The sequence below is a fragment of the Rhizobacter sp. Root404 genome (assembly GCF_001425865.1).
GTDB lineage: Bacteria > Pseudomonadota > Gammaproteobacteria > Burkholderiales > Burkholderiaceae_C > LMDS01.
On record NZ_LMDS01000005.1, the window covers coordinates 670,604 to 727,326 of the forward strand.

A 56,723-nucleotide genomic window follows, 5' to 3' on the forward strand; every position below is an offset into this window, starting at 1 on the left:
CGTGCCGACGACGACGGCGGCGACGGCGGGTGGCATCCGCGTCCAGCGATTGCCCGCTTCCCAGCGCAGCACTTCCGCGCGAGGTGCGCCGGCGTGGTCGAGATCCCAGTCGCTCAGCACGTGGCGCACGGTGCCCGGTCCCCATGTCTCGGTCGCTGGGCGGTGGGTGTGCCCGTGGACCAGCGTGGTGGCCCCGCTCTCGGTCATGGCATGCAACGCGGTGGGCGGATCGACGTCGAACCATTCGCCTTCATGTTCCATCGCCTGGCGCTCACTCTCCGAACGGAGCCCGCGCGCCATCAGGCGCCGCTCCGCCAGCGGGCGTGCCAGCACCTGAGCCTGCCAGCCCGGATCGCGCACCTGGCGGCGGAACTGCTGGTAAGGCAGGTCGCCGATGCACCAGGCATCGCCATGGGTCAACAGCGTGCGTTCGCCGAACGCGGCGAGCACCGTCGGATCGGCCAGCGGCACGACGCCGCACGCGGCGAGCATCTCGTCGCCCAGCAGGAAGTCGCGGTTGCCGACCATGAAGTGAACCGGCCGGCGTGACGCCGCCGCGGTGAGCACGGCCGCGCCACGGGCCTCGAAGCCTTCGTGGCGCGCGTCGTCGCCGATCCAGGCCTCGAACAGGTCGCCGAGGATGAACACCGTATCGGCCGCGGTGTTCAGCAAGTAGGCCTGCCACGCGTCGAAGGTGCGAGGCGTCTCCGCGGCGAGGTGCAGATCGCTGATGAAATCGATCCGCTGCCAGGCTGCCGGTGCGGCGATCTCGCGCGCCACGAGCGCGTCGGTCACGGCGCGGGCGGGTTCAGGCGACGCGCGACGCCTTGACGATCACGACGTCCTCGAGCGGGACGTCCCCGTGGCCGCCCTTGCTGCCGGTGCGGACCTTCTCGATCGCGTCGACGACCTCGCTGCCCGACACGACCTTCGCGAACACCGCGTAGCCCCAGCCCGAGGCGGTCTCGGCCGTGAAGTTCAGGAAGTTGTTGTCGGTCGCGTTGATGAAGAACTGCGAGCTCGCCGAATGCGGCGCCGAGGTGCGGGCCATCGCCAGCGTGTAGCGGTCGTTCTTCAGGCCGTTGCTGGCCTCGTTCTGGATCGTCGCGCGGGTGGACTTCTGGCGCATGCCGGGTTCGAAGCCGCCGCCCTGGATCATGAACCCGGGGATCACGCGGTGGAAGATCGTGCCGTCGTAGTGGCCGGCGTCCACGTACTCGAGGAAGTTCTTCGACGAGATCGGTGCCTTGGCCTCGTCGAGTTCGACGCGGATCGTGCCCTTGCTGGTTTCGAGGTCGACTTGGGTGCTCATGGTCATTTCTCCAGGGTGGCTTTCTTGATGGTGATCGGCGTGGTCGGGACGTCGTCGTGCGGCGGCCGGCTGCCGGTGGGCGTCTCGCGGATCTTGTCGACCACGTCCATGCCCGAGACGACCTTGCCGAACACGGCGTAGCCGTTGCCGTCGCGCGCGTTCGCGGCGTCGAGACGCGGGTTGTCCTGCACGTTGATGAAAAACTGCGCGGTGGCCGAGTTGGGGTCGCCGGTGCGCGCCATCGCGACGCTGCCGCGCACGTTGCTCAGGCCGTTGCGGCTCTCGAGCGGGATCGGCTCGCGCGTCGTCTTCTCCTTCATGTCCGCGGTCATGCCGCCGCCCTGGATCATGAAGCTCGGGATCACGCGGTGGAAGATCGTGCCGTCGTAGTGGCCGGCCTTGACGTACTTGACGAAGTTGTCGACGGTCTTGGGCGCCTTGGCCGCGTCGAGCTCGATCACGATGTCGCCCGAGGTCGTCACGAGCTTGACCTTCTGCGCCTGCGCGGCCAGGCCGCTGCACAACGCGAACACCACTGCAGCGCGGCCGACAAAACGGAGGGGATTCAGGTTCATGGGGTTCCTTTCGAGGTCGAGGCGGCGGACGCGGCCGAGGCGACGGGCGCCGCACGCTTGTAGAGGTCGCGCACCAGCGCCAGCTTCGGCGCGACGGTCGCGTTCGCCGGGTCGAGTTTCTGCGCGCGCGCGTACGACTGCGCGGCCAGCGCGGCGTACACGTCGCCCAGGTTCTCGTGCGCGGTCGCGTAGTTCGGGTTCATGCGCAACGCCTGCTCGAGCGCTGCGCGTGCCTTCGCGTAGTCGCCTTGCGCCGCGTACAGCGCGGCGAGGTTGTTGTACGGTTCCGGCAGGTCGGGAAACTCGTCGCTGAGCTTCTGGAACACCGCGATCGCTTCCATGTTGCGCTTCGCGTCGGTCAGCATCACGCCCTTCAGGAAACGCATCTGCGGATCGCGCGGGTTGGTCGCCAAAGCCTGGTCGACCCGCTGCATGGCCGTGGCGGCCTGGCCGGCATAGTAGAGGCGCTGCACATCGGCCAGTTCGTCGGCGCGCGCAGGGAACGCCGCCGCGACGAGCACTGCCAGCAGGAGGCGGGCGAGCAGGCGGCGCGAAGTGAACGGCGTGTGATGCATGGGTACGAAAGGGGGCGGGCAGGGCGTCGCGTGGCGTCGCCGGCCGCGCCGGCGTGCAGCGATTGTCAGGCTGCCCGCTATACTGAAACGATTGTAGTGCAGGCCTTCTGGCCGAGACGCGCGCGGTGCGAGCCGCACGTGGCCTGTGGCCCGGAGTTGCACGACACCCCAACGAGAATCTGGTTACCCGACCGGGCATTGCCACGATGCGCCGGTCCGAAAGTGCCATCGGTCCATGACGCTACGCATTTACAACACGCTCTCGCGGCAACTCGAGACCTTCACGCCGATCGAGCCGAACCACGTCCGCATGTACGTCTGCGGCATCACGGTGTACGACCTCTGCCACGTCGGCCACGCGCGGATGATGATCGCGTTCGACCTGATCTACCGCTGGCTGCGCACGCTCGGTTTTCAGGTCACCTACGTGCGCAACATCACCGACATCGACGACAAGATCATCCGCCGCGCGGTCGAGCGTGGCATGCCGTTGCGCGCGTTGACCGACGAGATGGTCGGCGAGATGCACGCCGACCTCGACGCGCTCGGCGTGCTGCGTCCGACCCACGAGCCGCGCGCGACCGAATTCGTGCCGCAGATGCTGTCGATGATCGGCCGGCTCCAAAGTCGTGGCCTGGCCTACCAGTCACCGAACGGGGACGTCAACTACGCGGTTCGCAAGTTCCCCGGCTACGGCAAGCTCTCGGGGAAGTCGATCGACGAGCTTCGTTCGGGCGAACGCGTGGCGGTGCTCGACGGCAAGGACGACCCGCTCGACTTCGTGCTGTGGAAGGCGGCCAAGCCCGAGGAGCCGGCCGACGCGAAATACGAGTCCGGCTACGGCCCCGGCCGTCCCGGCTGGCACATCGAATGCTCCGCGATGGCATGCGCGCTGCTCGGCGAGCAATTCGACCTCCATGGCGGCGGCGCGGACCTGCAGTTCCCGCACCACGAGAACGAGATCGCCCAAAGCGAAGGCGCGACCGGGCGACCGCCGGCGACCGTCTGGGCGCACAACGGCCTGCTCAATGTCGACCAGGTGAAGATGTCGAAGTCGCTCGGCAACTTCTTCACCATCCGCGACGTGATGAAGCGGTACGACGGCGAGACGATCCGCTTCTTCATGCTGCGCACCCATTACCGCAGCCCGTTCAACTTCAGCGACGCGAGCCTGGATGACGCACGCGCGTCGCTGCGCCGCCTGTACACCGCGCTCGAGGGGCTGGACGTCGCGGACGCCGCCATCGATTGGCAGCAGCCGCAGGCCGCGACCCTTCGTGCGGCGATGAACGACGACTTCAACACCCCGATCGCGGTCGCCGTGCTGTTCGAACTGGCCAATGAACTCAACCGCACGCGGGCGCTCGACACCGCCGCGCTGCTGAAGGCGCTGGCCGCGACGCTGGGTGTGTTGCAGCAGTCGCCGCGCACCTACCTGCAATCGGGCAGCGGCGTCGACGAGGTCGACATCGCCGCGCGCATCGCCGCGCGCGACGCCGCCAAGAAGGCGCGCGACTTCGCGCTGGCCGATCAGATCCGCCAGGAGTTGCTCGCGCAGGGCATCGCGCTGAAGGACTCGGCCAGCGGCACCACCTGGGTCAAGGCCTGATGTCGACGCGCGCGGTCAGGGCCGAACCTGCGGCCGAGGTCACGCCCGACTACTGGGACGAAGCCTGCCGCCACCTCGGCAAGCGCGACCGCGTGATGCGCAAGTTGATCCCGCAGCTCGGCGAAGGCCGGCTGCAGAGCCGCGGCGACGCGTTCACGACGCTGGCACGGTCGATTGTCGGCCAGCAGATCTCCGTGGCCGCGGCGCAATCGGTGTGGAACCGCTTCGCTGCGCTGATGCAGGGTCCGTCGACCCGGCTGGCGCCCGCGTCGGTGCTGGCGCTGGAGACCACGACGATCCGCGGCGCCGGCCTGTCGGCGCGCAAGGTCGAGTACCTGTGCGATCTGGCGGCTCACTTCGAATCGGGCGCGGTTCATGTGGGCCAATGGCAGCAGATGGACGACGAAGCCATCATCGACGAGCTGGTCGCGATCCGCGGCATCGGCCGCTGGACCGCGGAGATGTTCCTGATCTTCCACCTGATGCGACCGAACGTCCTGCCGCTCGACGACGTGGGGCTGATCAAGGGCATCAGCGTCAACTACTTCAGTGGCGAGCCGGTCTCGCGGGCCGAGGCGCGCGAGGTCGGCGATGCCTGGGCGCCGTTCCGCTCGGTCGCGACCTGGTACCTCTGGCGCAGTCTCGATCCGCTGCCGGTAGACTACTGACATTGCGATAGTCGCCTTCGCCACGAAGGAATACACGAATGAGCAAACGCCATTTCCTCGAATTCGAGCAGCCGGTTGCAGAGCTCGAATCGAAGATCGAAGAGTTGCGCTATGTGCAGAGCGAATCCGCGGTCGACATCTCCGAAGAGATCGACCGGCTCGGCAAGAAGAGCCTGCAGCTGACCAAGGACATCTATTCGAGCCTGTCGCCCTGGCAGGTGACGCAGATCGCGCGGCATCCGCAGCGCCCCTACACGCTCGACTACGTCGGCGAGATCTTCACCGATTTCCAGGAACTGCACGGGGACCGCGCGTTCGCGGACGACCAGTCGATCGTCGGCGGCCTCGCGCGCTTCAACGGGCAGGCCTGCATGGTGATCGGCCACCAGAAGGGCCGCGACACGAAGGAGCGCGGGCTGCGCAACTTCGGCATGTCGCGCCCGGAGGGTTACCGCAAGGCGCTGCGGCTGATGAAGCTGGCCGAGAAGTTCGGCCTGCCGGTCTTCACCTTCGTCGACACGCCGGGCGCGTACCCGGGGATCGGCGCCGAGGAGCGCGGCCAGTCGGAGGCGATCGGCCGCAACATCTTCGAGATGGCGCAACTCGAGGTGCCGATCATCGTCACGATCATCGGCGAGGGCGGCTCCGGCGGCGCGCTGGCGATCAGCGTCGGCGATCAGCTGCTGATGCTGCAGTACTCGATCTATTCGGTGATCTCGCCGGAAGGCTGTGCGTCGATCCTGTGGAAGACGTCGGAGCGTGCTTCGGATGCGGCCGATGCACTGGGCATCACCGCGCACCGGTTGAAGGCGCTCGGCCTGGTCGACAAGATCATCAACGAGCCGGTCGGCGGCGCCCACCGCGACACCAAGCAGATGGCCGCGTTCCTGAAGCGGGCGCTGAACGATGCGCTGCGCCAGGTCAGCGACCTGAAGCCGAAGGAACTGCTGCAGCGCCGCTACGAACGCCTGCAATCCTACGGCCGCTTCACCGACACCAAGGAACGCTGAGCCTGTTCGCTCGCGGCCCCCGATGACAGAGCGCCGCATCGCCGTCGCCTGCAGCGGCGGCCGCGATTCGATGGCGCTGCTGCACGCCACGGTCCGGCAGGCCGCGATCGACGACGTGCAGGTGATTGCGCTGCACGTTCACCACGGGCTGAGCCCGCACGCCGACGTCTGGCTCGAGCATGTCGAAGCGCAATGCGCGCGCTGGGCGCGGCGCGGTCTGCCGATCGCCTTCGCGGCGGCCCGCATCGTCGAACGACCCGCCCGCGGCGACAGCGTCGAGGCCTGGGCTCGGCAAGCGCGCTACCGTGCGCTGCGCGAGCTGGCGATCGCGCATGGCGCCGAGATCGTGCTGCTCGCACATCACCGGCGCGACCAGGCTGAGACCTTCCTGCTGCAGGCACTGCGCGGCGCCGGCGTGACGGGACTGGCGGGCATGCCTGGCCGGATCATGCGCGACGGCATCATCTGGCAGCGGCCGTGGCTGGAGCGGCCGCGGGCCGACATCGAGGCTTATGCGCGGCGCCATCGGCTGAAGTACATCGACGACGACAGCAACACCGATCCACGCTTTGCGCGCAACCGGCTTCGCCAGACTGTGTGGCCGGCACTCGCCGGCGCATTCGAGCAGGCAGAGGCGACGCTCGCCGACTCGGCCGCCTGGGCGCAGCAGGCGTGCGCGGTGCTCGACGAGGTGGCCGCGCACGATCTGGCGCAGGCCGCTCCGGAGCGCGAGCTGATCATCAGCCGATGGGTCGCACTGTCTCCGGCACGCCGGGGCAATGCGCTGCGCGTCTGGCTGCGTCGGGGCCTGAGCACCGCTGCGCCCGCCAGCTTGATCGAACGTTTGCTCGCGGAACTGCCCAAGGCGCGCCCGGCCCGCTGGCCGGTGCCCGGCGGCGCCCTGCGCGCCTATCGCGATCGTCTGAGCTTCTTGCCCGCCGCGGCGAGCCCGATCGCTCGCCCGCGCGAGACGAGCCTCTCCGTGCAGCGCGTCGGACGGTTCTCGCTGCCCGGGTGGGGCGGGACCCTGGCGGTGGCGCGGGTGAAGGAGGGTGGCGTGCCGCTGGCCTGGCTCGGGCGGCTCGAGCTGCAGCCGCGCGTCGGCGGCGAGACATTCCAGGCCGGCGCCGGCCGGCCGCCGCGCAGCCTGAAGAAGCAATATCAGGCCGCCGCGATCCCGGACGACGAGCGGGCCGGCCCGTTGCTCTACAGTGGCACCCAACTGGTGTTCGTACCGGGCCTCGGCATCGACGCGCGCGTGGTCGGGTTTCCGGGGCAGTCGCTGGTGTCGCTCGCGTGGCTGCCGGATTCCAGTGCGCGCTGAGGTCAGAGGGCGTCGAGCGAAACGGTAGAATCGAAGGCTCGCCTGTGCGCGAGACCTTGTCATCGCTCTCGATCAGATTCAACTCATGGCCCTCACAGTCCACAAGTACGGCGGCACCTCGATGGGCTCGCCGGAGCGCATCCGCAACGTCGCCAAGCGCGTTGCCAAATGGGCCCGCGCCGGGCACCAGATGGTGGTCGTGCCGTCGGCGATGAGCGGCGAGACCAACCGCCTGCTCGGCCTCGCGAAGGAGCTGTCTCCCGAACGCACCACCGCCCAGCTGCTGCGCGAGCTGGACATGATCGCCGCGACCGGCGAGCAGGTCTCGTCCGGACTGCTGGCGATCGCGTTGCAGGCCGAGGGCATCGATGCCGTCAGCTACGCGGGCTGGCAGGTGAAGATCGCCACCGACTCGTCGTACACCAAGGCGCGGATCGAGAGCATCGACGACGCCCGCGTACGCGCCGATCTTGCCGCCGGCAGGGTCGTCGTGATCACCGGCTTCCAGGGTGTCGATGCGGACGGCCACATCACCACGCTCGGCCGCGGCGGCTCGGACACCTCGGCCGTCGCCGTCGCGGCGGCGCTGAAGGCCGACGAGTGCCTGATCTACACCGACGTGGACGGCGTCTACACCACCGACCCCCGCATCGTCGCCGAGGCACGCCGCCTGAAGACCATCAGCTTCGAGGAAATGCTCGAGATGGCGAGCCTGGGTTCCAAAGTCCTGCAGATCCGCTCGGTCGAGTTCGCCGGCAAGTACCGCGTGCCGCTGCGCGTGCTGTCGAGCTTCACGCCCTGGGACATCGACATCGACGAGGAAGCCCGTTCGGGCACCCTGATCACCTTTGAGGAAGACGTAAAAATGGAACAAGCCGTTGTGTCCGGCATCGCCTTCAACCGCGACGAAGCCAAGATCAGCCTGCTCGGCGTGAACGACAAGCCGGGCATCGCCTTCATGATCCTCGGCCCGGTGGCCGAAGCGAATATCGATGTCGACGTGATCATCCAGAACGTCTCGCACGACGGCCGCACCGACTTCTCGTTCACCGTGCACCGCAACGACTACGCGCGCACGATGGACCTGCTCAAGACGAAGGTCGTGCCGGTCACCGGCGCGCGAGAGATCGTCGGCGACGCGAAGATCTGCAAGGTCAGCATCGTCGGCATCGGCATGCGGTCGCATGTCGGCGTCGCCAGCCGGATGTTCAGCGTCCTCAGCGAGGAGGGCATCAACATCCAGATGATCACGACGAGCGAGATCAAGACCAGCGTCGTGATCGACGAGAAGTACATGGAGCTCGCGGTGCGCGCCCTGCACAAGGCCTTCGATCTGGAACTGTCGGCCGCCTGATCGACGCCGGTTTCGCAGTTAGAATGCGGGCTGCTCAGAAACTGAGCGTGGAGTCGTGACCGAGTGGCCGAAGGTGCTCCCCTGCTAAGGGAGTATGTGGGCAAAACCTGCATCGAGGGTTCGAATCCCTCCGACTCCGCCAGACAGCATGCAAACGGGCCCTCGCGGGCCCGTTTCGCATTTCCGGTGGTCGATCAGATCGCCGCGATGGGCGTGGCGCCGGCCGTGCCTTCCACCTTCACCAGTGCGCTGACGCCGCTGGCCGTGCTCGCATCGGGCACCGTCAGGATCAGCAGGTCCTGGTTGTTCGCGAAGCTGAGTTGCCCCTTGAACAACACCGTCTTCGTGCCGGCCGAGGTGACGGTCACCTGATAGGTGCCGCCCGGGATGTCGGCCGAGTCGTTGCCGGTGGCCGGGCCGGCGGCGTTGAACGCAGTGCCGGAGATCTTGGGCGTCACGGTCGCGATGTCGGTTCCTGGCGTGTTCATGTAGACGTCGACGCTGGCGGCGTTGTACGACGCGTTCATCACGCGCAGGTGCGTGCTGTCGCTGGTGAGCGCCTTGTTGTACGGGTCGGTGATCAGGTAGGTGCCAGCGCTCGTCGCCGACGTTTGCAGCGCGACGATCGTGTACTTGGTGCCGCGCTGAGGGTCGATGCTGACCGTGCCGACCTCGACGCCGCCTACGGCTGTCTTCACCGACCAGTCCGACACACCGAGATCGACGTCGAAGTAGTTCGACGCGTATTGGTACATAACGTTGGTCGCATCCGGTTGCGCGATGGCTGCGCGGTACAGCGTCACGTTCGGCGCAGCAGGCGCGGCGTGGACGAAGCGCACGACCGGGTCGGCGACGTCGAGGCGGTCCTCGGTGTCACCGCCGCCGCACGCGGCCAATGCGGCCAAAGGGATGCATGCGAGCAGGAGCTTGTGGACGAGTTTCATGGGGTGTGGCATGGAGTTGGGAGTGACCACACTCTAGGATTCGCATCAAGCCCGCCGTGTGGGCGTGCGGCGTCGTCGCGCGTGAGCGACCGGCCAGCCGCCCTGTCGGACAAGGCGCGGCGGCGTTACGCGCCGTGACGCTTCGGGCGGGTTGATTCCAGCAGCCCGTGCAGGGCCGAGCCCTCGAGCAAGCGGACATTGCAACTGGCCGCGAGCGCGGTCGCTTCGCGCGAGAACCGACCTTCGGTGAGCATGAAGCCGCCATTGGCGCCGCACGCGGTCATTTCGCGGTGCAGTGCCTGCACGGCGTCGACTCCCACCTTCGCGACGTGCCGATGCCGGCACTGCACCAGATACGTCTCGCGATCCCGCCGCAGCGTCAGCGCCCGGATGCCCTTGCCGCCATCGATCAGCTGATAGCCCTGGCGCTGGAACGCCTGCACGACCACCGCTTCGAATTCGCGATCGGCCAGGTCCGGCGCACTCGTGCGCAGCGAAGGCGCGAGCCCGGCGTTGGCGCGGCGCTGGCGCCAGATCCACCAACCGGCGCTGGCCAGGCCGCCCAGCAGCAGCGGAACGCCAATGAGGACGGAGTTGTTCGGCATCGAGATGCAAGCATATCGAGCGTTCGCCGGGCATCGCCCGGGCGCTTGCAACAGTTGGTGCAAACCGACAGCCGCAAATACTGTATATATTTACAGCATGGATGAGAGTCGGCGAATCAGCGGCAGTGAGCGCGAGGACGCAGTGGGGCGGTCACAGGGCCCGACGAAGGGGCGGGGCACGGTGTGGGCGATCGAGCACCGCTATGCGAAGCAGTTGACCGAAGCGTACGACGACGGATGGGGCACGCTCGACCAACAGGCGAGCGAAGAGCGGGTGCCGCCTGCCACCTCGGTGATCGAGGAGCGGGTCAAGTCGATCCTGTCACGCAACGACTCGCCGGACATCGCGTTCGACCTGTCGATCAACCCGTACCGCGGCTGCGAACACGGCTGCGTCTATTGTTTCGCGCGGCCGACGCACAGCTACCTGAACCTGTCGCCGGGGCTGGATTTCGAGACCCGGATCATCGCCAAGGTCAACGCCGCCGACAAACTGCGCGAGGCGTTTTCGAGCCGCGCCTACGTGCCCAAATGGCTGAACATCGGCTCGGCGACCGACGCGTACCAGCCGGTCGAGCGCAAGCTCGGCATCACCCGGCAGGTGATCGAGGTGCTGTCGGAGTGCGCGCATCCGTTCTCGCTCGTCACCAAGTCGTCGGGCATTGAGCGCGATCTGGATCTGGTCGCGCCGATGGCGCAGAGAGGGCTGGTCGCGGTCTACGTGTCGGTGACCTCGCTCGACCCGGCGCTGGCGCGCATCCTCGAGCCGCGCGCGGCGTCGCCACAGCGCCGCCTGCGGACGATCGAGACCCTGTCGAAGGCAGGCGTACCGGTGGGTGTCAGCGTTTCGCCGCTGATCCCGTTCATCAACGAGCCCGAGCTCGAGCGCGTGCTCGAGGCCGCGGCATCGGCCGGCGCGCGCTCGGCGTTCGGGATCGTGCTGCGCCTGCCCTGGGAGGTGAACCCGATCTTTCAGCAGTGGCTCGATCAGCACTTTCCGGACCGCGCGGCGCGGGTCATGGCACGCGTGCGCGAGATGCGCGGCGGCCGTGATTACGACGCCAGCTTCGGCTCGCGCATGCAGGGCGAGGGCGTCTGGGCACAACTGCTGCAGCAGCGCCTGCGCAAGGCGATCGCGCGTTTCGGTCTCGATGGCGAGCGCATCGCGCTCGACCTGACGCAGTTCCGTCGCCCGATCAAGTCGCGCGCGGACGGTCAGCAGGACCTGTTCGGCTGAGGTCGCGCCTCAATCGCGCAAGTCGGGCTCGAAGAAGATCCACCGCGTGCTCGGGAATGCGCCGCGCAGGCTGCGCTCGACGCCGTTGATGGCCTCGATCAGCGCCACGTCCGAGGCGAGCGGGTGCATCCTCGCCTTCACCGCCACCATGATCTCGCCGCCCAGCTGCTGCGTGATCAGGCTGTACACCTGTGCCACCTGGGGCTGCGCTTCGAGGTGCGCGCGCATGGCCGCCAGCACGGCCGGCTCCGCGCTCTGGCCGACCAGCAGCGCCTTGACCTCCACGCCGACCAGCACCGCCACCAGCACCAGCAGCACGCCGATGCAGATCGAGCCGACCGCGTCCCACATCGGGTTGCCGGTGACCATCGCCAGGCCGATGAAGCCGAGCGCCAGCACGAGGCCGCCCAGGGCGGCCATGTCCTCGCCGAATATCACCAGCAGCTCGCTCTGGCGCGAGGTGCGGAACCAGCGCCACAGGCCCAGATCACCGCGCTCCTTGTTGATCTCGCGCAGCGCGCCCCACAGCGAGACCGATTCGGCCACGATGCCGAAGCTCAGGATTCCGACCGCCACCCATGCGTACTTCACCGGGCCGCTGTCGTGCAGCTTGTGCACGCCTTCGTAGATCGAGAACAGGCCGCCCATGCTGAACAGCATCAGCGCGACGATGAAGCTCCAGAAGTAGATCGCCCGGCCGTAGCCGAGCGGATGGTCCGGCGAGGCGCTGCGCTTGGCCTCCTTCAGGCCCCAGATCAGCAAGGCCTGGTTGCCGCAGTCGGCAAACGAGTGGATCGCCTCGGCCAGCATCGAGGCCGAGCCGGTGTACACCGCGCCGGCGGTCTTCGCGATCGCGATCGCGAAGTTGGCGCCGAGGGCATAGAAGATCGACCTGAGTGAATCGGCCTGCGCGGACATGGTGCTCCCGGGTTGAAGCCGGGGCGCACGCCCGTCGTCAGGGGGCGCGGCAACCGGCGAGTACGTCGAAGGGCTGTTTGTACTCGACCGCCGCAATGCCGAGGAGTCCGAGGGTCGTGTGAAAGAGGTTGTCGTGCGTCAGCGGCACGTCGCGTCTGCCCCGGACGCAGGCCGCCTGGGCGCTGGCGTGCGGCCCTTGCCACAGGATCATCGGCACGTGCTTCTGCTCGACCGGCGCGACGGCGTACGGCAGCCCGTGCAGGTAGAGGTTGTTCTCGCCGAGCGATTCGCCATGGTCGGACAGGTAGAGCATCGTCGTGTCGTAGGCCGACTGCTGGCGCAGCCAGCCGATCGTCTGGGCCAGCACGTGGTCGGTGTAGGCGATCGAGTTGTCGTAGGCATTCACGAGTGGGTCGCGCCCGCACTGCTGCAACACGTTCGTCGTGCACTCGGGCATGAACGGCTTGCGATCGGGCGGGCTGCGCTTGTAGTACGCCGGGCCGTGGCTGCCCATCTGGTGCAGCACGAGCAGTACCCCGCGCGCACGGCGGTCGGCCGGCAGGGCGGCCAGGCGCGCATCGAGGCCGTGCAGCAGCGCGGCGTCCAGGCAATCTTCGCCATCGCAGAGGTTCGCGGGCAGCGCCGGCGCGCCGGCGACGGGGTCATGCGCGAAGGCGTTCGGCACGCGCTCGCACAGGCCCTTGCAGCCGGCCTGGTTGTCGAGCCAGAGCACCGCCATGCCGGCGCGCTGCACCAGGTCGAGCAGGTTCTCGTGGTCGCGATCGCGATACTCGAAGCCCTGCTTGCCGAGCGACGAGAACATGCACGGCAACGACGCCGCCGTGTTGGTGCCGCAGGACATGACCTGGCGGAAGCTGGTGACGTCGAGCTTGGCGAGTTCGGGGTTGGTCGGCCGCGCGTAACCGTTGAGCGCGAAGTGATCGGCCCGCGCAGTCTCGCCGACGACGACCACCACCAGCGGCGGCTTGCCGCCCGGCGCACGTGCCAGCACGCGTGCGTCGGTACCGATCGCGAGCGGCGGGCCGGCAGGACGCGCCTGCGACTTCAGGCCCAGGTCGACCAGCGCGTAGAGCGAATTCACCGGATTGATCAGGTAGCGCATCGACTTGTGGTTGCGCATCGTCGCCGACAGGTCGGCGAACAGCGCGAACAGCAACGCGGCCAGCACGATCACCAGCGCGAGCAGGCCGGCGAGGTTGCGACCGGCTTGCCGCAGCAGGCCCAGTCCCCGCACCGGCGCGCGCCAGAGCAGCAGGAGCGGCAACCCGGCCATCAGCACCACGCTGCCGAGCATGCGCAGGTTCAGCAGGTCGCGCACCTCGCGCGGGTCGGTCTGCACGACGTTGGTCATCATCGTGGTGTCGATGACCACGCCATAGCTGCCCATGAAGTGCGCACCGAACGCGGCGGCGAGCAGCATGAAGGCGATCGCGGGCTTGATCGTGGCACGCCAGGCGAACAGCGTCAGCAGCAGCGCGGTGACCGCGGCGACCATCGCGGCGAAGCCGATCAAGAACAGCGCACCCCGGGCCGACTGGGTCTCGGGCAACGCCAGCAGCGCCTGCCACAGCGGCCAGTTCGGCAGCGCAGCAATCCACAGGCCCGCCAGCACCGCCAGCGTCCACGGATTCCAGCCGCCGCCCGCAGCGGCGCTGCTGGACAAGCCGGAGAAGGTCGTGCGCTGCGTCATGCCCGTGATTGTCCGTCGGCCGGCCGTCCAGGCCGACCGGACAGCCGGCGATTTACTTGAACAGGTCCTTGACGCGGTCGGTCCAGGTCTTGGCGTTCGGCGAATGCCGGTCGCCCGACTTGCGGAACGACTCGTCCAGTTCCTTCAGCAGCTTGCGCTGGTGTTCGGTCAGCTTGATCGGCGTCTCGACGCTCACGTGGCAGTACAGGTCACCCGGGTAGCTCGAACGCACGCCCTTGATGCCCTTGCCGCGCAGGCGGAAAGTCTTGCCGTGCTGCGTGCCCTCGGGCAGCTCGATCTCGGCCTTGCCGCCGAGCGTGGGCACCTCGATCTCGCCGCCCAGCGCAGCGGTCGTCAGGCCGACCGGCACGGTGCAGTGCAGGTCGTCGCCGTCGCGCTCGAAGATCTCGTGCTGCTTGATCCGGATCTCGATGTAGAGGTCACCCGCCGGCCCGCCGTTCGTGCCCGGCTCGCCGTTGCCGCTGGAGCGGATGCGCATGCCCTCGTTGATGCCGGCGGGGATCTTCACCTCCAGCGTCTTGTTCTTCTTGATCCGGCCCTGGCCGCTGCAGGTGGTGCAGGGCTCGGGGATGATCTTCCCGGTGCCGTGGCAGTGCGGGCAGGTCTGCTGGATGCTGAAGAAGCCCTGGCGCATGTGCACCGTGCCCTGGCCGTGGCAGGTGCTGCAGGTCTTGGGCGAGGTGCCGGGCTTGGCGCCGCTGCCTTTGCAGGTCTCGCAGGTCTCGTACGACGGGATGCGGATCTGGGTTTCCTTGCCGTGCGCCGCTTCCTCGAGCGTGATCTCCATCGCATAGCTCAGGTCGCTGCCGCGGAACACCTGCTGACCGCCACCGCGGCGCTGCCCGCCCGCAGCTGCGCCGCCGAAGATGTCGCCGAAGATGTCGCCGAAGGCCTCGGCGAAGCCACCGAACCCTTCCGCGCCCGGGCCGCCGGCACCACGGCCCATGTTCGGGTCCACGCCGGCGTGACCGTACTGGTCGTAGGCGGCCCGCTTTTGCGGGTCGGTGAGCATCTCGTAGGCCTCCTTGGCCTCCTTGAACTTCTCTTCCGACTTCTTCGCGTCGTCACCCTGATTGCGGTCGGGGTGGTGCTTCATCGCGAGCTTGCGATAGGCCTTCTTGATGTCGTCTTCGCTGGCGTTCTTCGCCACCCCCAGCGTTTCGTAGTAGTCGCGTTTGGCCATGAAATCCGGGCTCCGTCGATTCGGTATTCGCTTCAAACACCAACGCCGGTTCCGGTCGGAGCCGCGTGCTCCGCCCGAAACCGGCGAGGGTCAGTGATGGGCCAATCAGCCCTTCTTGACTTCCTTGAACTCGGCGTCGACGACGTTGTCGTCGGCCGCCGGCTTCGCGGAGGCGGCCTCGGCCTGCGGCTGTGCCTGGTCCCCGGCACCCGCCGCAGCGGCTGCGGCCTGCGACTCGGCGTAGATCTTCTCGCCCAGCTTCTGGCTCGAGGTCATCAGCGCCTCGGTCTTGGCCTCGATCTCGGCCTTGTCCTCGCTCTTCAGCGATTCCTCGGCGTCCTTCAGGGCAGCCTCGACCTTCTCCTTCTCGCCGGCCTCGAGCTTGTCGCCATGCTCGGCCAGGCTCTTCTTGACGCTGTGGATCATCGCGTCGGCCGAGTTGCGGGCCTGGATCAGCTCGAGCTTCTTCTTGTCGTCGGCCGCGTTCATCTCGGCGTCCTTGACCATCTGCTCGATCTCGGCCTCGCTCAGGCCCGAGTTGGCCTTGATCGTGATCTTGTTTTCCTTGCCGGTGCCCTTGTCCTTCGCGCCGACGTGCAGGATGCCGTTCGCGTCGATGTCGAAGCTGACCTCGATCTGCGGCATGCCGCGCGGCGACGGCGGGATGCCTTCGAGGTTGAACTCGCCCAGGCTCTTGTTGCCCGAGGCCATCTCGCGCTCGCCCTGGTAGACCTTGATCGTCACGGCCGGCTGGTTGTCGTCGGCGGTGCTGAACACCTGCGCGAACTTGGTCGGGATCGTGGTGTTCTTCTTGATCATCTTGGTCATCACGCCGCCGAGCGTCTCGATGCCCAGCGACAACGGCGTCACGTCGAGCAGCAGCACGTCCTTGCGGTCGCCGGCCAGCACCTGACCCTGGATTGCGGCGCCGACGGCGACCGCCTCGTCAGGGTTCACGTCCTTGCGCGGCTCCTTGCCGAACAGCTCCTTGACCTTCTCCTGCACCTTGGGCATGCGGGTCATGCCGCCGACCAGGATCACGTCGTTGATCGCGCCGACAGCCACACCGGCATCCTTGATCGCGGTGCGGCACGGGGCGATCGTGCGCTCGATCAGGTCCTCGACCAGGGCCTCGAGCTTGGCGCGCGTCAGCTTGATGTTCAGGTGCTTCGGGCCCGAGGCATCGGCCGTCACGTACGGCAGGTTGATGTCGGTCTGGGTGCTGCTCGACAGTTCGATCTTGGCCTTCTCGGCGGCTTCCTTCAGACGCTGCAGCGCGAGCACGTCCTTGGTCAGGTCGACGCCTTGCTCTTTCTTGAACTCGGTGACGATGTAATCGATGATGCGCTGGTCGAAGTCTTCGCCGCCCAGGAAGGTGTCGCCGTTGGTCGACAGCACCTCGAACTGCTTCTCGCCGTCCACATCGGCGATCTCGATGATCGAGATGTCGAACGTGCCGCCGCCCAGGTCGTACACGGCGATCTTGCGGTCGCCCTTCTCGTTCTTGTCGAGGCCGAACGCGAGCGCGGCCGCGGTCGGCTCGTTGATGATGCGCTTGACGTCCAGGCCGGCAATGCGCCCGGCGTCCTTGGTGGCCTGGCGCTGCGCGTCATTGAAGTACGCGGGCACGGTAATCACGGCCTCGGTGACAGTCTCGCCGAGGTAGTCCTCAGCCGTCTTCTTCATCTTGCGCAGCGTCTCGGCGCTGACCTGCTGCGGTGCGAGCTTGGTGCCGCGCACCTCGACCCACGCGTCGCCGTTGTCGGCCGCGACGATCTTGTAGGGCATCAGGTCGATGTCCTTCTGCACTTCCTTCTCGGTGAACTTGCGGCCGATCAGGCGCTTCACCGCGTACAGCGTGTTCTTCGGGTTGGTGACGGCCTGGCGCTTGGCCGAGGCGCCGACGAGGATCTCGCCGTCTTCCTGGTACGCGACGATCGACGGCGTGGTGCGCGCACCCTCGCTGTTCTCGATCACCTTGGTGGTGTTGCCTTCCATGATCGACACGCACGAGTTGGTGGTGCCGAGGTCGATGCCGATGATTTTGGCCATGATGGTGTGCTCCTGGAGACTGGATTAAGTTGTTCTTAACGTGTGGATAAGGTGTGGGCTTTCAAGCCTGAACCTGTGGACTTCTCGCGGCTTTCGTCAGGCAGAGGCCGCGACGGTGACGAGCGCCGGGCGCAGCACGCGGTCGGCGATCAGGTAGCCCTTCTGCAGCACCGTCACCACCGTGTTGGGCTCCTGTGCGGCGGGCACGACGCTGATGGCCTGGTGTTGGTGCGGATCGAACCTGGTACCGGCCGCCGGATTGATCTCGACGACCTTGTTGCGCTCGAGCGCCGAGACCAGCTGGCGCAGCGTGGCATGAACGCCTTCGAGCATCTGCTCGGGCGTGGCGTCGGGCAGCGCGATCGCGGCCTCCAGGCTGTCCTTCACGGGCAGCAGGCTGTCGGCAAAGCCCTCGACGGCGTACTTGCGCGCCTTGGCGATCTCGTCCTCGGCGCGTCGGCGGGTGTTTTCGGCCTCGGCCTTGGCGCGCAGGTAGGCATCGGCCACTTCGGCGTGCTTGGCCTCGAGCTCCTGCAGCCGGGTGTCCGCGTTGGCGGCCGCGCTGTCCTGGGCCGCGGTCGGGTCGGCGGACTCGGGGGCGGGCGGGGAAGAAAAGGTCGGGTCGATGTTCGTCATGGCGTGCAAGGGTTTCCGTAGTCGCCCACATGGGGCGATTGCCCTCAGGTTCAAGAGGGGATTGCAGGATTTTTTGAGGCCGATCGCTCGGCCGGTGCCTTCATTCCGGCTCGACCGACGCACTCCAGCGATTCCAGTCGGCCAACTGGCGCCGGTCGCGCTTGGTCGGGCGACCCTGCTCGATGGCCAGCGACGGTTCGGTATTCAGGCGGCGCTCCAGCGCCTGACGGGTGCGCTGCTCGAGGCTCTCCGGCGTCTCCTCGAACATCTCGGCGGCGAGCGTCGCGGAGCCACGCTGTTCGGTGGCGGCGCGCACCCACACCACGCGGGCGACGGCGCCTTGCTTCAACGCGATCAGGTCACCGACCCGCACCTCGCGCGAGGCCTTGGCCGCCTGGCCGTTGACTTGCACCCGGCCGCGGCCGATCTCGTCGGCGCTCAGGCTGCGGGTCTTGAAGAAGCGGGCGGCCCAGAGCCATTTGTCGAGCCGGACCTTGTCGGCGCCCTTGTCGGTTCGTGGCGATTCTTTCATCGGGGCGGATTGTCGGCGAGCGGGAGCCGCACGGTAGCGTCGAGCCCCTGAACTTGGGCGCGCACCATGCGGTTGTCAAGGGCGAGGGCGCCGCCGAGCGACACGACGATCTCCTGGCAGATCGCCAGCCCCAGACCGGACCCGTGCCGCAGGTCGTGGCCCGGCGCCCCGGGCGCGAACGGCTGGAACAGGCGCTCGCGCTGCTCGCGGGAGATGCCGGGGCCGCTGTCGGCGATCGTCAGCGCCGCGTGGTGCGCGTCGCGCACGATCGAGACCGCCAGGCGCGAGCCGTCGGGCGTGTTCTTGACGGCGTTGTGCAGCAGGTTGCGGGCCAGCTCGCGCAGCGCCCACTCGTGCGCCCGCACCGGCGCCGGCACCGTCTCGAGCGAGAAATCGAGGTGCCGCTCGGCGATCAGCGGCGCCAGGTCGAGCGCGACCGCGCGCACCACCTCGGCCCAGTCGGTCACGGGCGCGTCACCCTGCTGGCGCAGCTGCTCGACCTTGGCGAGCGCGAGCATCTGGTTGGCGAGCTCGGTCGCGCGGTTCACGGTGTGGTCGATTTCCGTGAGCGCCTGCGCCGGCTCGACATCGCCGCGCAGCGCGGACTGCACCTGCGTCTTCAGCACCGCCAGCGGCGTGCGCAGCTGGTGCGAGGTGTCGCGCACGAAGCGCTTCTGGTGTTCGAGCAGGTGGCCCAGCCGCGCCATCACCTGGTTGGTCGCGTCCACCAGCGGCAGCAACTCGCGCGGCGCGTTGCCGAGCGCAATCGGCGTCAGGTCGTTCGCGTGACGGGCGTTGATGCGCTCGCTGAGCACCCGTACCGGCCGGGTCGCGCGGTGCACGACGAGCACGACGACGCCGGCGATCAGCGCGATCAGCGCGGCCTGGCGCCACAGGGTGTCGATCAGGATCTGGCGCGCGAGCGTCTGGCGCAGCTCCAGCGTCTCGGCGACCTGGATCGTCGCCATCCCGCGGCCTTCGGCGCCGGCCACCGGCTGCAGCAGCACCGCGACGCGCACCGGTTGCTGCTGGTAGACGTCGTCGTAGAAGTCGACCAGTGCGGCGTAGGGTCCCTTGGCCGGCACCTGGCCTTTCCAGCCGGGCAGATCCGCGAAGCCGGACACCATCTCGCCGCGGAACCCGCTGACCTTGTAGAACATGCGGCTGCGGTTGTCGGCCTCGAACGGCTCGAGCGCCGAGTACGGCACCGTCGCACCGAGGTGGGCGTCGGCGCCCGCGCCGATCACCTCCAGGTCTTCGCCGATCGTCTTGGCCGACGCGAGCAGCGTGCGGTCGTAGGCGGTGTCGGCCGAGCGCAGGGCCTGCCGGTACAGGCTGACGGTGTTGATCGCCACCACGCCAAGCACCGGCACCAGGATGCCGACCAGCAGCCGGCCGCGCAGCGACAGGCGACCCGCTGCGGTCACGCCGCCGCTTTCAGCAGGTAGCCCAGGCCGCGCAGGGTCACGAGTTGCGCGCCGGTGTGGGCGAGCTTCTTGCGCAGGCGGTAGGCGACGACCTCGATCGCGTCGGACTGCACCTGCGATTCGCCCGGGAACACCAGTTCGGACAGGCGCTCCTTGCTCACCGCCTGGCCGGCCTTCGCCAGCACCGCGCGCAGCAGCGCGGCTTCGCGCGGTGCCAGTTCGAGCGGCTCGCCGCGGTAGTAGATCGCGCCGCTGTCGGCATCGCAGCGCAGGCCGCTGTATTCGGGGCTCGCGTCGGCTTCGGCGTCGGCGGCGCTCGCGTGGCGGCGGGCAAGGGCGCGCACCCGCGCTTCCAGCTCGTCGAGGTCGAACGGCTTGGGCAGGTAGTCGTCGGCGCCGGTGTTCAGGCCGAGGATGCGGTCGCCGACCGTGCCGCGCGCGGTGAGGATCAGCACCGGCGTCTTCAGCCCGGCGGCGCGCGCCTGCTCGAGCACCTGCAGGCCATCGAGCCCCGGCAGGCTCAGGTCCAGCAGCACCACGTCGGGCACGCTGGCCTGCCAGCGGTCGATCGCACGCGCACCGTCGGCACAGCAGACCACCTGCATGCCGCGGCGCTGGAAGGTCCGCTGCAGCGTGGTCTGCATCGCCAGGTTGTCTTCGATCAGCAGCAGCTTCATGCGGCAACGGTAGCAGGCGCGGGCTTCGTGTTTCCCCTAGGCCGGTCGACAGCCGATTGACAGGCTGGCTCGCGAGCATCGACCATCGGTGCCATTCACGCCTACTGGAGACTCATGATGCGTCGCGATACTTTCCTCAAATCCCTCGCCGCGCTCGCCGCAGCGAGCGCGTTGCCCCTGCCCGCGTGGGCGGCAGCGAACCTGAAGATGCTGATCCCCGCCAACCCGGGCGGCGGCTGGGACACCACCGGCCGCGCGCTCGGCAAGGCGCTGATGGACTCCGGCGCCGCGAGCACCGTCAGCTTCGACAACAAGGGCGGCGCGGCCGGCACCATCGGCCTGGCGCAGTTCGTCAACAGCGCCAAGGGCGACGGCAACACGCTGATGGTGATGGGCGCCGTCATGCTCGGCGGCATCATCACCGGCAAGCCGCCGGTGCAGCTCTCGCAGGCCACGCCGATCGCGCGCCTGATCAGCGAGTACAACGTCTTCGTGCTGCCGGCGAATTCGCCGCTCAAGTCGATGAAGGACGTGGTCGAGCAGCTCAAGAAGGACCCGGGCAGCGTCAAGTGGGGCGGTGGTTCGCGCGGATCGACCGAGCACATCGCCGCGGCAATGCTGGCGCGCGAGGTCGGTGTCGACCCGGCCAAGATCAACTACGTGGCGTTCCGTGGAGGCGGTGAGGCGACCGCCGCGATCCTGGGCGGCAACGTCACGGTCGGTGGCAGCGGCCTGTCGGAGTTCTCCGAGTACATCACCACCGGCAAGATGCGCGCGATCGCGATGACTTCCGAGACGCGCCTGAAGGGCGTCGACGTGCCGACGATGAAGGAGCAGGGCTACAACGTCGTGATCGGCAACTGGCGCGGCGTGTACGGCGCCGCCGGCATCACGCCGGAGCAGCGCAAGGCGTTGACCGACATGATCCTGACCGCGACCAAGCACAAGTCCTGGGCCGAGGCGATGGAGCGCAACGGCTGGACCCCGGCGCTGTTGACCGGCCCGGCGTTCGACAAGTTCGTCGACGACGAGTTCGCGTCGCTGCGCGCGATCATGCACAAGTCGGGCATGGTGTAAGCATGACCGTCCGGTTGCCGCAGACGCTGATCGGCGTCGGGACGCTGGTGCTCGCGGCGGTGATGGCCGTGGGTGCCACGCAGATCAGCTCCGAGGCCGGCTACGGCGGCGTCGGGCCGAACTTCGTGCCCTGGGTCGTCGCGGTCGCGCTCGCGCTGTGCGGCGGCCTGCTGATCTGGGAATCCGTCAGCGGCGGCTTTCGCGAGATGGAGGAGCCTTCGGGCGACGAGCGCGGCTACTGGCCCGGCTTCGGCTGGGTCACGGCCGGCATGCTGCTCAATGCGCTGCTAATCACGCGCATCGGCTTCATCCTGAGCTGCACGCTGTGCTTCGTGCTCGCGGTGCGCGGTTACAAGGCGTCGCAGGGCGCGCCGGATTGGTCGCCGCTGGCGTTCGCGAAGGACGCGCTGATCGGCGCCTGCATCGCGGCGCCGGTGTACTGGATGTTCACCAAGCTGCTGGCGATCAACCTGCCTGGCCTGACCGGCAGCGGCTGGATCTGATGGAACCCTGATGGACATCTGGCACCAACTCCTCCAAGGCTTCATCACCGCCGGCACGCCGGTCAACCTGCTGTGGGCGCTGGCCGGCTGCACGATCGGCACCGCGATCGGCGTGTTGCCCGGCATCGGCCCGGCCACCGCGGTCGCGATGCTGCTGCCGATCACGCTGCAGGTCGAGCCCACCGGCTCGATGATCTTCTTCGCCGGCATCTACTACGGCGCGATGTACGGCGGCTCGACGACCTCGATCCTGCTCAACACGCCCGGCGAGGCCGGCTCCATGGTCACCGCCATGGAAGGCAACAAGATGGCCAAGAACGGCCGCGCCGGGGCCGCGCTCGCGACCGCGGCGATCGGCTCGTTCGTCGCCGGCACGATCGGCACGATCGTTGTCACGGTCGCCGCGCCGGTGGTGGCCAAGTACGCGGTGCTGCTCGGGCCGCCCGAGTACTTCATGCTGATGATGCTGGCGTTCGTGACGGTCAGCGCGGTGCTCGGCAAGAGCACGCTGCGCGGCATGACCTCGCTGTTCATCGGCCTGGCGATCGGGCTGATCGGCCTCGACCAGATCAGCGGCCAGGCGCGCTACACGCTGAACGTGCCGGAGATGATGGACGGCATCGAGGTCGTGCTGATCGCGGTCGGCCTGTTCGCGGTCGCCGAGGCGCTGTACGTGATGCTGTACGAGGGCAAGGTCGTCGACACGCAGAACAAGCTGTCGAAGGTCCACATGACCCGCGAGGAATGGAAGCGCTCGTGGCCCGCCTGGCTGCGCGCGACCGCGATCGGCATCCCGTTCGGCACGATCCCGGCCGGCGGCAGCGAGATCCCCACCTTCCTCAGCTACGCGGCCGAACGCAAGCTGTCCAAGCACCCGGAGGAGTTCGGCACCGTCGGTGCCATCGAAGGCGTGGCCGGCCCCGAGGCGGCCAACAACGCCGCGATCACCGCGACGCTGATCCCGCTGCTGACGCTCGGCATCCCGACCTCGAACACCGCCGCGATCCTGCTCGGCGCATTCCAGAACTACGGCATCCAGCCGGGCCCGCAGCTGCTGGACAAGAACTCCGCGCTGGTGTGGGCGCTGATCGCCTCGCTCTACATCGGCAACGTGATGCTGCTGGTGCTGAACCTGCCGCTGGTGGGCATGTGGGTCAAGCTGCTGAAGGTGCCGAAGGCGCAGCTGTACGCCGGCATCCTGATCTTCGCGACGGTCGGCGTGTACGGCATGCGCCAGTCGGCGTTCGATCTGGTGCTGCTTTACGCGATCGGCCTGCTCGGGCTGGTGATGCGGCGCTTCGACTTCCCGGCCGCGCCGGTCGTGATCGGCATGATCCTCGGGCCGCTCGCCGAAGCGCAGATGCGCAACGCGATGTCGATCGGCGAGGGCAAGTGGAGCGTGTTCGTCGAGCGCCCCGGTTCGCTGAGCCTGCTGATCGTCGTGCTGGCGGTGCTGGTGCTGCCGCGCGCGATGAAGCTGCTGCGCAAGCGCCGGCCGGTGGTGGCGGGCGAGGGCTGATCAGGCCGCCGCGCCCGCAGCCAGCGCCCGCTGGCGCTGCTTCTCGCGCGCTTCCGGGTCGTCGGCCACGGTCGTCGGCCAGCCCTGCATGTGCTGGATCGCGATGGCGGACAGCGCCGCGATCCACTCGTGCTGGTCGTTCAGGCAGGGCAGGTAGTTGAATTCCGCGCCGCCTGCCTTCAGAAAGGCCGCGCGGCCTTCCTGGTCGATCTCCTCGAGCGTCTCCAGACAGTCGGAGGTGAAGCCGGGGCACAGCACGTCGACCCGCTTGACGCCCTGCTGGGCGAGCGCGATCAGCGTGGGCTCCGTGTACGGCTGCAGCCACTCGGCGCGGCCCAGGCGGCTCTGGAAGGTCACGACCATGTCGTCCTTGCGCAGTGCGAGCCGTTCGCCGAGAAGCCGCGCGGTCTTCAGGCACTCGCAGTGGTACGGGTCCCCGAGCGCGAGGGTGCGCCGCGGCACGCCGTGGAAGCTGAGCAGCAGCTTGTCGGGTCGGCCGTGCGACATCCAGTGGTCCTCGACCCGCTTGGCGAGCGCGGCGATGTAGCCGGCATCGTCGTGGTAGCGGTTGACGAAGCGCAGTTCCGGCACGTGGCGCGCCTGCTGCGCCCAGGCGTAGACGGCGTCGCCGACGCTGGCGGTCGTCGTCGCCGAATACTGGGGATAGAGCGGCAGCACGAGCACGCGCGTCGCCCCCTGGGCCTTCAGCTCGTCCATCACCGAGGCGATCGACGGGTTGCCGTAACGCATCGCGTAATGCACCGTGACGGTGTGGCCGCGCTGCCCGAGGTAGCCGCGCAGCAGCTTGGCCTGCTTCTCGGTCCAGACCTTCAGCGGCGAGCCCTCCGGCGTCCAGATGCTGGCGTACTTGCGGGCCGACTTGGCGGGGCGCGTGCGCAGAATCACGCCGTGCAAGATCATCAGCCAGAGCAGGCGCGGGATCTCGACGACGCGCCGGTCGCTCAGGAATTCGGCGAGGTAGCGGCGCACCGCCGCCGGGGTCGGCGCGTCGGGCGTGCCCAGGTTGCAGAGCAGGACGGCCGTGCGCGAGGGGTCGCCGTGGCGGTAGGCCGGTTCGGGCGCGAAGCTCATCGGGCGCCGAACTCGGACGGCGGGCCGCGGTGCGTGTCGGCGAACTTCAGGATCTCGAAGCGCACGCACGGGCTGGCCGGGTCGGACGGCGGGGCGCCCAGACCGATCGTGCCGCTGCCGTGGAGCGTGCAACTGCCGCGGCGCAGGCCGATGATTTCCGGGTCGTGATCGAAGCGCACGTAGGTTCCGTTGTAGGAGAGGTCGGTGAGCTGGAAGGTGCCGCCGTGCCAGACGATCCGGGCATGCGAGCGGGACACCCGGGTGTCGTCGATGATGTAGGTCGCCTGCGGGCTGCGGCCCAGGATCACCGGCAGGCTGGGCCCGGCGTAGATCCGGTTCTGATCGAGCCAGACGAGGCGGATGCCCTCCGGCTCCGGCGAGAACACCAGCATCTCGCCGTAGGCCGTGGTCGCGGTGTCGCCGAAGCGGCGCGAGCCTTCGAGCAGGTACACGTGCACCGGCTCGACCCGGCCGCGCAGCTGCATGCGGTCCAGGCTGCGGAAGCGCGCCTGCTCCAGGTCGGGCAACGCGCCGAGCACGACCGCGGTCACCAGCGTCTCGTTGTCGCCGGCGTGATCGAGCAGGCGGGCCGCCACGTTGACGGCGTCGCCGAAGACGTCGCCGGACATCTCGATCACCTCGCCATGCGCCAGGCCGACCTGCAGCTTCAGCGGCACCGATCGACCCGAGCCTGCGGGCGAGCCGATGCGCTCCAGCGATTCGTGCAGCTCGACGGCCGCCGCCACCGCCTGCGCCGGCCCGTCGAACATCGCCATCAGGCCGTCGCCGAGGGTCTTGACGACGCGCCCGCCGTGGTGGCCGACGATCTGCGCGAGCAGCGCCACGCTCTGCGTGACGACCGCGGTGGCGTCGGCATTGCCGAGCGTCTCGTACATCGAGGTGCTGCCGCGCAGGTCGGCAAACAGGACGGACCGTTCGACGATCTGGGTCATGCGGAATGCGCGGGGCGGGCCATCCGCGGAGTTTAAGGGCGGCGGCCGCGGCGCCAACGAAAAAGGCCCCGTGCTGCCACGGGGCCCCTGCGGTCGAACGTCTGACTTACAGCGTGTCGAGATAGGTGCGCAGCTTGTCCGAACGGCTCGGGTGCTTGAGCTTGCGGATCGCCTTGGCCTCGATCTGGCGGATGCGCTCGCGCGTCACGTCGAACTGCTTGCCGACTTCTTCCAGCGTGTGATCGGTCGACATCTCGATGCCGAAGCGCATGCGCAGCACCTTGGCCTCGCGCGGGGTCAGCGAGTCGAGGATGTCCTTGACCACATCGCGCAGGCCGGCCTGCATCGCGGCCTCGATCGGCGCGGTGTTGTTGGTGTCCTCGATGAAGTCGCCCAGGTGCGAATCGTCGTCGTCGCCGATGGGGGTCTCCATCGAGATCGGCTCCTTCGCGATCTTCATGATCTTGCGGATCTTGTCTTCCGGGATTTCCATCTTCTCGGCCAGTGTCGGCGCGTCCGGCTCGAAGCCGAATTCCTGCAGGTGCTGGCGCGACAGGCGGTTCATCTTGTTGATCGTCTCGATCATGTGGACCGGGATGCGGATCGTGCGCGCCTGGTCGGCGATCGAGCGGGTGATCGCCTGGCGGATCCACCATGTCGCGTAGGTCGAGAACTTGTAGCCCCGGCGGTATTCGAACTTGTCGACCGCCTTCATCAGGCCGATGTTGCCTTCCTGGATCAGGTCCAGGAACTGCAGGCCGCGGTTGGTGTACTTCTTCGCGATCGAGATCACCAGGCGCAGGTTGGCCTCGATCATTTCCTTCTTCGCGTCGCGGCTGGCCTTCTCGCCCTCGTTCATGCGCTTGTTGATGCGCTTGAGGTCGTCCAGCGGCACCACGGCGCGGGCCTGCTGGTCGGTCAGCTTCTTCTGCAGCTCCTGCACCGGCGGCAGGTTGCGCGCGAGGATCGCGCTGTACGGCTTGCCCGACGCGACTTCCTTCTCCGCCCACTTCAGGTTCAGGATATTCGGCGGGAAGTGCTTGATGAAGTATTCCTGCGGCATGCCGCACTTGTCGACCAGGATCTTGCGCAGCTCGCGCTCGTAGCGGCGCACGTCGTCGACCTGCGAACGCAGGATGCCGCACAGCTTCTCGATCGTCTTGACCGTGAAGCGGATCGTCATCAGCTCGCTGCTGATCGCCTGCTGGGCCTTGTTGTAGGCCGGCGACTGGTAGCCGTCCTTCTCGAACGCCTTGCGCATCTTGTCGAAGTTGACGCCGAGCGTCTCGAACTTGACCAGCGCCGCGGTCTTCAGCTCCTCGAGTTTCTTGGTCAGCGCCTTGCTGCCGCCCTGACCGTCGTCGTCGTCTTCCTCGTCGAAGAAGTCGACGTCTTCCTCGGCCACGTAGTCGTCCGCCTCGTCTTCGGAGACGAATCCGTCGACGGCTTCGGAGATCTTCATGTCGCCGGCGCGGATGCGATCGGCGTAGCTGAGGATCTCGGCGATCGTGGTCGGCGACGCGCTGATCGCGTACATCATCGCCTGCAGCCCGCCCTCGATGCGCTTGGCGATCTCGATCTCGCCCTCACGCGTCAGCAGCTCGACCGTGCCCATCTCGCGCATGTACATGCGCACCGGGTCGGTGGTGCGGCCGAACTCGCTGTCGACGGTCGACAGCGCCGCCTCGGCGGCTTCTTCGGCTTCTTCCTCGGTGGCGGTGGTCGTGCCGCCGCCGGCGATCAGCAGCGTGGCGGCATCGGGCGCCTGCTCGTAGACCGCGATGCCCATGTCGTTGAGCATCGACACGATCGCCTCGAGGATCTCGTTGTCGACCAGCTTCTCGGGCAGGTGGTCGTTGATTTCCTGGTGGGTCAGGAAGCCGCGCGTCTTGCCCATCTTGATGAGCGTCTTCAGCTCCTGGCGGCGCTTGGTGGCTTCTTCTTCGGTCAGCGCCGTTTCTTCCAGGCCGAACTCGCGCATCAGCGCGCGCTCCTTGGCGCGCGACACCTTCATGCGCAGCGGCTTGGCCTTGACCTTGGTCTCGTCGGTGGCGGCCTCGACTTCGGGCTCGCCTTCCAGGTCGGACTCGAGGTCGGACAGGTCGACGTCGCTGTCCTCGCCCTTCTTGGCCTTCTCGTCCACCTTGGGTTTGCGCCCTGGCTTGCCCTTGGCGACCGGCTCGGCCTTGGCGACCGGCTTGGTGGCCTTCGCGACGCTCTTGGTGGCCGCGACAGCGGGCTTCGCGGCGGCAGCCTTCTTGGTTTCGGGCGCAGGGGCGGCGGGGGCGGTCTTCTTCGCGGTCATGCAAATCCTTGGATGGTGTGAGGCCGACGTTGCGACAGCCCATTCATCGACTTGCGCACGATCGCGCGCAAATCAAGTCCGGCGGGCCGACAACGGCGTGGTACGCCGCGGCGACGTCGGTCGCATCGGCGGGTCCCTGCGGGCAAGCTCGGGTGATCATTTGGCGTGCAGTCCTTGCAGGAAAATTTGGCCTGAAACCCGCTGGGGGACCCTGGTTCAAAGGGTGGCCGGGGCCTGGAGGTGCTGCTGTCACGCTTAGCCGCGCTAACGTCAACCGAGGATTATACCGCCACGCCCCGCAATTTGCCAATGGCAATCACGCTTTCAGGCGCCGGCGCTCATCCATCAGCTCGCGGCTGCGGCGCAGCGAATCGGGCGATTGCGTCCCCGAATCGAACAGCGACTTCAGCTCCTCGTCGACCGCGTTCAGGCGCAGCTTGGTGACGACGAGCGAGAGCTCGTGGCCGATGTCGGCCTCTGGCTCCGGATCGTGGAACGCGGCGATCCGCGCCAGCACCGCGGCCGCGCCGGGGTCGTCCGGCGGCGCCTGGGCCCGCAACTCGTCCAGCATGGCTGCCGGCGCGAGCGGCCCGTGCTCGTGGACGCAACGTTCGATCGCGCCGAACAGCGCGTCGTAGGGCGCCGGCTGGCCCGCCAGCAGGTCATGGGCGCCACCGTCGAGCCGAGCCCAGACCTCGCTGCGTTGCAGCAGCAGCCAGATCGCCCGGTCGAGCAGGTTCGCCGCACCCTTGCTGACGCGGCCGGGACGGCGCGCCGGCGGTCGCGACGGCGCCACCGCGTGGGCGGCAGGGCGCACCGGCGCGTGGCCCCATTGGCGCGCCAGCTGGTCGACGTCGTCGCGCGCGGCGGCGGCGATGTCCGCGAGCAGCTGGCGCTTCAGCGTGCCATCGGGCAGGGCGCTCCACCAGGGCTTGGCGTTCGCGAGCATGTGGGCGCGGCCCTCGGCGGTGGCCAGATCGCAGCCTTCGCCGGCCGCCTCGATCAGCTGGCGCGACAGCGGCACCGATTGCGCGATGCACGCCTCGAACGCCTCGGCGCCGAACTCGCGCACGTACGAATCGGGGTCGTGCTCCGGTGGCAGGAACAGGAAGCGGATCGTGCGCGTGTCGCTCGCGTGCGGCAGGCTGGCCTCGAGCGCGCGCCCGGCGGCGCGGCGCCCGGCCTTGTCGCCGTCGAAGCTGAACACCACCGACTCAGTGAAGCGGAACAGCTTGTGCAGGTGGTCCGGTGTGCACGCGGTGCCGAGCGTGGCCACCGCGTTGCCGAAGCCCGACTGGGCCAGCGCGACCACGTCCATGTAGCCCTCGACGACCAGGGCGTAGCCGCGCTGGCGGATCGCCACGCGGCCCTCGAACAGCCCGTACAGCTCGCGGCCCTTGCTGAACACTGGCGTTTCCGGGGAGTTCAGGTACTTGGGCTCGCCGCGATCGAGCACGCGCCCGCCGAAGCCGATCACGTCGCCCTGGACCGAGCGGATCGGGAACATGATGCGGTCGCGGAAGCGGTCGTATCGCTTCGTGGATGGAGCCCCTCGGCCGGCGGGTACGTCGTCCGATCCCCCGGGGGAATCGGGACCTTGGGGCGGCCCGGCGCTCGGCCCAGTTGCCTCGTCATCCGACAGCTTGGCGATCACGAGACCGCTCTCCTCGAGCAGCGGATCGTCATAGCTCGGGAACACGCTGGCCAGGCTGCGCCAGCCGTCGGGTGCGTAGCCGAGGCCGAATTGCGCGGCGATCTCGCCGCTCAGGCCGCGGCCCTTCAGGTAGTCGATCGCGCGCGGGCTCTGGCGAAGGTGCCTTCGGTACGCGTCGGCGGCCTTGGCGAGCACGTCGCTGAGGGTGCTGCGCCGCTGCTTCTGGGCCGCCGCCTGATCGCGCTCGGCCGCCGAGACGTTCTCCTCGGGCACCTGCAGGCCGGCCTGCTGGGCCAGGTCGCGCACCGCGTCGAGAAAGCTCATGCCACTGTACTCGGTCAGGAACTTGATCGCGTCGCCGCTCGCGCCGCAGCCGAAGCAGTGATAGAACTGCTTGCTCGGGCTGACCGAGAAGCTCGGCGACTTCTCGCCATGGAAGGGGCACAGCCCCATCAGGTTCGCGCCGCCCTTCCTCAGCTGCACGTGGCGGCCGACGATCTCGACGATGTCGACGCGCGAGAGCAGGTCCTGGATGAAGGCGGGCGGGATCACGCGACAGTCTACCGTCGCGTCAATGGCCGAGCCGGTTCACGCCGGTGCGAAGAGTTCGACCGCTTCCGGCATCCCGTCGTAGTCGCGCACCCAGTCGGCCACCTGGTCGGCCGGCATCGCTGCGGCGATGCCGTTGCCCTGGCCGGTCGGGCAGCCGATCGCGATCAGCCGGTCGGCCTGCGCGCGCGTCTCCACGCCTTCGGCGACCACCGAGCAGCCGAAGGTGTGCGACAGGCCGATCACGCCCTCCACGATCGCCAGGTCCTGCCGGTCGTCCAGCATGTTGAGCACGAACGAGCGGTCGATCTTGAGCATGTCGATCGGCAGCCGCTTCAGGTAGGTGAAGGTCGAGTAGCCGGTGCCGAAGTCGTCGAGCGCGAACCGCACCCCGAGCGCGCGGCACTCCTCCATCAGCGCGCAGGTGTAGTCGACGTCGGCCACCGCGGCGGTCTCGAGCACCTCGAGGATCAGGCGGTGCGCGACCGGTGCCTGATGCCGCGACAGCAGTCCCGCCAGATGCTGCGCGAACAGCGGCTCCTGCAGGTGCCGGGCCGAGACGTTGATGCTGACGGTGATGTCCAGCCCCATCCGCAGCCAGCGTGCGAGCTGGTCGATGCCCTGCTGCAGCACCCAGTTGCCGACGCTGATCGACAACCCGGTGTTCTCGATCAGCGGCAGGAACTGCGCCGGCGACACCACGCCTTGCTCCGGATGCTTCCAGCGCAGCAGCGCCTCGACGCCGAGCACCTTGGCGCTGCGCATGTCGACCTTGGGCTGGAAGAACAGCCGGAACTCGTTGGCGTCGAGCGCCTCCTGCACCCGGCCGAGCGCGACGAAGCGCGCCTCGGCGCGGCGGTCATGCTCGGCGTCGAAGAACAGGTAGCCGTTGCGGCCGGCCTGCTTGGCGCCGTACATCGCGTGGTCGGCGTGGCGCAGAAGCGTCTCGGCGTCGGCCCCGTCGAGCGGGAACACCGTGGCGCCGATCGTCGCGGTCACCAGCACCGGCCCGGCGCCCACGCCCAGCCCGTAGGGCTGGCAGACCTGGTTCAGGACGCGCTCGACGGCGTGGCGGCTCTCTTCGAGCGTGGCGGTGCGCAGCAGCAGCACGAACTCGTCGCCGCCGATGCGCGCGACCACGTCGTCGCCGCCGGCCCACGAGCGCAGCGAGCGGCGCATGCGGTTGGCCAGTTCGACCAGCAGCCGATCGCCGGCGTCGTGGCCGAAGCGGTCGTTGACCGGCTTGAAGTGGTCCAGGTCGAGATAGCACACCGTCAGCAGCGAGCCTTCGCGCCGGCTGGTCTGCATCGCCCCGTGCAGCATCTGCGCGAGGCGCACGCGGTTCGGCAGCCGGGTGAGCTCGTCGAAGTGGGCCTGGCGCTGCAGCTGTTCGAGCTGTCGGCGCGTGTGGGTGATGTCGACCACCGTGACGACATGATTGCGTACCGGTTCGCCGGCCGCCGGCCGCACCGTGCTGATCGCCAACTGCAGCAGGCACGGTTCGCCGTTGCGGCGGTGGTGCGGCAATTCGCCGCGCCACGCGCCTTCGGCCGTGAGCGCCACAAAGATCGCGGCCAGGCGCGCGCGGTGCTCGGCATTCGCCGACGCGTGGTTGATCAGTTCGGGCACGGTGCCGAGGAGTTCCTCGCGGCTGTAGCCGGTGATCTCGACGTAGGTGGGGTTGGCATCGACGACGCGGTGCTGCGCGTCGGTGATCAGCAGCCCTTCATGGAGATGCCGGAACACACTGTCCGAGACGGCTTGCGACTCGCGCGCGGACTGCATGTCGCTGATGTCTCTCGCCGTCGTGATCACGCGCAGCGGTTCGCCGCCGGGACCATGCTCGCAGACCAGCGCGTGCAGTTCGAACGGCTTCCAGCGGCCGTTGCGGCACTGCATGCGGCATTCGACGCGGCAGCTGAGTTCCCGGCGTTGCCGCAGGGACTCCACCGCCTCGCGGACCGCGCGTGCATCGTCCGGGTGCACCAGCGTCCAGAACGCTTCCAGGCTGTGACCGAACGGCTGCATGCGATGGCCCAGCATGGCCAGCCAGCGCGACGAGAGCTCCATGCGGCCACCCACCACGTCCCATTCGCCGATGCCGATCCCCGAGACATCGAGCGCCATCTGCCAACGGCGCTCGTTCGCGGCGATCTCGCCGGCCAGCGCCGTCGCGACCATCGGGATGGCCAGCAGGCTGCAGGCATACCCCACCAGCAGCCACATTTCGTCGGTGCCATCGTGCCGGTAGAACGCACCCACGCCGGAGGCGGCGGCGATCACGGTGCCTGCCGTCAGTACCAGTGCCGCCGTCGATGCCGCGAACAGACCGCTGCGCGCCACCAGCGCGCACAGCACGAGGTGCGGCAGGAAGAACAGCGGCGACTGCATGCCCTGGCCGGGCTCGGTGAAGAAGGTCAGCAGCAACGCGCTTGCGGCGGCAGCGGCCATGAGCAGGGCGCTTTGCAGCCAGCGCCAATCGCCGACCGCCTGCCGCCAGGCCGCCCGTGACAGCGTCAGCAGCGGGATGCCGACCAGCATCGTTCCCATCGCGCTGCCCACCCAGGCCGCCGCGCCGGCGCGCAGCATCTCCGGGCCGTCGAGGGCACCGCCGAGTGCGAGCGCCGCGATGTGGCCCACCGCGCCGATGGCGGCCGCGAGGCCGACGCCGATCGCCGCGAACAGCCACAGGTCGCGACGGCGATCGAGCGCGGGGTGCAGGCCACGGCGCTGCAGCAACCAGGCACCGACCACCGGGCCGGCCGTGTGGCTCGCCGCGATCAGTGCCGCGAGCCAGGGTGGGTGCCCCGCGGACCACGCCACTGCGAACGTGCCCAGGCCCACCGCCGGCCACAGGCCCGTACCGAACCGCAGCAGTGCCGCCAACGCGATCCCCGCGGGCGGCCAGATGAGGCTGAGGTGGCCGTCAATGGAGGGCATCGACAGCGCAGCGCGTCCGCTCAGGTAGCACGCCACCAGGACCAACAGCGAGCGCGCGGCCCACGCACGGGAACCCCACAACGTGGCGGGCGCCGAAGGCAACTTGAGGGGGCGGACGGCGGGCACGTGGGTCGACTGAACTTTGTGCGTAAATGTAAGTCAACGTCGCGTTCTTGCCCCGTCGACAGCGGGTAAATCACCCCGGGAAAGGCCCCCGGTTCACGGGGTTGCCCAACGATCTGCCGCGGACCAAAAGAAAAGCCACCGACTGGTGGCTTTAGGTGGTCATGACCGAGGGCGCGCGCTAGATGGCGAAGTCGGACAGCTTGCGCCCCGCAGCGACCGCTGCCTTCAGCCACTTGGGCTGCAGGCCCCGGCCGCTCCAGGTGTCGCCGGTGGCGGCATCGCGGTACTTGGCGGCGACTTTCGCGCCCTTGCCGGCGCGGGTCTTGACGACGGCCCGCGTCGACAGATCGCTGATGGTCAGGCGGTGTTCTTCCATCAGCGCGCGGACTTGCGCGATCGCATCGCTGCGGGTTTTCTCGCGGGTCCGAGCAATCTCGGCTTCGAGCGCTTCCTTCTGTGCGATCAGTTCCTGCAGCGTGGCCATACCGAACCCCCGGGGTATTGTGATTTACCGGAATATTCTATTCGACGGGCCAGCGCGTATTCAAGCGCCGGTCGGCGGCACATACCCGGCGGGTTGTTCGACGCCGCCGCCGAAGAAGAAATTCTCCATTTGCCGGGCGAGATATTGTCGGGCACGCTGGTCCGCGAGATTCAGGCGGTTCTCGTTCACCAGCATGGTCTGGTGCTTCATCCAGGCCTGCCACGCTTCCTTGCTGACCTGGTTGTAGATTCTCTTGCCGAGTTCGCCCGGGTAGGGGGCGTAATCCATGCCCTCGGCTTCCTTCTTGAGATAAATGCATTGAACGATTCGGGCCATCAGTTTTCTCCTTGCCTCAGCCGAGTTTCTTGACCAGCACCTGCGAGCGCCGATCCCAGTTGTATTTGCGTTTGCGCGCTTCGGGCAGCCAATCCGGATCGACCTGATTGAAGCCGCGCTTGATGAACCAGTGCATCGTGCGCGTCGTGAGCACGAAGATACTGTCCAGCCCCATGGCCTTGGCGCGTTGCTCGACGCGCTTGAGAATCCGTTCGCCGTCGCCCTGGCTTTGCACCTGCGGCGACACGGTCAACGCGGCCATCTCGGCGGTCCGGGCTTCCGGATAGGGGTAGAGCGCGGCGCAGCCGAAGATCACGCCGTCGTGCTCGATCACGGTGTAGTGACCGATGTCGCGTTCGATCTCGGTGCGGCTGCGCTTGACCAGCGTGCCGTCCTGCTCGAACGGCTCGATCAGCTGCAGCACGCCGCCGATGTCGTCGGAGGTCGCCTCGCGCAGGCTCTCGAGCTTCTCGTCGACCACCATCGTGCCGATGCCGTCGTGGGTGAACACCTCCATCAGCAGCGCCCCGTCCATCGCGAACGGCAGGATGTGCGAACGCTCCACGCCGCCGCGGCAGGCGCGCACGCAGTGCTGCAGGTAGAAGGCCGGATCAGTCGGCTTCTCGGGCCGCGGCAGGCTGGTCAGCAGGCGCTCGGCATCGGCGAGCGCGAGCTCGGTGTCGATCGGGCTCTCGGCATCGTTCATGTCCTCGTGGATGCCCGGCACCTCGGTGATGAACAGCAGCTTGTCCGCCTGCAGCGCGATCGCGGTGCTGGTGGCCACGTCTTCCATCGTCAGGTTGAAGGCCTCGCCGGTCGGCGAGAACCCGAACGGCGACAGCAGCACCATCGCGCCGGTGTCGATCGCCTTGCGGATCGCCGCGCCGTCGACCTTGCGCACGACGCCGCTGTGGATGAAGTCGACGCCGTCGACGATGCCCACCGGCCGCGCGGTCAAGAAGTTGCCCGAGATCACCCGCACGATCGCGTTCGCCATCGGCGTGTTCGGCAAGCCCTGCGAGAACGCGGCCTCGATCTCGAAGCGCAACTGACCCGCGGCCTCCTGAGCCGAGTCGAGCGCGACGGCATCGGTGATGCGCAGCCCGTGGCTGTAGCGCGCCTCGTGCCCCTTCGAGCGCAACTGCTCGTTGACCTGCGGCCGGAAGCCGTGCACCAGCACCAGCTTGATGCCCATCGCGTGCAGGATCGCCAGGTCCTGGGCGAACGAGCTCAGCTTGCCCGCGGCGATCAGCTCACCGGTGATCGCGACGACGAAGGTCTTGCCGTGGTACGCATGGATGTGCGGCGCCACGGCGCGGAACCAGGGCACGAAGGTGTGGGGAAAGACGAGACTCACGGCGCGCGGCACTCACTGGAGGGGATGGCGGACGCGATTCTGTCACGCGTGCCGGTACCCGGCCGGCTCGGGGGCTCGCTCAAGGTGCAGGCCAGGCGAGCGGATCGGTGCCGGGCCGCACCGAGGGTCGGCGCCAGCGCGCCGGGGTGTGCGAGAACTCGGCGGCGTGGCGCATCGCCGTGAGGTCGCCCCAGCCGGACGAGGTCGTTTCCATCAACCCGCTGAAGTCCGGCGGCGGCGCGTCGAATCCGTTCGCCACACGACCCAGGCTGCGCAACCACAGTCCCGTGCGGGCGAGCGACACGCGCACCCGCCAGCTGCCGCCTTCGCGCTGCTGGCGCAGCAGTGCGGCCTGCGCGCCGAAGGCGATCAGGAAGCCGGTCGCCATGTCGAGGATCTGCACCGGCAGCGCCTTCGGTTCCGGTGCGCCGGCCGCCATCGCTTCGGCCAGGTTGAAGCCGGTGGCGCTCTGCACCAGCGAGTCGAAGCCACGCCGTCCGCCCCACTGCCCGGTCTCGCCGTAGGCCGACAACGAGACGACGACGATGCCCGGGCGCAGCGCCGCGAGCTCCGCCGGCCCGAAGCCGAGGGCCGCGAGGCCCCCGGGGCGGTAGCCCTGGATGAAGACGTGGACGTCGCGAACGACGGCGGCCAAGGCCTCGCGCCCGGCGGGCTCGCGCAGGTCGGCGAGCGCCGACAGCTTGCCGCGGCTGGTGTCGGCGATGGCCTCGATGTTCGGCAGATGCGGCGCGTTGACCAGCATCACGTCGGCACCTAGGCGGCCAGCGTGCGGCCGCCGGCGGGACCGGCGAGGATGCGGGTCAGGTCGAGCACGCGCAAGCCGGCCAGCGGGGACGCGTCGCGCGCCAGTTGCGGCCACGGCACTGGCGGCGCATCGCCGATCCGCTCGATCTCGACCAGCGGGTGCGCGGCCACCGCGGCGCTTTGCGGATGACGATCCCACTCGTCGACGCTGCGCAATGCTGCGACCACGAGCTTGGCGTCCGCCGCCTGCTCCTCGAACGCGTGCGCGTCGCGCTCGCGCAGCGCGGCCGCCACCTCGGCACGCGGCGTGTCGGGCCCCGGCGGCAGGCCGAGCAGGCGCAGCACGCCGTCGCGGTGGTGCGCGAAATTCGTGTGCAGTCGGACCCAGCCGCTGCCGCAGCGATACAGCCCGGCGATCGGGTCCCACAGCTCGGGCACCCGACCATCGAGCGTGAAGCGGCAGGCGCATTCGAGCGCAGCCCGCCGCATGTCGACCGCCACGCGCTGGTGAACGCCATGGCGAGAGCGGCCGATCTCCACGGCGGCCAGCGCGGCGGCGGCCAGTGAGGCCTGCGCGGCCGTGCCGACCGCGAACGACGAGGGCAGGGCGGGTTCGGCGCCCCGCAAGTCAAGATGGGAGAGCGCGTCCGCCGGCAGGCCCGCGTCCCGCCAGATCGATTCGACGAGCAGGGTCATGCGGCCATCTTAGGCCGCGACACCGCTGGCGTCAGTGACTGCCGCCGCCGCCGAGATACGCGGCCTTCACGGCCGGGTCGTCGCGCAGCTTCTCGGCCGCGCCGTGCACCGAGATGCGGCCGTTCTCGAGCACGTAGCCATAGTCGGCGACGCCGAGCGCAGCCGACGCGAACTGCTCGACCAGCAACATCGTCACGCCCTCGCTCTTCAGCCGCGCGATGATCTTGAAGACCTCGGCGACCAGGATCGGCGCGAGGCCCATCGACGGTTCGTCGAGCAGCACGACCTCGGGGTTCAGCATCACCGCGCGTGCCATCGCGAGCATCTGCTGCTCGCCGCCCGAAAGCGTGCCGGCGAGCTGCTCGCGCCGCTCCTTCAGGCGCGGGAACAGTTCCAGCGCGCGCTCCAGGTCGGCCTTGACGTCGCCCTTGGGCCGGCTGCCGGTCAGGCGCGGGAAGGCGCCGAGCGTCAGGTTGTCAGTCACGGTCATCGTCGCGAAGACGCGCCGGCCTTCCGGCGAATGCGCCAGGCCGAGCTTGGCGATGTGGAAAGACTCGAGGCCGTCGATGCGCTTGCCGTTCAGCGTGATCTCGCCCGCGGTCGGCGCGATCATCCCGGACACCGCCCGCATCGTCGTCGTCTTGCCGGCACCGTTCGAGCCGATCAGCGTGACGACCTTGCCCTTGGGCACCTCGATCGAGACGCCGTGCAGCACTTGCACCTTGCCGTAGCCGGCGAACAGATTGTTGATGGTCAGCATGATGTGTCCTTAAGCAGCCGTGCCGCCGAGGTAAGCCTCGATGACCTTCTCGTCCGCCTGCACCTGCGCGGCGTTGCCTTCGGCGATCTTCTGGCCGAAGTCGAGCACCGAGACCGTGTCGCACATGCTCATCACCACGTCCATGTGGTGCTCGATCAGGATCACGGTGATGCCGTGGTCGCGGATCTTGCGGATGAAGCTGATCAGCTCCTTGATGTCCGGCGCGGTCAGGCCGGCGGCGGGCTCGTCGAGCAGCAGCAGCTGCGGGTCGAGCGCCAGCGCGCGGGCGATCTCGAGCAGGCGCTGCTTGCCGTAGGGCAGGTTGCGCGCCTCCTCGAACGCCAGGTCGGCCAGGCCGACGAACTGCAGCAGTCCCATCGCGCGGTCGGTGGCGGCCTTGCTCTCGCGCAGGTAGCGCGGCGTGTGCACGGCCACGTCGAGCAGGTTGCTGTCGAAGGTGTGGTGCAGGCCGACCTGCACGTTCTGCAGCGCCGTCATCTCGCCGAACAGCTGCACGTTCTGGAACGTGCGGGCGATGCCCGACAGCGCGATGTCGGAAGAAGTGCGCCCGACCACCGAATTGCCGGCGAACGAGATCGCGCCGGCGGTCGGCACGTAGATGCCGGTCAGCACGTTCATCATCGTGCTCTTGCCCGAGCCGTTGGGCCCGATCAGGCCGTGGATCGTGCCGCGCTTGATGCTGAGGTCGACGTTGTTCAGCGCCTTCAGGCCGCCGAACTGCATCAGCACGCCCTTGGCGGTGAGGATCTCGCCGCCGGTGTCCGTCCTGGCCGCGTTCGAGACCGCGTCGCCGCCGACCAGCGGGGCGTTCGCGGCCTGCGCATCGGGCTTCTGGCGCTTGATGTTGAGCGCGTTGCGGACGAAGCCGACGATGCCGTCCTGCAGGTAGTACACGACGAACAGCATGATCACGCCGAAGATCGACAGTCGCCAGTCGGTCATCGTCTTGAGCCAGAACGACAGTGCCGCCAGCGCGATGCTGCCGACGACCGGGATCGCCATCTGCTTGGCCGTCAGCCGGCCGCGCTGGATGCCGATCACCGCGACGACTGCGACCAGCACCGCCAGGCCGACCGACACGTAGCGGAACATCTCCACGTCGTCCAGCAGCTTGGGCAGCAGCACGATGATGGCCGCGCCGAGCATCGAGCCGATGCGGCTCTTGCGCCCGCCCATGATCACCGCGAGCAGGAACAGCACGGTCAGCTCGAAGTTGTACGAGTTCGGCGAAATGTACTGCTCGGAATACGCATACAGGCTACCGGCGAGCCCTGCGAAGCCGGCGCTGATCACGAACGCGTAGACCTTGTAGCGGTAGACCGACACGCCCATGCAGTCGGACGCGACCGGGCTGCCGCGCAGCGCCTCGAATGCGCGCCCGAGGTGCGAGCGCAGGATGCGGTGCACGACGATCAGCGACAGCACCAGCATCACCGCGACGACCCAGTAGAACTCGCGCTCGTCGAGTTTGTGGCCGAACAGCGGTGGCTTGGAGAGCGTGATGCCCATCGGCCCGCCGGTCAGGAAGGTCATCTCGTTGATCAGGATCTGCACGATCGTGCCGAACGCCAGCGTCACCATCGCGAGGTATGGACCGGTCACGCGCAGCGCCGGCAACGCGAGGATCGCGCCGAATACCGCGGTGACGCCGATCGAGGCGATCAGCGCGACCAGCAACGGCGCCCCGAGCTTGGTCACCAGCACGCCGGCGGTGTAGGCGCCGACGCCGAACAGACCCGCGTGGCCGAGCGAGACCTGCCCGGTGTATCCGACCACGATGTCCAGCCCGAAGAGCAGGATCGCGTAGATCATGATCGTTTCGAGCAGGTGGATGTAGTACGCGTTGGTGATCCCGACCGGGAACAGCAGCAACGCGGCGATCGCGACGATCGACAGGAGGAGGTGGGAGCGCTTCATGACGTTCAGACCTTCTTGATGACGCTCTTGCCGAACAGGCCCTGCGGACGCACCGCGAGCACGATCAGCAGCAGCACCAGGCCTGGCACGTCCTTGTAGCCGGTGCTGATGTAGAAGCCGGTGGTCGTCTCGGCGATGCCGAGGATGATCCCGCCGACGATGATGCCCATGCCGCTGGTCAGGCCGCCGATGATCGCGACCGCGAAGGCTTTCAAGCCGAGCACCGCGCCCATCGTCGCGCCGGTCAGCGTCAGCGGCGCGATCAGCACGCCGGCGAAGGCCGCGCTCATCGACGACAGCGCATACGAGAACGTGATCACCAGGCCCGTGTTGATGCCCATCAGCTTGGCGGCGTCGCGGTCGTTGAAGGTCGCGACCACGGCCTTGCCGTAGATCGACTTGCGGTTGAAGACCTCGACCGCCAGCATCATCAGCACCGCGCCGACGACGACCAGAATTTCCATCGGCAGCACGTTGGCGCCGAGGAACTTCAGCGGCGACTCCGGCAGCGGCGACGGGAACTTCAGGTCGTCGCGGCCCCAGACGTTCTCGGCCACGTTCTTGAAGATGATGCCCAGCGCGATCGTCGACATGATCCAGCCGAACTCGCTCTTGATCTTGATCGCCGGCCGCACGCCGATGCGCTCGACGACCGCGCCCTGGAATGCGCCGAACAGGCACACCAGCGGAATCATCAGCCAGTAGTTCACGCCGAGGCCGACCAGCGTCAGGCCGACCAGCGCGCCGAGCATCAGCGCGTCGCCCTGGCCGAAGTTCAGGGTGTCGCTGGTCGCGAAGGTCAGCTGGTAGCCGAACGCGATGACGGCGTAGATCATCCCCAGCGCGATGCCGGAGAAGATCAGTTGGGTCAGGATTTGCATGATGAGACTCTCCGGGCGAGGCCGGCATGGGCACAAGAAGACGCCGCCGCGGGCCGAGGGGCCCGGGGCGGCGGGAAGCCGGAAGCGGAGCTTACTTCTTCACTTGGACGACGGAAGCCTTCTTCTGGTCTTCAGGGTAGGCGTAGACCACCTTGCCGCCCTTGACCTCGCCGAAGACCGGAATGTTCGCGGTGATCGCGTCATGGTCGGCCTTCGAGAACGGCTTGTTGTAGGTCGTGACCACGCCCTCGACTGGCGTCTTCAGGTCTTCCAGAGCGGCCTTGATCTTCGGGCCTTCGCTGCTGCCGGCCTGCTTGATCGCCGCGGCGAGCAGGTAGACCGAGTCGTAGCCCTGGGCCGCCGAGACCGGCGAGTCCATGCGCGCGTTCTTCGGGTTGAAGGTCTTCAGGTAGTTGATGATGAACGACTGGCGCTTCGGGTTGGTCGGTTCCTGGATGAAGGTCTGCGGCATGCGCGCGCCTTCGCCGCCGGGGCCGGCGTTGTCGATGTAGTTGGCCATCGACAGCGTCCACGAGCCGATCAGCGGGACCTTCCAGCCGAGTTTGGTCATGCCGTTGGCGATCTGCGCCAGCTCGGGGCCGATGCCGTAGGTCAGCACCGCTTCGGCGCCGGCTTCCTTGGCCTTCAGCAGCTGGGCCGTCATGTCGACGTCCTTGATGTTGAACTTCTCGACCGCGACCGGCTTCACGCCCTTGGCCGACAGCGCCTTCTCGAGGTCTTCACGGCCGAGCTGGCCGTAGTTGGTCGAGTCGGCCAGGATCGCGACCTTCTTGAAGCCGCGGCGGGTGATCGCCTCTTCCACGATCATCGGGGCCTGGATGCTGTCGTGCGCCGCGTTGCGGAACACGTAGTTCTCCGGCTCCTTGGCGAACTGCTGGGTGATGATCGAGCCGGTCGCGACGTTGTTCATCACCGGGATCTTTGCTTCCTGGAAGAAGCGCTGCGACGCCAGCGCGACGCCGGTGTTGATGTAGCCGACGACCGCGACAACTTTTTCCTTGTTCACGAGTTCCTGGGCGATCTGCACGCCGCGCTCGTTCTTGGCCTCGTCGTCACGCTCGACCAGCTCGATCTTACGGCCGAGCACGCCGCCGGCATCGTTGATCTCCTTGGCGGCCAGGCGCACGCCGTCGCGCATGCTGACACCCATCGACGACGAGCCGCCGGTGAACGGACCGTCGACGCCGATCTTGATCGGATCGGCAGCGACGGCGAGCGAGGCCATCGACGCCAGGGCGACGGCAGTGGCAATCTTGGTGAAACGCATCATTCGGTTGTCTCCAGCGGGTTGATTTGGACAAGCTGCACCGGCCGCGGCCGGACTGCAGCGCGCTGTAATTATCCGGGGTGCGTGCAAGATCGTGCATGCGCATCACTGCTAGGGTGCACTGCGTAGTTCTGCATAAGGGAAGACCCGAGCACCGCGCCCGTCGCCGCGCCGCAGCACAATCTTGCATATGAAACTGAAGGCGAAGATCCTGATGCTGGCGGTGGCCCCGCTGCTGCTCGCGATCGCCGTGATCGGCGGGCTGCTGGTGGTGGAAACGCAGCGCCTGGAGCGCCAGCAGGCCCAGGTGCTCGAAGACGTCCTGCTCAGCACCAAGCGCGAGGAACTGCACAGCTACATCGCGCTGGCGCTGACCTCGATCGATCACCTGTACGGCGCCGGCCGCGACGACCAGGCCGCCAAGGAGCAGGCCAAGGCGATCCTGTCCAGCATGAACTTCGGCGACGACGGCTACTTCTACGCCTACGCCGACGACGGCCTGAACCTGGTGCATCCGCGCCAGCCCGAACTCGTCGGCACCAACCTGTGGGACATGCGCGATGCCGACGGCACCTACGTGATCCGCGAGCTGATCGCCCGCGCCAAGGAGGGCGGCGGGTTCCAGCGCTATCTGTGGCCCAAGCCGTCGACCGGCAAGATCGAGCGCAAGCTCGGTTACTCGGTCTACCTGCCGCGCTGGGGCTGGATGCTCGGCACCGGAATCTACCTGGACGACGTCGACGCCGCGGCCGCAAGGCTGCGTGGCAACCTGCTGGCGAGCGTGCGCCAGACGCTGGTCGGGCTCGCAGCGGTGGCGGTGATCGCCGCGCTGGCGGTGTTCGCCGGCGGCCTGGCGCTCAACATCAGCGAGCAACGCCAGGCCGACCGCAAGCTCAAGGCGCTGGCGCACCGCGTCGTCAGTTCGCAGGAGGAGGAGCGGGCGCGCGTGTCGCGCGAATTGCACGATCACATCTGCCAGCTGCTGGTGTCGATCAAGTACCAGTTCGAACTCGTCGGCCACCGCCTCGCGCACCCGGGCGACGCGCCGGTGACCGCGATCGACCGGGAGATCTCGGCGTTGTCGAAGGCGATCGGCGAGGTGCGCCGGATCTCGCACGACCTGCGCCCGGCGCTGCTCGACGACCTCGGCCTGCCGGCCGCGCTGGAGCACATCGGCAACGAGCTGGCGCAGCGCAGCGGGCTGGAGGTGCGCGTCTCGCCGCAGGTGCACGAGGAGCGGCTGCCCGAACTGCAGGCGGTGAGCCTGTTCCGGGTCGCGCAGGAGGCGCTGCGCAATGTCGAGCGGCATGCGCAGGCCAAGCACATCGACATCCGGCTCGACGACGCCGGCGACCGGCTCGAGCTGCGCATCACCGACGACGGCGTCGGCTTCGACGTCAAGAACATCGAGCAGAGCCGCGACCGCGGGATCGGCCTGACCAACATGCGCGAGCGGGTCGAGCGCAACGGCGGCACCTTCCAGCTGATCTCGCACCCGGGGCACACCGCGCTGACCGCCAGCTTCCCGCTCACCGCCGTCGCATGACCCAGCCGACGGTTCGTCTCGTCATCGTCGACGACCACTCGCTGGTGCGCGACGGGCTGCGCGCGCGGCTGGCGGTGGTCGCCGGCCTCGAGGTGATCGGCGAGGCGGCCAGCGGCGACGAGGCGCTGGCGCTGGCCGCGCGCCTCGCGCCCGACCTGATGCTGGTCGACGTCGGCATGCGCGGCATGAACGGGATCGAACTCGCCACGCACCTGCGGGCACGGCATCCCGCGATCCGCGTGCTGATGCTGAGCATGTACGACAACCGCGAGTACGTGCTCAGCGCGATGCGCGCCGGCGCGCGCGGCTACGTGCTGAAGGAATCGCCGACCGAGGAGATCCTGTCGGCCATCAGTGCCGTCTGCGCCGGCGGCAACTACTTCAGCGCGCAGATCTCCGACCTGGTGCTGCAGCCCGGCGCCAACAGCGCGCCGCAGCTGACCGCCCGCGAGCACGAGGTGTTGCTGCTGCTCGCGCACGGCAAAAGCAACAAGCTTGTCGCGCGCGAGCTGGACATCAGCGTGCGGACCGTCGAGACGCACCGCCTGAGCCTGCGGCGCAAGCTCGGCGTCGATTCGCCGAGCGACCTGTTGAAGATCGCCGTCTCCAACGGCTGGACGACGCTGTAGGCGCGTTGACGCGCTGCGCCCGGCGGCGCAGCATCGGGGACTCGTTCAACGGAGCCTGCTCATGGATGCATTCCAGACCCCGGGGGCGTTCAGCTGGTGCGAGCTGATGGCCTGCGTCCGACCTGGGTGCCGTACGTGACGGTGGCCGACGTGGACGCGCTGGTGCGGCAGGTCGTCGCGCTCGGCGGCAAGGTGACGATGCCGCCGGCGGACATCCGGTCGGTGGGCCGTTTCGCGGTCATCGCGGACCCCCAGGGAGCGACGCTGAACGTCATCACCTACGCGATGCCCGGCGCCTGACGAGCGGCGCCGCCAGCGCACGCGGCGGCGAGGCGGGGAAGGCGGTCCGCGCCCACGCCGCATCTCCGATAATCCGGCCTGCATGTCGAATCACCAGGCCCACCCCGCGCCCGCTGTCGCTGCCGGGCCGCGCCCGGCCAATGCGCTGCCGCCCATCACCTATCCGGAGTCGCTGCCCGTCTCGGCGCGGCGCGACGAGATCGCGCGCGCGCTGGCGGCGCACCAGGTCGTCATCGTCTGCGGCGAGACCGGTTCGGGCAAGACCACCCAGCTGCCGAAGATCGCGCTCGAACTCGGCCGCGGCAAGGCGAATACCGGCAAGCTGATCGGCCACACCCAGCCGCGGCGGATCGCGGCGTCGAGCGTGGCCAAGCGCATCGCCGAGGAGTTGAAGACGCCGCTGGGCGAGATCGTCGGCTTCAAGGTGCGCTTCCAGGACCGGCTGCAGCCCGGCGCCAGCGTCAAGCTCATGACCGACGGCATCCTGCTCGCCGAGACGCAGACCGACCCTTTGCTGCGCGCCTACGACACGATCATCATCGACGAGGCGCACGAACGCAGCCTGAACATCGACTTCCTGCTCGGTCACCTGCGGCAGATCCTGCCGCGCCGGCCCGACCTGAAGATCGTGGTGACCTCGGCGACGATCGATGCCGACCGGTTCGCGAATCACTTCGCGTCGAAGGACGGGCCGGCGCCGGTCATCCAGGTCTCGGGCCGCCTGTTCCCGGTCGAGCAACGCTGGCGGCCTTTCGAGGAAAGCCGCGAGTACGACCTGAACGACGCGATTTGCGACGCCGTCGACGAACTCTGGCGAGGGACTGGGAGCGGGTCCTCCGGCCCCGCTGGCAGCGGCGACGTGCTGGTGTTCCTGCCCGGCGAGCGCGAGATCCGCGAGGCCGCCGACCACCTGCGCAAGCACCACCCGCCGGGTGTGGAGGTCGTGCCCTTGTTCGCGCGCCTGAGCCAACAGGAGCAGGACCAGATCTTCGAGCCGCACAGCGCGCGCCGCATCGTGCTCGCGACCAACGTCGCGGAGACCTCGCTGACGGTGCCGGGCATCCAGTTCGTGATCGACGCCGGCACCGCGCGGGTCAAGCGCTACAGCTACCGCAACAAGGTCGAGCAGCTGCTGGTCGAGCCCATCAGCCAGGCCGCCGCCAATCAGCGGGCAGGGCGATGCGGCCGGGTCAGCGACGGCATCTGCATCCGCCTCTACGACGAAAAGGAATTCGCCGGCCGTCCTAAGTTCAGCGACCCCGAGATCCTGCGCTCGTCGCTGGCCGGGGTGATTCTGCGGATGAAGTCGCTCAACCTCGGCACGGTCGAGGACTTCCCGTTCCTCGAGCCGCCGCCGAGGCGCGCGATCGCCGACGGTTATCAACTGCTCGCCGAGCTCGGTGCGGTCGACGATTTCAACGAGCTGACGCCGATCGGCCGCGAGCTCGCGCGCCTGCCGCTCGACCCGCGCGTCGGCCGCATGATCCTGGAGGCGCGCACCCGCGATGCGCTGACCGAGGTGCTGATCATCGCCGCCGCATTCAGCGTGCAGGAGGTGCGCGACCGGCCGCTCGAGCACCAGCAGGCGGCCGATGCGGCGCACAAGAAGTTCGACGACGAGCGTTCGGAGTTCATCGGTGACCTCAAGCTGTGGAAGTGGCTCGAGGACGCGAAGGGCGGGCAGGGGGAGCACAAGGTGTCGCAACGCAAGCAGGAGCAGCTGCTGCGCGACAACTTCATCTCGCCGCGCCGGGTGCGCGAATGGCGTGACATCCACTCGCAGCTGCACACGGTGGTGGCCGAGCACAAGTGGCGGCTGAACGGCGCGCCGGCCACCTATGAGCAGATCCACCTGTCGATGCTCGCCGGCCTGCTCGGCAACATCGGCTGCAAGAGCGAGGACGAGGACTGGTACCTCGGCGCGCGCGGCATCCGCTTCTACAAGCACCCGGGCGCGAACCTGTCTAAGAAGCCGGGCCGCTGGATCGTCGCGGCCGAGCTGGTCGAGACGACGCGGCTGTTCGGCCGCAGCATCGCGGCGATCGAGCCGCAGTGGCTGGAGCGCATCGGCGCCCACGTGATCAAGAAGCAGCTGCTCGAGCCTCACTGGGAGAAGAAGGCGGCCGAGGTGATCGCGCTGGAGCGCGCGACGCTGTACGGCATCGTGATCTACAGCAACCGGCGCATCAACTTCGGCAATGTCGATCCGGTCGCCGCGCGCGAGATCTTCATCCGCGAGGCGCTGGTGGCCGGCGAATGGGAGACGAAGCTGCCGTTCGTCGCCGCCAACCGCAAGCTGATCGCGCAGGTCGAGGAGCTGGAGCACAAGTCGCGTCGTCAGGACGTGCTGGTCGACGACGAATTGATCCACGCGTTCTACGACGCGCAGCTGCCGGCGGACGTCTGCAGCGGCCATTCGATGGAGCGTTGGTACCGCGAGGAGGTCAAGCGCCAGCCGCGGCTGCTGCTGTTGACGCGCGAGGAACTGATGCGCCACGAGGCCGCCGGCATCACGACCAGCGCGTTCCCGAAGACGATCCGCCTCGGCGGCGTCGATTGCAGCGCCACCTACCTGCACGCGCCGGGCGACCCGAAGGACGGCGTGACCGTCGCGGTGCCGATCTACTCGCTGAACCAGGTCAACGACGAGCGCTGCGAGTGGCTGGTGCCCGGCATGCTGAAGGACAAGGTGCTCGCGCTGGTCAAGACGCTGCACCAGCGGCCGCGCTCGCGGCTGGTGCCGCTGCCCGACTACGCGCAGGCGTTCGTCGAGGCGGTCGAGTTCGGCACCGGCAGCCTGCTCGACGTGCTGTTGAAGCACGTGCGCGACAGGACGCAGCTCGACATCAAGCGCGCCGATTTCAAGCTGGAGCAGGTGCCGCCTCACCTGTTGATGAACTTCCGCATCAACGACGAGCACGGCCGCCAGCTCGGCACCGGGCGCAACTTGGCGGCGTTGAAGGCGGAGCTCGGCGGGCAGGCGCGCTCGGCGTTCCAGGCGCTTGCCGCGCTGAAGCTGGACGCGCCGGCCGCGCCACCGGCACCGGCACCACAGGGCAGAAATGTCGCGGCGATCATCAAGCCGGCGCGTGCCGAGGCGCCGAGCGTGGCGGCAGAGAAATACACCGCCTGGACCTTCGGCGAGCTCCCCGAGCTGATGGAGATCCGCAAGGCCGGCCAGTCGCTGATCGGCTTTCCGGCGCTGATCGACAAGGCCACGCATGTCGAGATCGAGGTGTTCGACGAGCCCGATGTGGCCGCGCGCAAGCACCGCGCCGGGCTGCGCCGGCTGATCGCGCTGCAGATCAGGGACGCGCTGAAGTACCTCGAAAGGAACATCCCCGACCTGCAGAAGATGAGCGTCGCGTACCTGCTCGTCAGCCAGGGCAGCGCCGACGAACTGCGCGACCAGATCATCGATGTCGCGCTCGACCGCGCCTTCCTCGCCGACGCGCTGCCGACCGACGCCGCGGCGTTCGCGCGCACGATCGAGAACGGGCGCGGCCGCCTGACGCTGATCGCGAACGAGGTCGCGCGCAGTGCCGGCACGGTCCTGCTCGAACACACCGCGGCACTGCGCAAGCTGAAAGACGCGCGCGCGCCCAAGGACGTCACCGACGACATCACCGCGCAACTCGGCCGGCTCGTCCCGAAGCGCTTCGTCGCCGACACACCGTGGGCGCAGCTGGCGCACCTGCCGCGCTACCTGAAGGCGATCGTGATGCGCCTGGACAAGCAGCGCGCCGACCCCGCCCGCGATGCGCAGCGCCTGGCCGAGTTGCGGCCGATCGAATCGCGCTACTGGCGCCATCTGGCGGAGCGCAAGGGCGTGGCCGATGCTCGTCTCGACGAATTCCGCTGGCTGCTCGAGGAACTGCGCGTCAGCCTGTTCGCGCAGGAGCTGCGCACGCCGCAGCCGGTCAGCGTCAAGCGGCTCGAGAAGGCGTGGACGCAGCTGGCTTCCTGAGGAAGGACGCTGTCATCTCCGGCACGCACCTTGCGCTACATTGGGGCCGCGGTGCCGCGGGTCGGGCGCAAGGGGCGTCCGAGGCGGTACGTAATTTCTCTGAAGGAGCGGTGCATGAGTTACGTGTGGATGGCAATCATCGGGTTCGTCGTCGGGCTGATCGCACGGGCCATCCTGCCCGGCACGCAGAGCCTGGGCATCATCCTGACGGCGGTGCTGGGCATCGCCGGCTCGTTCCTCGCGGGTTTCGCCGGCAAGGCGATGGGCTGGTACACCGATGGCCAGCCGGCCGGCTTCATCGCCTCGATCGTCGGCGCGATCGTGCTGCTGTTCATCGTCAGCAAGCTCAAGGGGCCGACCTCGAGCTGAGGCCGGAGCAACCCGATGTCCCGCCCCGACCGCACCGTGCCCGCCGACTGGGTCGTCGTGCCCGACTCACCGGCCGAGATCGACGCCGTCGTGAAGCAGTGCCGACGCCTGGTCACCAAGCGCGCGGCCGTCGCGGCGGGTGTCTCGATGGTGCCGATCCCGGGCGTGGACTGGGTGACCGACGTCGCCGTGCTGATGAAGCTGATCCCCGACATCAACCGCGCCTTCGGCCTGACGCCCGAGCAGATCGAGCGCCTCGCCCCGGACCGCCGGGTCGTCGTCTACAAGGCGATCTCGGCCGGCAGCGGCATGCTGGTGGGCCGGCTCGTCACGCGCGAACTGATCATGAAATTGCTGAAACTCGTCGGCGTGCGCCTGACGACCCAGCAAGCCGCCAAGTACGTACCGATCGCCGGCCAGGCCGTGTCCGCCGCGCTGACGTTCTCGTCGCTGAAGTTCGTCGCCGAGCAGCACATCCAGCAATGCGTGGCGGTATCGAGACAGCTGATGCTGCCCGCGCCCTCGGCGGCAGCGGCGCACTGAGTACAATCCGTGAGTTCGGGGCGTAGCGCAGCCTGGTAGCGCAACTGGTTTGGGACCAGTAGGTCGCGAGTTCGAATCCCGCCGCCCCGACCATCTTTTCTCCGGCTCTCAGCAGCCCCCTCCACCAGCCCGTAGCTCAACTGGATAGAGCACCGACCTTCTAAGTCGGATGTCGGGGGTTCGAGTCCCTCCGGGCTGGCCACTCACCGCGTCGACGAGCCTCCACAGGGGCCGGCGCGCCTTCACCGCGACCGGCGCTCAGCGCTCATGCAAGCGCTCTTGAAGCCGCCTGTATGCGCTGATCCAGATACGCGCCGAAGAAGTCGCGTGAAAGACTGGATCGCCTGTGCGAGTTGCTCAAACTCTGCAGCCGCGATGTCCCTCTCCTCGCAAAGTGAGTGAAAACACCTATGCGTACATGCGCCGGTGCGCATACGATCACGCATCGCTGAAGGTTGGGGGCCAATGTCATGGACGAGATGAGTGAGGTGTTCGAGTCGGTGGCCCGCTACTTCTCGATATTGGCTGAGCCGGCTCGGCTGCGCATCCTGCACTCCATCTGTCAGCAGGAGCGGTCGGTGGGCCAGATCGTCGAAGAGACCGGGATGACTCAGACGAACGTGTCCAGGCACCTGAACATGATGTACCAGGCTGGCGCGTTGAAGCGTCGTCGGGACGGCGCGATGGCCTTTTACGCGGTCTCGGACGCCACGCTGACGGAGATCTGCCGAACAGTCTGCGTCAGGGTGTCGGGCGAGCTGGACGGCAACAAGGTGCTCAAGCGAAGTTTCAAAGAGCTGATCGAAGAGTTGCGCTGAGCAGCGCATCGGTTCGGGTCTCAGACCCCTGCGGAGACAGTACATGTCGAGTCACGAGACGAAGATGTCGGGACGCATCCTGAAGGCGCCCGAAGGGCAGTTGTCGCCGGCACTGCTGGAGGAGGCGCGCAAGGCTCGGCGCAGCTTCATGGGCAAGGCCCTCGCCATGGGCGCCGGTGCTGTCGGCGCGAAATCGGCGCTCGCGGCCCCGGCTGTCGGCGACGGCGATCCAGCCATCCTGCAACTTCCGCCGCACTCGACGGGGCTGGGTCAGCCGGTCGCTGCGACCGGCTATGGCAATCCGTCGAAGTGGGAGAAGAACATCCAGCGTCGACAGAGCCCGGGGTTGACGCAGGTGCCCCAGGCATCGGTGTCGTTCTGCCCGTTGCAGTCGCTTTTCGGCATCATCACGCCGAGCGGACTTCACTTCGAGCGGCACCATCAGGGGTGGTGGGACATCGATCCCTCGCAGCATCGTCTGATGCTCAATGGGCTGGTACGCGAACCGCGCGTGTTCACGATGGACGACTTGATGCGGCTGCCCTCGGTGTCGCGGATCCACTTCATCGAATGCGGGGCCAACAGTGCGATGGAGTGGGGCAACTCGGCGGTCCCGAGCGTGCAATACACCCACGGCATGATCTCCTGCTCCGAGTTCACGGGCGTCAAGCTGTCGACCTTGCTCGAGATCTGCGGTGCGGACACGAAGGTGGGCCGGTATCTGCTGGCCGAGGGAGCCGACGGATCGTCGATGACGCGCACCATCCCGATGGCGAACGCGCTCGATGACGCGATCGTCGCGTGGGGCATGAACGGCGAAATGCTTCGACCCGAGAACGGTTACCCGTTGCGCCTTGTCGTCCCCGGTGTTCAAGGCGTCAGCTGGGTCAAGTACCTGCGGCGCATCGAGGTCGGCGATCAACCGTTCTTCACGAAAGACGAAGAGATCCACTATGTCGACCTGATGCCGAACGGCATGTACCGACAGTTCACGTCGGTGCAGGAGTGCAAGTCGGTCATCACGACACCATCGGGATCGCAGACCTTGCTCGACAAGGGCTTCTACAACATCACCGGTCTGGCATGGTCGGGTCGCGGCAAGGTCAAGCGGGTCGACGTGAGCGTCGATGGCGGTCGCAACTGGCGGACGGCGCGGCTGGAAGGGCCGATCCTGTCGAAGGCGCTGACGCGCTTCAACATCGACTGGGAGTGGGATGGATCGCCGGCGATCCTGCAGTCCCGCGCCGTGGACGACACCGGCTATGTGCAGCCGAAGATCAATCAGCTGCGCGCGGTCCGAGGCACGAGGTCGATCTATCACAACAACGCAATCCAATCGTGGCGCGTGGCGGAGACAGGCGATGTCTCCAACGTGCAGATGTACTGAGCCTGGTCGGAGCCAACCGCATGAAGTTCGGATTCCTCGTCGCCCCGCCGGTCCGCACGGCTGTCTTCTTCGCGCTGACCCTTTCTGCTTCGGCGTGGGCCGATCCGGCGGTCAGTTCGGGCATGAACCAGATCGGTCGCACGGCGACGCCGGCCGAAGTGAGGGCATGGGACATCGACGTGCGCGGGGACTTCAAGGGACTCCCCAAGGGCGCCGGAAGCGTCAGCATGGGGGCCGACATCTGGGACGGCAAGTGCGCGTCCTGCCACGGCGCGTTCGGCGAGTCGAACTCGGTGTTCACGCCGATCGTCGGCGGCACCTCCAAGAAGGACATCGAAACCGGGCACACCTACTTTCTTTCGCACCCGGGCTACCCGCATCGCACCACGCTGATGAAGGTCTCGAAGCTCTCTTCGATGTGGGACTACATCCACCGCGCGATGCCGTGGAACGCGCCCAAGTCGCTGACGCCCGACGAGGTCTATGGCGTGCTCGCGTACATCCTGAACCTCGGTGAGATCGTGCCGGCCGACTTCACGCTGTCCGACAAGAACATTGCCGAGGTGCAGAACCGCCTTCCCAATCGCAACGGCAAGGTCTTCTACAAGGACATGTGGGAGGTACGCGGCAAGGGCGATGTCAGCAATCCGCTGTGCATGAAGGACTGTCCGGTGGAAGGCAGGATCGGATCGTCCCTGCCGGACGACGCACGCAACTCGAACGGGAACATCTCCGAGCAGGTCAGGCCGTTCGGTCCGGCTCGCGGTACGGACACGGCCGCGCCCCCTCGTACACAGAAGGTCGGCGTCCTGATCCCTGCGCCAGCGCAGGCGGTCTCGCCCGCAGCCGCGCCGGCCGCTGCGTCAACGCCGCCGGGGGCGGGCGGAACTTCCGCGGGGCTTGGCCTCGCACAGGCGAACTCGTGCACGGCCTGCCATGGCGTGGCGAACAAGATCGTCGGTCCTGCCTTCGAGGCTGTGGCAAAGAAGTATGCGGGGCGGGCCGACATCGTGGACTACCTGACGGGGAAGATTCGCAAAGGTGGACAGGGCGTGTGGGGCCCGATCCCCATGCCCGAGCAGGCGCAACTGAACGAGGCGGATGCGAAGGCGCTCGCACAGTGGATCGCCGGCGCCGCCAAGTAGCTCGCGAAGCTCCCGAATGTATTTCCCTTGCACATCAACTTTCGAACGCCAGGAGAGGCTTGACATGAAGACGACCACGAGACGAGACATCCTGAAGCAAGGCGGCTTGCTCGCCATGCTGGTGAGTTGCGGCATGCTGACGACGCAACAAGCACTGGCAGCAGACGCTCCGGGTTTCGATGCCAAGACCCTGGAAGACGCCCTCAAGGCCCTGGGCGGCAAAGCCGTGGACAGCAAGGACATCGTGATCACCTCGCCGGACATTGCAGAGAACGGCGCGGTGGTGCCGGTCGCCGTGACCAGCAACATCCCCAAAACGCAGGAGATCTACATCCTGGTCGAGAAGAATCCGAATCCGCTGACCGCGACCTTCACCATTCCGGATGGCACGGAGCCTTTCATGTCGGTGCGGACCAAGATGGGCCAGAGCTCGAACGTCTACGCCGTCGTCAAGGCTGACGGCAAGCTCTACTCGGCCTTTCGCGAGACCAAGGTCACGCTCGGCGGCTGCGGCGGCTGACCCACTCGCTCCCATATCAACACCATTCACCAGGAGACAGACCATGGGTGACCCGATGCGCATTCGCGCTCAAGTGAAAGACGGCCTGACCGACGTTCGTGTATTGATGTCGCATCCGATGGAAACCGGTCTGCGCAAGGACAGCGCCGGCAAGATCATCCCGGCGCACTACATCAACGACGTCAAGGCCTCGAGCGGCGGCAAGACGGTGATGACGGCCAAGTGGGGCCAGGCGATCTCGCAGAACCCGTACCTTCAATTCCGCTTCAAGGGCGCCAAGGCGGGCGACAAGGTGTCGGTGACCTGGACGGACAACACCGGCGACACCCGGACCGACGAAGTCGCGATCGCCTGATCGAGACGCGATTGCGCAGCTTGTCCTTACAACAAGGCGTTCGCATCGCCGCAGGAGACTCAGAATGAAAGTATTGTTCGCCGCAGCCACCGCGCTGCTCGTCGTCTCTCACGCGTCCGCGCAGACTGCGAGCGACGGCATTGCGCAGTACCGCGCCCTGCTGGCCGACGGAAACCCGGCCGAACTTTGGGAAGCCAAGGGCGAGGAGCTTTGGAAGAAGGCGCGGGGTCCCAAGAATGCCTCGTTGCAGCAGTGCGACCTCGGCCTCGGCCCCGGCGTTGTCAAAGGGACCTTCGTGACCCTTCCGCGCTACTTCAAGGACACGGGTCGGGTCCAGGACCTGGAGTCGAGGCTGCTGACCTGCATGCAGGACCTTCAGGGTCTTGACGCCGCGGCGATCGCCAGGACACCGTTCGGAAAGGGTGAGCAAGCCAACATCGAGAGTCTGGTGGCGTGGATTTCCTCGGAGTCCGCCGGCCTGAAGTTCGCTGTGCCGCAATCGCACGTCGAAGAACGGAACATGTATGAAGCGGGCAAGCGCATCTTCTTCTTTCGTGCCGGTCCTTATGACTTCGCCTGTGCCTCGTGCCATGGCCAGCAGGACAAGCGGATCCGCTTGCAGGATCTGCCCGACCTGACGACCGCCAAGGGCGCTGGAGCCGGTTTCGGCGCGTGGCCGGCGTACCGCGTGTCGAGCGGTGAGTTGTGGGGCATGCAACGGCGCCTGAACGATTGCTTCAGGCAGCAACGCTTTCCTTACCCGGGCTACGGTTCCGACGCCACCGTGGCCCTCGGCGTCTACATGGGTGTGACTGCCCAGGGCGCTGCATCGATCGCACCTGCGTTGAAGCGCTGAGAGGAGACATCCATGACGATCAAGTACAGGGTAGTGACGGCGTTCGCCGCCGCAGCGGTGGTGATCGCGGCGGGCTGTGCGTCCACGCCTGCGCCGGTCGACTACGACCAGCTCGCATTGAGCATGATCAAGTCCTCGTTCAGGGATCAGGGGCAGGCGAAGCTCGATCGCCTCGACCAGGACGCGGTGCAGAAGGCGTGCTCGGGGCCGACGCCTCCAGCGCCCGAGGTGGCGCGCAAGCTCGAAGCCGAGGCGCTCGCCGGCGTCAAGCCACCGGCGGCAGGCCGCTATCTGGGCGACTGGAAGGAAGGCGAGAAGCTTGCCCAGAACGGGCGCGGCATGACGTGGTCCGATCCGGCCGGTTCGGCCAACGGTGGCAACTGCTACAACTGCCATCAGATGGCGAAGGCAGAGATCTCCTATGGCACGCTGGGCCCGAGTCTCTACCACTACGGCAAGCTTCGCGGCGTGAAGGACCCGGCGGACCCGGTGTCGGCACCCATCGTCCAGTACACCTGGGGCAAGCTCTACAACGCCAAGGCCTACAACGCGTGCTCGGGAATGCCGCGTTTCGGGCACGAGAAGCTGCTGAGCGAGAAGCAGATGCAGGACGTGATGGCCTTGCTGCTCGACCCGAAGTCGCCCGTCAACCAATAGGAGTCGGCGCAGCGCTGCGCCACGGAAAATCAGATGAATATCGGTCGACGCGACTTCATGCAAATCCTCGCGCTGGCTTCGGCGGCCGGCATGACCCTCGAACATCGAGCGGTGCTTGCTGCCGATGCCGGCGCGTCGGAGCGGCTTTACGAACTGCCGGCCTACGGCAACGTGAGCTTCATGCACTTCACCGACTGCCATGCGCAGCTGATGCCGATCTATTTCCGCGAACCCAGCGTGAACCTGGGCGTGGCGGGTGCCGTCGGAAAGGCACCGCACCTCGTTGGTGAGTCTCTGCTCAAGGAATTCGGGATTGCACCGGGCTCGGCGAAGGCGCATGCCTTCACGTACCTGGACTTCGAGAGGGCCGCGCAGACCTTCGGCAAGGTGGGCGGCTTCGCGCACCTGGCCACGCTGGTCAAGAAGGTGCGCGCCACCCGGCCGCACGCGCTGCTGCTCGATGGCGGTGACACCTGGCAGGGCTCGGCCACGGCCCTGTGGACGAACGGTCAGGACATGGTCGACGCCTGCAAGTTGCTCGGCGTCGACATGATGAGCTCGCATTGGGAGTTCACGCTGGGGGCGAAGCGCGTTCAGGAAATCGTCGAGAAGGATTTCAAGGGCCGCATCGCGTTCCTGGCGCAGAACATCAAGACTGCAGACTTCGGCGATGCCGTGTTCGAGCCCTACGCGATGCGGCAGATGAACGGCGTTCAGGTGGCCGTCATCGGGCAGGCGTTTCCCTACACCCCGATTGCCAACCCGCGCTACCTGGTACCCGACTGGTCGTTCGGCATCCAGGACGAGAACATGCAGAAGGTCGTCGACGAAGTTCGCGCCAAGGGCGCCAAGGTCGTCGTCGTGCTCTCGCACAACGGCATGGATGTGGACCTGAAGATGGCCTCTCGGGTCAGCGGCATCGACGCGATCCTGGGCGGACACACGCATGACGGCGTGCCCGCGCCTGTCGTCGTCAAGAACCGCAGCGGTCAGACGCTGGTGACGAACGCCGGATCGAACGGCAAGTTCCTCGGCGTGCTCGACCTCGACGTGCGCGACGGGCGCGTCCAAGACTTCCGCTACAAGCTGATGCCGGTGTTCTCGAACCTCTTGCCGGCGGACAAGGAAATGCAGGCGCACATCGACAAGGTCCGCGCGCCGTATGCAGACAAGTTGGGCGAGACGCTGGCCGTCAGCGAGGGCCTGCTGTACCGACGCGGGAACTTCAACGGGACCTGGGATCAGCTGATCGTCGATGCGTTGATGGACGTGAAGGGCGCTGACATCGCGTTCTCGCCCGGCTTCCGCTGGGGCACCTCGTTGCTGCCGGGCCAGAAGATCACGCGCGAACTCATGATGGATCAGCTCGCGATCACCTACCCGTACACGACGCTGACCGACATGACCGGCGAGACGATCAAGACGATTCTCGAGGACGTGGCCGACAACCTCTTCAATCCGGACCCGTACTACCAGCAAGGCGGCGACATGGTTCGCATCGGTGGTCTGCAATACACCTGCACGCCCGGCGAGAAGGCGGGGTCGCGCATCTCCGACATGCGGCTCAAGGGCAAGCCGATCGACGCAGGCAAGACCTACAAGGTGGCCGGCTGGGCTCCGGTCGCCGAAGGCGCCAAGGGCGAGCCGATCTGGGACGTCGTGGAGAAATACCTGCGCGACCAGAAAGTCATCAAGGCGCCGGTGCTCAATCAGCCCAGGCTGGTCGGCGTCGACGGCAACCCCGGAATCGCGCGCGCCTGAGTCGCTTGCCGAGCAACCCGAGACCCCCATGAACACGACCCGTCTGCGCCCCTGGATCGGCCTGTCCTTCGCCGTTCTTCTCGCGATGCTTCCGCCTCGTGCCCTCGCGGTCGATGCGGCGCAACTGCCCGAGGAGAAGCGCACGAAGCTCAACCTCTACGTCACGGCGCCCGAAGCTGCGGCCCTCAAGGCGAAGCTGGGTCCGAAGGCGCTGTTCGTGGATATCCGCACCAAGGCGGAAGTGATGTTCACGGGCGCGCCGACGATCGCCGACGCC

General features: G+C 67.7%; 50 protein-coding genes, 3 tRNA genes and 1 pseudogene (2 of these 54 running past the window's edge). 27 read left to right on the plus strand and 27 right to left on the minus strand.

Annotation, left to right across the window (positions count from 1 at the left end; all coding sequences use genetic code 11):
- The 4 genes in view from ASC76_RS17250 to ASC76_RS17265 are tightly spaced (at most 13 nt apart) and all read right to left on the minus strand, a layout consistent with a single transcriptional unit that may run on beyond the window.
- A protein-coding gene (locus ASC76_RS17250; protein WP_056469070.1) for a UDP-2,3-diacylglucosamine diphosphatase crosses the window boundary here: on the minus strand, positions 1 to 795 show its 5' portion. Its footprint begins 6 nt before the window's first position; 795 of the gene's 801 nt are visible here — the first part of the coding sequence; it begins with the start codon at positions 793 to 795; its stop codon lies off the left edge, out of view.
- A 13-nt stretch (positions 796 to 808) separates the two neighbouring features.
- Positions 809 to 1,312, minus strand: coding sequence for a peptidylprolyl isomerase (locus ASC76_RS17255; protein WP_056469073.1), 504 nt, complete (start codon positions 1,310 to 1,312; stop codon positions 809 to 811).
- Between the two features lie 2 nt (positions 1,313 to 1,314).
- Complete coding sequence (locus ASC76_RS17260) at positions 1,315 to 1,887, minus strand: peptidylprolyl isomerase (RefSeq protein WP_056469076.1); 573 nt, start codon at positions 1,885 to 1,887, stop codon at positions 1,315 to 1,317.
- The gene (locus ASC76_RS17265) at positions 1,884 to 2,462 is read right to left on the minus strand and encodes a tetratricopeptide repeat protein (protein ID WP_056469079.1); all 579 of its coding nucleotides are present in this window, start codon (positions 2,460 to 2,462) and stop codon (positions 1,884 to 1,886) included. Before ASC76_RS17265 ends, ASC76_RS17260 begins: the two co-directional genes overlap by 4 nt.
- Positions 2,463 to 2,697: 235 nt before the next feature.
- Here ASC76_RS17265 and cysS point away from each other — a divergent pair, with 235 nt between their 5' ends.
- The 6 genes from cysS (at position 2,698) to ASC76_RS17295 (ending at position 8,569) form a co-directional block, all read left to right on the plus strand.
- Positions 2,698 to 4,071, plus strand: coding sequence for a cysteine--tRNA ligase (gene cysS / locus ASC76_RS17270; protein ID WP_056469082.1), 1,374 nt, complete (start codon positions 2,698 to 2,700; stop codon positions 4,069 to 4,071).
- On the plus strand, positions 4,071 to 4,739 hold the full coding sequence (locus ASC76_RS17275) for a DNA-3-methyladenine glycosylase (RefSeq protein ID WP_056469086.1): 669 nt from the start codon (positions 4,071 to 4,073) through the stop codon (positions 4,737 to 4,739). Before cysS ends, ASC76_RS17275 begins: the two co-directional genes overlap by 1 nt.
- A 38-nt stretch (positions 4,740 to 4,777) precedes the next feature.
- Positions 4,778 to 5,749, plus strand: a complete 972-nt coding sequence (locus tag ASC76_RS17280) for an acetyl-CoA carboxylase carboxyltransferase subunit alpha (protein ID WP_056469090.1) — start codon at positions 4,778 to 4,780, stop codon at positions 5,747 to 5,749.
- 22 nt (positions 5,750 to 5,771) lie between these two features.
- Positions 5,772 to 7,073, plus strand: a complete 1,302-nt coding sequence (tilS, locus tag ASC76_RS17285; RefSeq protein ID WP_056469093.1) for a tRNA lysidine(34) synthetase TilS — start codon at positions 5,772 to 5,774, stop codon at positions 7,071 to 7,073.
- Positions 7,074 to 7,158: 85 nt separating this feature from the next.
- Positions 7,159 to 8,427 carry an aspartate kinase gene (locus ASC76_RS17290; protein WP_056469095.1) on the plus strand — a complete coding sequence of 423 codons (1,269 nt, stop codon included), beginning with the start codon at positions 7,159 to 7,161 and terminating at the stop codon, positions 8,425 to 8,427.
- 49 nt (positions 8,428 to 8,476) lie between these two features.
- A tRNA-Ser gene (locus ASC76_RS17295) sits at positions 8,477 to 8,569 on the plus strand.
- Between the two features lie 52 nt (positions 8,570 to 8,621).
- On the opposite strand, the gene ASC76_RS17300 is transcribed toward ASC76_RS17295, so the two are convergent.
- A complete protein-coding gene (locus tag ASC76_RS17300) occupies positions 8,622 to 9,371 on the minus strand; it encodes a DUF4397 domain-containing protein (RefSeq protein ID WP_056469098.1) in 750 nt (249 codons plus the stop codon).
- A 125-nt stretch (positions 9,372 to 9,496) separates the two neighbouring features.
- Positions 9,497 to 9,976 carry a restriction endonuclease gene (locus ASC76_RS17305; protein WP_056469101.1) on the minus strand — a complete coding sequence of 160 codons (480 nt, stop codon included), beginning with the start codon at positions 9,974 to 9,976 and terminating at the stop codon, positions 9,497 to 9,499.
- A gap of 97 nt (positions 9,977 to 10,073) precedes the next feature.
- On the opposite strand from ASC76_RS17305, the gene ASC76_RS17310 reads away from it, so the two are divergent.
- The gene (locus tag ASC76_RS17310) at positions 10,074 to 11,213 is read left to right on the plus strand and encodes a PA0069 family radical SAM protein (protein ID WP_082549238.1); all 1,140 of its coding nucleotides are present in this window, start codon (positions 10,074 to 10,076) and stop codon (positions 11,211 to 11,213) included.
- Between the two features lie 9 nt (positions 11,214 to 11,222).
- Here the strand turns inward: ASC76_RS17310 and ASC76_RS17315 are convergent, their stop codons facing one another.
- From ASC76_RS17315 to ASC76_RS25910, 8 genes are all read right to left on the minus strand, one after another.
- On the minus strand, positions 11,223 to 12,131 hold the full coding sequence (locus ASC76_RS17315; protein WP_056469108.1) for a cation diffusion facilitator family transporter: 909 nt from the start codon (positions 12,129 to 12,131) through the stop codon (positions 11,223 to 11,225).
- A 37-nt stretch (positions 12,132 to 12,168) separates the two neighbouring features.
- Positions 12,169 to 13,842: a phosphoethanolamine transferase gene (locus tag ASC76_RS17320; protein ID WP_235580496.1), complete on the minus strand. Its 1,674-nt coding sequence runs from the start codon at positions 13,840 to 13,842 to the stop codon at positions 12,169 to 12,171.
- A gap of 52 nt (positions 13,843 to 13,894) precedes the next feature.
- Positions 13,895 to 15,046, minus strand: a complete 1,152-nt coding sequence (gene dnaJ, locus ASC76_RS17325; protein WP_056469111.1) for a molecular chaperone DnaJ — start codon at positions 15,044 to 15,046, stop codon at positions 13,895 to 13,897.
- 105 nt (positions 15,047 to 15,151) lie between these two features.
- Positions 15,152 to 17,098: a molecular chaperone DnaK gene (gene dnaK / locus ASC76_RS17330; protein ID WP_056469114.1), complete on the minus strand. Its 1,947-nt coding sequence runs from the start codon at positions 17,096 to 17,098 to the stop codon at positions 15,152 to 15,154.
- Between the two features lie 96 nt (positions 17,099 to 17,194).
- Positions 17,195 to 17,734: a nucleotide exchange factor GrpE gene (gene grpE / locus ASC76_RS17335; RefSeq protein WP_056469118.1), complete on the minus strand. Its 540-nt coding sequence runs from the start codon at positions 17,732 to 17,734 to the stop codon at positions 17,195 to 17,197.
- A 100-nt stretch (positions 17,735 to 17,834) separates the two neighbouring features.
- Positions 17,835 to 18,266, minus strand: a complete 432-nt coding sequence (locus ASC76_RS17340; protein WP_056469121.1) for an RNA-binding S4 domain-containing protein — start codon at positions 18,264 to 18,266, stop codon at positions 17,835 to 17,837.
- Entirely contained in the window at positions 18,263 to 19,693 is a 1,431-nt protein-coding gene (locus tag ASC76_RS25905) for a sensor histidine kinase (protein ID WP_235580497.1), read from the minus strand. The genes ASC76_RS17340 and ASC76_RS25905 overlap by 4 nt, the downstream gene beginning before the upstream one ends.
- Entirely contained in the window at positions 19,690 to 20,370 is a 681-nt protein-coding gene (locus ASC76_RS25910) for a response regulator transcription factor (protein WP_056469124.1), read from the minus strand. The genes ASC76_RS25905 and ASC76_RS25910 overlap by 4 nt, the downstream gene beginning before the upstream one ends.
- A gap of 117 nt (positions 20,371 to 20,487) precedes the next feature.
- On the opposite strand from ASC76_RS25910, the gene ASC76_RS17355 reads away from it, so the two are divergent.
- Genes ASC76_RS17355 through ASC76_RS17365 form a run of 3 tightly spaced genes read left to right on the plus strand, consistent with a single transcriptional unit; the run spans position 20,488 to position 23,469 of the window.
- Positions 20,488 to 21,447 carry a tripartite tricarboxylate transporter substrate binding protein gene (locus tag ASC76_RS17355; RefSeq protein ID WP_056471029.1) on the plus strand — a complete coding sequence of 320 codons (960 nt, stop codon included), beginning with the start codon at positions 20,488 to 20,490 and terminating at the stop codon, positions 21,445 to 21,447.
- Between the two features lie 2 nt (positions 21,448 to 21,449).
- A complete protein-coding gene (locus tag ASC76_RS17360) occupies positions 21,450 to 21,950 on the plus strand; it encodes a tripartite tricarboxylate transporter TctB family protein (RefSeq protein ID WP_056469127.1) in 501 nt (166 codons plus the stop codon).
- 10 nt (positions 21,951 to 21,960) lie between these two features.
- Positions 21,961 to 23,469 (plus strand): tripartite tricarboxylate transporter permease, encoded by a 1,509-nt coding sequence (locus tag ASC76_RS17365; RefSeq protein ID WP_056469130.1) that lies wholly within the window; start codon positions 21,961 to 21,963, stop codon positions 23,467 to 23,469.
- Here the strand turns inward: ASC76_RS17365 and hemH are convergent, their stop codons facing one another.
- The 13 genes and pseudogenes from hemH to ASC76_RS17430 form a co-directional block, all read right to left on the minus strand.
- The gene (gene hemH / locus ASC76_RS17370) at positions 23,470 to 24,561 is read right to left on the minus strand and encodes a ferrochelatase (protein ID WP_056469133.1); all 1,092 of its coding nucleotides are present in this window, start codon (positions 24,559 to 24,561) and stop codon (positions 23,470 to 23,472) included.
- Positions 24,558 to 25,514, minus strand: a complete 957-nt coding sequence (locus tag ASC76_RS17375) for an adenylate/guanylate cyclase domain-containing protein (protein WP_056469136.1) — start codon at positions 25,512 to 25,514, stop codon at positions 24,558 to 24,560. Before ASC76_RS17375 ends, hemH begins: the two co-directional genes overlap by 4 nt.
- Positions 25,515 to 25,620: 106 nt before the next feature.
- Complete coding sequence (gene rpoD, locus ASC76_RS17380; RefSeq protein WP_056469139.1) at positions 25,621 to 27,819, minus strand: RNA polymerase sigma factor RpoD; 2,199 nt, start codon at positions 27,817 to 27,819, stop codon at positions 25,621 to 25,623.
- Between the two features lie 316 nt (positions 27,820 to 28,135).
- Positions 28,136 to 30,025 (minus strand): DNA primase, encoded by a 1,890-nt coding sequence (locus tag ASC76_RS17385; protein ID WP_056469142.1) that lies wholly within the window; start codon positions 30,023 to 30,025, stop codon positions 28,136 to 28,138.
- A 36-nt stretch (positions 30,026 to 30,061) separates the two neighbouring features.
- Positions 30,062 to 33,088: an EAL domain-containing protein gene (locus ASC76_RS17390; RefSeq protein ID WP_082549239.1), complete on the minus strand. Its 3,027-nt coding sequence runs from the start codon at positions 33,086 to 33,088 to the stop codon at positions 30,062 to 30,064.
- Between the two features lie 178 nt (positions 33,089 to 33,266).
- Positions 33,267 to 33,572: an H-NS family nucleoid-associated regulatory protein gene (locus ASC76_RS17395; RefSeq protein ID WP_056469147.1), complete on the minus strand. Its 306-nt coding sequence runs from the start codon at positions 33,570 to 33,572 to the stop codon at positions 33,267 to 33,269.
- Between the two features lie 60 nt (positions 33,573 to 33,632).
- On the minus strand, positions 33,633 to 33,908 hold the full coding sequence (locus tag ASC76_RS17400) for an oxidative damage protection protein (RefSeq protein WP_056469151.1): 276 nt from the start codon (positions 33,906 to 33,908) through the stop codon (positions 33,633 to 33,635).
- Positions 33,909 to 33,924: 16 nt separating this feature from the next.
- Positions 33,925 to 35,265: an amino-acid N-acetyltransferase gene (gene argA / locus ASC76_RS17405; RefSeq protein WP_056471032.1), complete on the minus strand. Its 1,341-nt coding sequence runs from the start codon at positions 35,263 to 35,265 to the stop codon at positions 33,925 to 33,927.
- Between the two features lie 79 nt (positions 35,266 to 35,344).
- Positions 35,345 to 36,726 (minus strand): annotated as a pseudogene (locus tag ASC76_RS17410) (CoA transferase).
- 31 nt (positions 36,727 to 36,757) lie between these two features.
- Positions 36,758 to 37,486: an ABC transporter ATP-binding protein gene (locus ASC76_RS17415; RefSeq protein WP_056469155.1), complete on the minus strand. Its 729-nt coding sequence runs from the start codon at positions 37,484 to 37,486 to the stop codon at positions 36,758 to 36,760.
- Between the two features lie 9 nt (positions 37,487 to 37,495).
- Positions 37,496 to 39,424: an ATP-binding cassette domain-containing protein gene (locus ASC76_RS17420; protein WP_056469158.1), complete on the minus strand. Its 1,929-nt coding sequence runs from the start codon at positions 39,422 to 39,424 to the stop codon at positions 37,496 to 37,498.
- A 5-nt stretch (positions 39,425 to 39,429) separates the two neighbouring features.
- Positions 39,430 to 40,305, minus strand: a complete 876-nt coding sequence (locus tag ASC76_RS17425; protein ID WP_056469168.1) for a branched-chain amino acid ABC transporter permease — start codon at positions 40,303 to 40,305, stop codon at positions 39,430 to 39,432.
- Between the two features lie 91 nt (positions 40,306 to 40,396).
- The gene (locus ASC76_RS17430; RefSeq protein ID WP_056469169.1) at positions 40,397 to 41,596 is read right to left on the minus strand and encodes an ABC transporter substrate-binding protein; all 1,200 of its coding nucleotides are present in this window, start codon (positions 41,594 to 41,596) and stop codon (positions 40,397 to 40,399) included.
- Positions 41,597 to 41,783: 187 nt separating this feature from the next.
- On the opposite strand from ASC76_RS17430, the gene ASC76_RS17435 reads away from it, so the two are divergent.
- The 17 genes from ASC76_RS17435 to ASC76_RS17510 all read left to right on the plus strand — a co-directional run.
- A complete protein-coding gene (locus tag ASC76_RS17435; protein ID WP_056469171.1) occupies positions 41,784 to 43,139 on the plus strand; it encodes a cache domain-containing protein in 1,356 nt (451 codons plus the stop codon).
- The gene (locus ASC76_RS17440; protein WP_056469173.1) at positions 43,136 to 43,768 is read left to right on the plus strand and encodes a response regulator transcription factor; all 633 of its coding nucleotides are present in this window, start codon (positions 43,136 to 43,138) and stop codon (positions 43,766 to 43,768) included. The genes ASC76_RS17435 and ASC76_RS17440 overlap by 4 nt, the downstream gene beginning before the upstream one ends.
- Positions 43,769 to 43,864: 96 nt before the next feature.
- Entirely contained in the window at positions 43,865 to 44,068 is a 204-nt protein-coding gene (locus ASC76_RS25455; protein ID WP_157615772.1) for a VOC family protein, read from the plus strand.
- An 82-nt stretch (positions 44,069 to 44,150) separates the two neighbouring features.
- Complete coding sequence (gene hrpA, locus ASC76_RS17445; RefSeq protein WP_056469176.1) at positions 44,151 to 48,035, plus strand: ATP-dependent RNA helicase HrpA; 3,885 nt, start codon at positions 44,151 to 44,153, stop codon at positions 48,033 to 48,035.
- Positions 48,036 to 48,149: 114 nt separating this feature from the next.
- A complete protein-coding gene (locus ASC76_RS17450; protein ID WP_056469179.1) occupies positions 48,150 to 48,404 on the plus strand; it encodes a GlsB/YeaQ/YmgE family stress response membrane protein in 255 nt (84 codons plus the stop codon).
- A 15-nt stretch (positions 48,405 to 48,419) separates the two neighbouring features.
- A complete protein-coding gene (locus tag ASC76_RS17455; protein ID WP_056469183.1) occupies positions 48,420 to 48,947 on the plus strand; it encodes a hypothetical protein in 528 nt (175 codons plus the stop codon).
- A gap of 16 nt (positions 48,948 to 48,963) precedes the next feature.
- Positions 48,964 to 49,040, plus strand: a tRNA-Pro gene (locus ASC76_RS17460).
- Positions 49,041 to 49,072: 32 nt separating this feature from the next.
- A tRNA-Arg gene (locus tag ASC76_RS17465) sits at positions 49,073 to 49,149 on the plus strand.
- Positions 49,150 to 49,417: 268 nt separating this feature from the next.
- Positions 49,418 to 49,765, plus strand: coding sequence for a helix-turn-helix transcriptional regulator (locus tag ASC76_RS17470; protein ID WP_056469186.1), 348 nt, complete (start codon positions 49,418 to 49,420; stop codon positions 49,763 to 49,765).
- 64 nt (positions 49,766 to 49,829) lie between these two features.
- Entirely contained in the window at positions 49,830 to 51,152 is a 1,323-nt protein-coding gene (gene soxC / locus ASC76_RS17475; RefSeq protein ID WP_235580499.1) for a sulfite dehydrogenase, read from the plus strand.
- Between the two features lie 20 nt (positions 51,153 to 51,172).
- Entirely contained in the window at positions 51,173 to 52,297 is a 1,125-nt protein-coding gene (locus ASC76_RS17480) for a c-type cytochrome (protein ID WP_056469192.1), read from the plus strand.
- Between the two features lie 64 nt (positions 52,298 to 52,361).
- Entirely contained in the window at positions 52,362 to 52,817 is a 456-nt protein-coding gene (gene soxY, locus ASC76_RS17485; RefSeq protein WP_056469195.1) for a thiosulfate oxidation carrier protein SoxY, read from the plus strand.
- A 43-nt stretch (positions 52,818 to 52,860) separates the two neighbouring features.
- Positions 52,861 to 53,172, plus strand: coding sequence for a thiosulfate oxidation carrier complex protein SoxZ (gene soxZ / locus ASC76_RS17490; RefSeq protein WP_056469199.1), 312 nt, complete (start codon positions 52,861 to 52,863; stop codon positions 53,170 to 53,172).
- Positions 53,173 to 53,236: 64 nt separating this feature from the next.
- Positions 53,237 to 54,028 (plus strand): sulfur oxidation c-type cytochrome SoxA, encoded by a 792-nt coding sequence (gene soxA, locus ASC76_RS17495; RefSeq protein ID WP_056469202.1) that lies wholly within the window; start codon positions 53,237 to 53,239, stop codon positions 54,026 to 54,028.
- 12 nt (positions 54,029 to 54,040) lie between these two features.
- Entirely contained in the window at positions 54,041 to 54,685 is a 645-nt protein-coding gene (gene soxX, locus ASC76_RS17500) for a sulfur oxidation c-type cytochrome SoxX (protein ID WP_056469205.1), read from the plus strand.
- A gap of 33 nt (positions 54,686 to 54,718) precedes the next feature.
- Positions 54,719 to 56,446, plus strand: coding sequence for a thiosulfohydrolase SoxB (soxB, locus tag ASC76_RS17505; RefSeq protein ID WP_056469207.1), 1,728 nt, complete (start codon positions 54,719 to 54,721; stop codon positions 56,444 to 56,446).
- Between the two features lie 28 nt (positions 56,447 to 56,474).
- On the plus strand, positions 56,475 to 56,723 hold the beginning of the coding sequence (locus tag ASC76_RS17510) for a rhodanese-like domain-containing protein (protein WP_056469209.1). The gene runs 351 nt beyond the window's last position; 249 of the gene's 600 nt are visible here — the first part of the coding sequence; its start codon is at positions 56,475 to 56,477; its stop codon lies beyond the right edge, outside the window.

What these genes read in the sequence shown, in the direction of transcription:
- ASC76_RS17255 (WP_056469073.1), bottom strand. Translation starts at nt 1,312, where the DNA reads ATGAGCACCCAAGTCGACCTCGAAACCAGCAAGGGCACGATCCGCGTC.
- ASC76_RS17260 (WP_056469076.1), bottom strand. Translation starts at nt 1,887, where the DNA reads ATGAACCTGAATCCCCTCCGTTTTGTCGGCCGCGCTGCAGTGGTGTTC.
- ASC76_RS17265 (WP_056469079.1), bottom strand. Translation starts at nt 2,462, where the DNA reads ATGCATCACACGCCGTTCACTTCGCGCCGCCTGCTCGCCCGCCTCCTG.
- cysS (WP_056469082.1), top strand. Translation starts at nt 2,698, where the DNA reads ATGACGCTACGCATTTACAACACGCTCTCGCGGCAACTCGAGACCTTC.
- ASC76_RS17275 (WP_056469086.1), top strand. Translation starts at nt 4,071, where the DNA reads ATGTCGACGCGCGCGGTCAGGGCCGAACCTGCGGCCGAGGTCACGCCC.
- ASC76_RS17280 (WP_056469090.1), top strand. Translation starts at nt 4,778, where the DNA reads ATGAGCAAACGCCATTTCCTCGAATTCGAGCAGCCGGTTGCAGAGCTC.
- tilS (WP_056469093.1), top strand. Translation starts at nt 5,772, where the DNA reads ATGACAGAGCGCCGCATCGCCGTCGCCTGCAGCGGCGGCCGCGATTCG.
- ASC76_RS17290 (WP_056469095.1), top strand. Translation starts at nt 7,159, where the DNA reads ATGGCCCTCACAGTCCACAAGTACGGCGGCACCTCGATGGGCTCGCCG.
- ASC76_RS17300 (WP_056469098.1), bottom strand. Translation starts at nt 9,371, where the DNA reads ATGAAACTCGTCCACAAGCTCCTGCTCGCATGCATCCCTTTGGCCGCA.
- ASC76_RS17305 (WP_056469101.1), bottom strand. Translation starts at nt 9,976, where the DNA reads ATGCCGAACAACTCCGTCCTCATTGGCGTTCCGCTGCTGCTGGGCGGC.
- ASC76_RS17310 (WP_082549238.1), top strand. Translation starts at nt 10,074, where the DNA reads ATGGATGAGAGTCGGCGAATCAGCGGCAGTGAGCGCGAGGACGCAGTG.
- ASC76_RS17315 (WP_056469108.1), bottom strand. Translation starts at nt 12,131, where the DNA reads ATGTCCGCGCAGGCCGATTCACTCAGGTCGATCTTCTATGCCCTCGGC.
- ASC76_RS17320 (WP_235580496.1), bottom strand. Translation starts at nt 13,842, where the DNA reads ATGACGCAGCGCACGACCTTCTCCGGCTTGTCCAGCAGCGCCGCTGCG.
- dnaJ (WP_056469111.1), bottom strand. Translation starts at nt 15,046, where the DNA reads ATGGCCAAACGCGACTACTACGAAACGCTGGGGGTGGCGAAGAACGCC.
- dnaK (WP_056469114.1), bottom strand. Translation starts at nt 17,098, where the DNA reads ATGGCCAAAATCATCGGCATCGACCTCGGCACCACCAACTCGTGCGTG.
- grpE (WP_056469118.1), bottom strand. Translation starts at nt 17,734, where the DNA reads ATGACGAACATCGACCCGACCTTTTCTTCCCCGCCCGCCCCCGAGTCC.
- ASC76_RS17340 (WP_056469121.1), bottom strand. Translation starts at nt 18,266, where the DNA reads ATGAAAGAATCGCCACGAACCGACAAGGGCGCCGACAAGGTCCGGCTC.
- ASC76_RS25910 (WP_056469124.1), bottom strand. Translation starts at nt 20,370, where the DNA reads ATGAAGCTGCTGCTGATCGAAGACAACCTGGCGATGCAGACCACGCTG.
- ASC76_RS17355 (WP_056471029.1), top strand. Translation starts at nt 20,488, where the DNA reads ATGCGTCGCGATACTTTCCTCAAATCCCTCGCCGCGCTCGCCGCAGCG.
- ASC76_RS17360 (WP_056469127.1), top strand. Translation starts at nt 21,450, where the DNA reads ATGACCGTCCGGTTGCCGCAGACGCTGATCGGCGTCGGGACGCTGGTG.
- ASC76_RS17365 (WP_056469130.1), top strand. Translation starts at nt 21,961, where the DNA reads ATGGACATCTGGCACCAACTCCTCCAAGGCTTCATCACCGCCGGCACG.
- hemH (WP_056469133.1), bottom strand. Translation starts at nt 24,561, where the DNA reads ATGAGCTTCGCGCCCGAACCGGCCTACCGCCACGGCGACCCCTCGCGC.
- ASC76_RS17375 (WP_056469136.1), bottom strand. Translation starts at nt 25,514, where the DNA reads ATGACCCAGATCGTCGAACGGTCCGTCCTGTTTGCCGACCTGCGCGGC.
- rpoD (WP_056469139.1), bottom strand. Translation starts at nt 27,819, where the DNA reads ATGACCGCGAAGAAGACCGCCCCCGCCGCCCCTGCGCCCGAAACCAAG.
- ASC76_RS17395 (WP_056469147.1), bottom strand. Translation starts at nt 33,572, where the DNA reads ATGGCCACGCTGCAGGAACTGATCGCACAGAAGGAAGCGCTCGAAGCC.
- ASC76_RS17400 (WP_056469151.1), bottom strand. Translation starts at nt 33,908, where the DNA reads ATGGCCCGAATCGTTCAATGCATTTATCTCAAGAAGGAAGCCGAGGGC.
- ASC76_RS17415 (WP_056469155.1), bottom strand. Translation starts at nt 37,486, where the DNA reads ATGCTGACCATCAACAATCTGTTCGCCGGCTACGGCAAGGTGCAAGTG.
- ASC76_RS17420 (WP_056469158.1), bottom strand. Translation starts at nt 39,424, where the DNA reads ATGAAGCGCTCCCACCTCCTCCTGTCGATCGTCGCGATCGCCGCGTTG.
- ASC76_RS17425 (WP_056469168.1), bottom strand. Translation starts at nt 40,305, where the DNA reads ATGCAAATCCTGACCCAACTGATCTTCTCCGGCATCGCGCTGGGGATG.
- ASC76_RS17430 (WP_056469169.1), bottom strand. Translation starts at nt 41,596, where the DNA reads ATGATGCGTTTCACCAAGATTGCCACTGCCGTCGCCCTGGCGTCGATG.
- ASC76_RS17435 (WP_056469171.1), top strand. Translation starts at nt 41,784, where the DNA reads ATGAAACTGAAGGCGAAGATCCTGATGCTGGCGGTGGCCCCGCTGCTG.
- ASC76_RS17440 (WP_056469173.1), top strand. Translation starts at nt 43,136, where the DNA reads ATGACCCAGCCGACGGTTCGTCTCGTCATCGTCGACGACCACTCGCTG.
- hrpA (WP_056469176.1), top strand. Translation starts at nt 44,151, where the DNA reads ATGTCGAATCACCAGGCCCACCCCGCGCCCGCTGTCGCTGCCGGGCCG.
- ASC76_RS17450 (WP_056469179.1), top strand. Translation starts at nt 48,150, where the DNA reads ATGAGTTACGTGTGGATGGCAATCATCGGGTTCGTCGTCGGGCTGATC.
- ASC76_RS17455 (WP_056469183.1), top strand. Translation starts at nt 48,420, where the DNA reads ATGTCCCGCCCCGACCGCACCGTGCCCGCCGACTGGGTCGTCGTGCCC.
- ASC76_RS17470 (WP_056469186.1), top strand. Translation starts at nt 49,418, where the DNA reads ATGGACGAGATGAGTGAGGTGTTCGAGTCGGTGGCCCGCTACTTCTCG.
- soxC (WP_235580499.1), top strand. Translation starts at nt 49,830, where the DNA reads ATGTCGGGACGCATCCTGAAGGCGCCCGAAGGGCAGTTGTCGCCGGCA.
- ASC76_RS17480 (WP_056469192.1), top strand. Translation starts at nt 51,173, where the DNA reads ATGAAGTTCGGATTCCTCGTCGCCCCGCCGGTCCGCACGGCTGTCTTC.
- soxY (WP_056469195.1), top strand. Translation starts at nt 52,362, where the DNA reads ATGAAGACGACCACGAGACGAGACATCCTGAAGCAAGGCGGCTTGCTC.
- soxZ (WP_056469199.1), top strand. Translation starts at nt 52,861, where the DNA reads ATGGGTGACCCGATGCGCATTCGCGCTCAAGTGAAAGACGGCCTGACC.
- soxA (WP_056469202.1), top strand. Translation starts at nt 53,237, where the DNA reads ATGAAAGTATTGTTCGCCGCAGCCACCGCGCTGCTCGTCGTCTCTCAC.
- soxX (WP_056469205.1), top strand. Translation starts at nt 54,041, where the DNA reads ATGACGATCAAGTACAGGGTAGTGACGGCGTTCGCCGCCGCAGCGGTG.
- soxB (WP_056469207.1), top strand. Translation starts at nt 54,719, where the DNA reads ATGAATATCGGTCGACGCGACTTCATGCAAATCCTCGCGCTGGCTTCG.